This is a genomic window from Levilactobacillus suantsaiihabitans (assembly GCF_004745505.1).
GTDB lineage: Bacteria > Bacillota > Bacilli > Lactobacillales > Lactobacillaceae > Levilactobacillus > Levilactobacillus suantsaiihabitans.
This window is the reverse complement of sequence record NZ_RKLX01000003.1, coordinates 57,672-115,342: the sequence shown is the minus strand read 5'-3', so window position 1 is coordinate 115,342 and position 57,671 is coordinate 57,672. Positions and strand designations below refer to the sequence as shown.

The window sequence follows — 57,671 nt, the reverse complement described above, 5'->3', positions numbered from 1 at the left end:
AGGCCGCCGGGGACTACGCGGCGCTCGCCCTGTTACCCCGCGACGCCTCACCAACTCGGATGCACCACCGTGACCACTTGGATGGCCGGCCCCACGCCTACATGCGCCAATTCGGCTTGTCTCGCCTGAACTTCCGCGAGCTCGCCCACAAAGGCCAGATTCCCGGCGTTCGCAAGGCTAGCTGGTAAAAACTAGGAAGCACCCATGGCGTTAGGATGAGTTGTTAGCCGCTTCATTACCGGAACTGGCCGCCTACCGTTTGCACTAATCTTTAGCGGGGAGAATCCCGTCATTCTGGGAACTAACGCGTTAATCACACTTTCAACCTTCACAGGCAATTCTTACCCACACCAAACGCAGCCCCGTTTGACGTGGGTTTTTCTATGCCGTAAACTAGGGCCAATACGCAAATACGAAGGAGCACATGACACATGGCAGAAGTTTTAACCGTCCTACAGGAATTCGACGTCTTCGGTAACGGTGACGCCTCCCCTTACGGCATCGACACCCCCAAGATCAACGCGCAATTCGTTGGTGTCACACCAGCCGTGGCATTTGACGTTCACAACCAACCCAAGCTGGCACGCGTCAACGCACGCAAACTCCGCGACATTGAGCAGGCCGTTCGCCAGCAATTTGCCCCACAATTGAACACCCTGGGTGGCCCCGATTTGGCGGAAAACCTGGGCGTTATCCAGCAGCTTATCACCGCTTTCAAGGACCGGCTCGAACAAGACTTGCTGGTCCCCGAGCAGCTGGAGCTCGAAAGTCTGACCACCAGCGGCGAATGGTTGACCTACTGGCAAGATGAGGCCCCCTTGGTACGCGCCAAGGAACAGCAACGCACCAACTTGCCTAAAGATTTTTAACAGACAAAAACGCCTATCCCAATTGCGGGTAGGCGTTTTTCGTTGTTAAAACTGAAGGTTGAAAGAAGAAAATCAGTTGGAACGACCGTTAGCATGCGACTCATGGCGTCAAGAATAGTCGTTTACAGCCACATGATGCGAACTGGCCGCCTACCGTTCGTCAAATATGGGTTGGAACGCTGGGGCAGACAGGTCGAGCAAATAGGACCACAGTCAATCGCTGTGGTCCTATTTGCAAAACTATCAAACGTCAAGTTAATCAATCATATTTTTCACTAAGACTTTCCCAATTCTGCCTTCAATGCCCGGGTCAATACGGCACTAAAGTTAATACCGCGTTCACTAGCCTCATGTGCCAATGTTGCTGGAATCGTCGTGTTTTTCTTAACCAATGGCTTGGTAACCCCTTTGGCCGCCTTGACCAAATCGACAGCAACCCACTGGACCGTGTCTTTAGGATGTGTGCGCTGAACTTCTGCCAAGGAAGATGCTTCCGGCAGATTCGGTTCATCATATAGCATTAACCCCAGAACTTCTTCAGCTTTAACCATCGCCTCACCCAGCGAATCGGCCTGACTAATTGCGCCAGAAACGTCAGGGAAAACTACCGTAAATGTTGCCGTCTCAGCATCTTTGATAAAAACGGCTGGATAAACTACAATTTTTTCTTTCGCCATTATTTTCACCTCATTGTGTGCGACTCTTTTAAAGCATTGCCTAATGCCATCCTGCTTGCTGCTTAATATACCGGTATGTGGTCGGACTAACGGTGTCTTTAGGGCGAGTATAGGGGACGGTTACTCTGTGCCCCCATTCATCTTCAAATCGATGATGATCGCCCTTTACTCGTGTTTCGGTATATCCAGCTTTTGCAAGCTCGTCGAGAACCTCTTTAACAGTGATTTTCAAATGCCATACTCCTCCCACAAATGAGACTATACGCCTTAATACGTACTAGGTCAAGCATACTACTCACAAATCCGATTAAAATTTTTGTCTAGGGTATGCTCAATTTTGAAATCGTTCAAAGAAAAACCAACAATCACCACACTGTTGATTCAACAAAATAAATAGTACGCTGGTTTTGCCAGCGATTCACGTCACTTGGGTTTACCCAAGTCATATCGAACTGAAGCTCAACCCTGGGTGTTATAAGTTAGAATGTATAGACGGGTACCTCCCCTAAAGATTGGGTTAATTATAGCATATCACTACACAGCTTTAGGGGAACATACGTTTGAAAAATTCTTAAGATTTTTTCCCGTTAAGTTTTAAAAATGTCAGTCAAAACAAAAATGGCGCCCACCAACAATCTGGTGAACGTCATTTTACATTTCATAAATTATTCGGTAACCGCGCTAGTCAACTCAACCTTTTCGCCAGCCACGTCAATCGTCAATGGTTCCCCACTGATCAACTTGAAGTGTGGCCCGTCGGCGTGGACGCTGACTTCGATCAGACGACCACGGAAGACTTGCCGGAAGCTGTAACTTTGCCATTGCTTAGGCAGGAATGGAGCGTAGTGCAATTGATCATTGCGGACCCGCATGCCAGCGAAGCCTTGAACAACGGCGATCCAACCACCGGTCATGGCCGTGATGTGTAAGCCATCGACCGTATCGTTGTTGTAGTTATCCAAGTCCAACCGGGCCGTCCGGTTGTAAAGCTCGACGGCCTTGTCTTCGTAGTGCAAGTCAGCCGCCAAGACGGAGTGGATAGCTGGTGACAGGCTGGATTCGTGCACCGTCAGTGGTTCGTAGAAGTCAAAGTTAGCCTTCTTTTGTTCTGGCGTGTAGTCGTCGATGAAGTCCCAGATACCTTGTAAGACATCCCCTTGCTTGATGTAAGGTGACCGCAAGATCTTATCCCATGACCAGTTCTGGTTGATTGGGCGTTGACCTTCTGGAATAGCACTGACGGGTTCGATGTCCTTGTCCAAGAAGCCATCGTGTTGGACGAAGATGTTCAAGTCCTTGTCGTAAGGCAGGTACATCCGGTCCACGATATCTTGCCACTTGGCCTTTTCGTCAGCGGAAATCGCTAACTTCTTGGCCGTATCGTGGTCGACCTGGTCCAAGATTTCCAACGTGTACTTCAAGGTCCATTGCGCCAACATGTTGGTGTACCAGTTGTTGTCAACGTTGTTTTCGTATTCGTCAGGACCCGTGACGCCGTGGATCATGTACTGGTTGTTACGCTTGCTGAAGTGGACCCGGTCAGCCCAGAACTTGGAAATTTCGGTGAGGACCTTAGCCCCTTCATGCAAGACGTAGCTGGTATCGCCCGTGTAACGGGTGTAGTTGTAAATGGCAAAGGCAATGTCGCCATTCCGGTGAATTTCTTCGAAGGTGATTTCCCATTCGTTGTGGCATTCGATCCCGTCGAAGGTCACCATTGGGAAGAGGGCACCGTCTAAGCCTTGTTCCTTGGCGTTGACGTAAGCCCCGTCCAGTTGCTTGTAACGGTACATCAACAGGTTGCGGGTGACTTCTGGGTTCGTGATACCCAGGTAAACGGGAACGGCAAAGGCTTCGGTATCCCAGTAAGTGGCACCACCGTACTTTTCACCGGTGAAGCCCTTAGGCCCAATGTTCAAGCGGGAATCTTCACCGTAGTAAGTGGAGAACAGCTGGAACAGATTGAAGCGGATCCCTTGTTGTGATTCGTCGTCGCCGTTGATGACCACGTCGGATTTTTCCCAACGCTTTGCCCAAACAGCGGTGTGCGCTGATAAGAGGTCTTCATAAGTCGACTTGGCCACCTGATCACTCAACTGGTGCATAGCAGCCGTCAACTTGTCTTGGGTGTCGTAATCGCGAGAGGTGACCACGATGACCCGCTTTTCCAGGCTGGTCTCGGCTTGGGGTGCCAGGCTGCCGGTGTAGGCATTGACGACTTCCTTGTCGTTGGGCTGCGTCACGGCGACGTTCTTCAAATCCGTGACCGTGCGCATTTCCATCCCAGAGGTGAATTGCGGTGTGCCAAATGGGTTCGGTGTCGTCTTGGCCACGATGCTACCGCTGTCTTGGCCTTGTTCGGCGGCTAAGACGTCCCAGAAGCGTTCATCATAGTTGGCTTCTTCGTTCTTGACGTCGGCATCGATGCTTGGCTTGATCGTGACGTCCACGCTGTCAGCGCTTAAGTTCTTGACCGTGACCTTTTGAACGGAGAGTTCTTGTTGGGCTACACTCAAGAAGCGTTGGAAGGTCAAAGCAACCTTGACGTCGCCACGTTCAACCGTGAAGGAGCGGTTCAACACGCCCTGCTTCATATCCAAGTCCAACGTAAAATCACTGAACTTGTCCTTGGCTAAATCAATGGCTTGTCCATTGATTTCAATCGGCAACTTGATGAAGTTGACCGCGTTGACCACTTTCCCAAAGTACTTCGGGTAGCCATTCTTCCACCAGCCGACCCGGGTCTTATCAGGATACCAGACACCCCCTAAGTAGATGCCTTGCAATGAGTCGCCACTGTACCCTTCTTCAAAGTCACCACGCATGCCCATGTAGCCGTTACCCAGGCTCGTCATGGATTCTTGCAGACGCTTGTCTTTCGGGTCAAAAGTATGAGTAATGACGTTCCATGGTTGTACCTCAAAAATACGTTTCATGGTTAACAGGTCTCCTTTGTTTTAGTCAATCAGTCAAACTGTTCTATCACAGAAAAGAGCGACGCTGGTGGTCAGCCGCCTACATCATGGACTTCCATGACCCAGTCTCGGTTAAGCCGCTAGGCCGCTCCCTCGGCAGACAGGACAACCGTCGACCGAAGTTCATTTCTTAAATCATTTAAAGGTTGAAAACAGCATCCAGGAACAACGCCGTTCTGTCCATTAAGACTAGTGAAGCCAGAAGCCTACGTCAGCCAGGGATTCCACCTGCTATGGGGGACACCTCCAGCCTGAGAAACGGGCTTCCAGTTCGCTTGAAAGCCTGGCACAGATCGCCAGTCTTCCAAGTCGCCCCACGCTGTAAGCTGAGTAAGAACCTCAGCTAACACCGTCGACACAGCTGGTTCCATCCCTGGCTGTCTCCGGCGGGTTAGTGGTCATCAGCAACATTGTGCTAACTAGAATTCTAGTTGCCACCGCGTTGCCGACTATGACTAAACCAGTCGTCGCTGACAATCACCCTTGTAGCCGAGAGTCCGCCCAGTATGGGTTCAGCCGTGGGAGTTGCTTTAGTGGCGCGGTTCATGCCGCTTAGACAACTGGCGTCTTTGAGACGCGACCTTCGGCTCAAAGCGAGGCCGAGACCGCTTCTCAGGCTCGGTCCGGTCCGCCCACCGCGTTCCAACCCATATTGGGCGGACGGTAGGCGGCCAGTCCCTACTACGAGGCTGTAACCGACTCACCTTAACGTCATCAGTCACTTGACGACAATCATTCTAGCCAGTTTTCAGTTTTCAACCTTTAGTAAATCATCTAAATCAAACGTTCATCCAGCAATTTCAAACGATTAAGCTTTGTACGTTTCCTTGATGGCCCCAACGGATACGGCCCCGATAGCCATGATGATACCGGCTAACAAGAACATGTTGGCTTGGGCGCCACCCAATAATGGGAACAGCGCGAAGCTGGCCAGGGAAGCCACGATTTGTGGCAAGCAGATGGACCCGTTGAACAAGCCCAGGTAAGTCCCCATGTGGGCCCCAGATAAGGCGTTGGTAACCATGGTCAATGGGTAAGTGTTCATCGCAGCCCAGGCAATCCCAACTAAGATGAATGAAACGATCAAAGCGTATTGATTGTGCAGGAAGAAGACGGATAAGAACCCGATGGCCCCTAAGCCTAAACTCCCGGCGTAGCCCAACTTGTGGACCCGGTTTGGCAATTTTGCTAAGACGTAAGACCAAACAACCGCAGCGATGGATTGCACGGCAGCCAAGACCCCGTACCAGTTCCCAGCAGCCTGGTAACCAGCAGAAGCGGCGTTAGTCGTGTGCCAAACGTTGGCAGCGATGGCCCCAGCGGAGTAAGTCCACAGGTATTGGAAAGCTACCCAGCAGAAGAATTGAACTAAAGTAACGGTCCAGAAAACCTTGGGTGCAGACTTCAGTAACGTCCACCAGTTCCCACCTTCAGCGTTATCTTCCTTGGTGATCCCATGATATTTCGCATAGGTATCTGGGTCGTATTCGTGGACCCGTAAGATAGTGAAGAGGCTGGTGATGACCAACAGGATAGCCCCAACATAGAAAGCAACCTTAACCGTTGCGGGCACGACCCCTTTGGACGCCGTGTTGGCAATCCCAACGGCCGCAAACAGGAATGGCAGGATGGCCGCTAATACGGCACCGGTGTTGGACAAGAAACTTTGAATCCCGTAAGCATAACTCTTTTGATCATCGTTAACCATGTCCCCGACCATCATCTTGAAGGGCTGCATGGCCACGTTAGAAGACAGGTCCAAGAAGGCCACGGTGATAGCCCCGAACAACAGCGCCGCCAGTGATGCGTAACCAAAGCCCATACTCCCGGAGTTTGGCAACAGACACATCACGATGACCGCGACGATAGTCCCTAACAACAGGTATGGCAACCGGCGACCACCTAATTTAGGCGCCCAGGTCCGGTCGGAATAATAACCCACGATTGGTTGAACGATCAATCCAGCCAGTGGTGGCAAAATGAAGAACCACCCTAAGCTATTGGGGTCGGCCCCAATGGTTTGGAAGATCCGACTCATTTGGGAACTTTGTAACGTGAAGGCGGTTTGGACCCCCAAGAAACCAAAGTTGATCATCCAAATGGTACTGGCAGACAGTTTAGGCAAGCCACTCTTCGGCTTAGCTTCAGCTGTTGGTGCCTTTGCAGAAGCAACATCTGACATGTGAAAATACCTCCTCAAACTAACAAATAATAATTGCTGAAAACGATTACATTGCATATTATGGCACCGCTTTAAAATTAATGCAACCGTTTGCGCAAACTTTTTTGCGACTAAATTTGTCGTTTGGCAGTTCACCTGACAATTTAAAAAGGCTCGCTCACGGGCTTTATTGCCAGTTGAACGAACCTAAAAAAACTATTTAATTTCGTACGGAATTTTGATTCGACCCGGCGTCGGCGTGGCCAATGGTTCCCGGTCACTGAACAATAACGCGACGGTCGCCGAACCCATTTTTTCCGGGAAAAGGTTAATGGAATGCAGGTTGGCGTCGGTCAACCCTTCCGGCAGCGAGTGGTTAAAGCTGACGATGGGAAAATGTTTGACGGCCGACTGTTCACGAACTAACCGATAAAATTCAATCGCGTTGAAATCATCCGTGGCCATGATGCCATCAATCTCGGGATGCTGCTTGATGAACAACCGAACCCGGTTGAGCTCGCCCAACTTGCAGGTCAACGGTTCGACGTTGAAGGTCGCCGCCACGCGTTCGTAGCCCTGTCGCCGCTGTTGTTCGTAAGCCCAGTTGTGACTGGACTCCACGAAGACCGGATGCTTGACGTGCAGCTGGTCCAGCAGGTAGGTCGCTCCACCGATGCCGGCTTCCAGGTTGTCGTTGTCGACGAAGTAATCGCTGGGATGGTCATCGGGCTGGCCTATCGTCACGAACCGCAGCTTTTGTTGCCGCAAGAAGGCCGCAATGGGGTCGTCGTGGTGGGCGTACATCAGAACAAAGCGTTTGATCTTGCCTTGGGCCACCATGGACTTGACGTTTTCCAACAGCTCATCGGCGGTCTTACTGATGGCCACCGACAGCACGTAATGCCGTTGCGTCAGCTGGCTGTTGATGCCCCGCAACAGGTCGATGTAAAACGGGTTTTCCGGTTGGCTGTGGTCGGCCGTCGGGAAAACGACCCCGACCGCATTGGCCTCGCCAGCCGTGAGGTTTTTGGCATTATAGTTGGGTAAATACCCCTCCGCCTCCGCCAGGGCCTGGATCCGTTCTCGGGTCGCCTGACTGATACGGGGGTTATTGTTTAACGCGCGCGAGGCCGTGGAAACAGACACACCAGCCTTCGCCGCGATGTCGCGGATAGTTAACATTTTTTCTGACTACTCCTTGTGCAATCACGCAGTTATCATAAAACCACCTTACCATAGAACCGGATGCATTGAAACTTTTTCCGGGTTTACCTGGTAGTTGGGGTTGCTGACGGGATTGTGTGGGCTGGCCGCCTTGCCGCGGTGGCAAATATGGGCTGGAACACTGAGGGCGAGATTGTGGAAACTTGACCGCCTTACCGTTCGCTAGATATGAGTTGGAACGCTGAGGGCGCCGGCCCGAGCCAAAGAACGGTCTCGGACCTCAAGTCGGAGCCGACAACCCACGTCTCCAACTTGTCAGTTCCCTAAGCGCCGTGGTCCGTGCCGCTAAGGGAACTCCCACAGCTGAACTCATATTTGCCACCGCTCTCGGCTACGGGACAGGTGGTCAGCAACTGTCGCTAAACCCGACCACGTTGCGGATTGCCGCAATCATCTTCAATGTGCCTGATGCTTGCGGCTGTCTGTTCCGCTCAGCCGACGCACCGGCTTCCAACAGCGAAAGTGTTAGCCCTGCCGACTACCGGGACTCGTCATCACGTACCGTCAAGTCCACTCCCCTCGCCAGAATTCCTGGCGGTCGTGGGCAGTTTCGGTCAACACCACGATATACAAATAGCCTGGATGATTTTCCAGGCTAGCGTGTGTCCTCTTGACATGGGTGAAACGTGTGCCCCAAGGCAACCGGTTTTGCTTAATCAACAAACATTCCAAGACCAGGATCACCCTTAATGGTCGTCGGCTAATCGCCTTTGGTCTCACTCTAGGCTTTTTTATCGCGACGACTAGTCAGTCCGTTGTTGGGCGTGACTGGCAGCGTGGTCACAAACTGTGTGCCGTGGGGGTCGTTTCCCTTGGCCACGATTGTGCCGTGGTGCAGGCTGACGATCCAGCTGGCGATTGACAAGCCCAACCCGTTACCGCCGGTCTTGCGGCTCCGCGATGAATCGACGCGGTAGAAGCGATCAAAGATGCGTTGCCGGTCGGCGCTCTTGATGCCGATGCCTTGATCGGCGACCACCAGTTGCCACTTGCGCCCGATTAGTTTGGCGGAAACGGTGATGGTACTGCCCTTAGGCGAATATTTCATGGCATTATCAATCAGGATATTCATGAGCTGGTGAATCAAGTTTTGATCCAGCGTCACGGCAAAATCGGTGATGGGTGCCAGCACCAATTTTTTGCCCTGACTGGCGGCGATTTCCGTGTAGGGTTCCACCGTGTGGTCCAAGAAACCGGCCACGTGGGTCTTCTCAAAGTTCGTCTGTAGCGTATTGGAATCCGACCGGGCCAGCGCCAATAGATCCTGGGTCAGCTTTTGTAGGCGTTGACTTTCGCTGCTGGCAATCGCGATATTTTCGGCCTGATCAATAATTTTATCGTTCGGTTTGGTCAACAGGAGTTCCAATTTATTTTGAATAATCGTCAAGGGCGTCCGCAACTCATGGGCAGCGTTGCCCACAAACTCGGTCTGCCGGCCCCACGACCGTAGAATTGGCCGCATAGTCAGGCGCGACATCCAGACGCTCATCAGAATGGACAGGAGCCAAAAGACCCCCATCGTAATCAACATGACCTTGGTAAAGGTGCGCATCGCGGCCTTTTGTGGGTCGATATTTTCCAGGATCAAAAGGTAATGGCCCGCCAAGGTCTTGTCAGCGTTGGTAGTCGGCACCTTGACTAGCAACGTTCGGAAATTGTATTTACCGTTGATCGTAATCGTGTGCAGACGCCCCTGCTCACTGGTGTCCAGCGTGATATTTTTCAGCGTGTCGTAACGCGAGCCCAGCTGTTCTTTATTGAGAATCTTGCCGTTACGGTCAAAAATCAGCGTGGTGGTCATGAAGGGATGGATGGCCTTGTGTTGCGTTTGCTGCAGGCCCTGGTTGGCGCCCTTTTGGCCAAAGGGTTGCTGGGTGGTCGTCCGTGGCGGCCCAGCCAAACGCGCACTGCGTTCGACCCGCAACGTTTGGTCCACGCTGGTCAGAATCGTCCGCCGAAACAAGACGAAGACGATGACCCCCAGCAGGACGAAGATGACGGTGAAGCCGATGAAGCTACTCCAAAATAGCCGCCACTGTTGCGCGCGGTTTACTTTATTGCTCATCGGGGGCCTCCATGATGTACCCCGCATTGCGGATGGTCCGTAACGATAGGTTGCTGCCAGCGTTCTTCAGTTCCTTACGCAAATTGCTCATGTAGACTTCCACCACGGACAGGCTGGTCTCGGAATCAAAGCCCCACAGCCGGTTGAAAATTTGTTCCTTGGTGATGATGGTGCCGGGATTGGCCACCAAATAAGCCAGCAGGTCAAACTCACGGCCCTTCAAGGTCAGTGGTTCGCCGTTAAAGGTGGCTAAATGCTTGCTGGTGTTGATTTCCAGCTGGCCGAGGGTAATTACATCGCTGCTGTTCAAATGGCCGGTACGTTTCAATAACGCCTTCATCCGCGCCAGTAATTCCTCCCGGTGAAACGGCTTAGTCACGTAGTCATCGGCCCCATCATTGAAGCCCCGCAACTTGTCGGCAATCGTGTCCTTGGCGGTCAAAATCAAGACGGGGGTCTTCACGCCCTTGTTGCGGATGTGTAACAAGAGGTCCAGCCCACTTTCGCCTGGCAACATCAGGTCTAAAATAATCGCGTCAAACACGTCTTGGCTCGCAAGAAATTCCCCCTGCTCGCCATCATAGGCCGCCGTGGTCTCACAGATAGGGGCAATCAGCTCCACAATATCCGCGGACAATTCTTTTTCATCTTCAACAACTAACACCTTCGCAGTACTAGGCAACGGGCATTCCTCCTTGAAATTTCTTCTTTAATGTTCATTCGTTATTTATGACACTGTCTAAATCGTCCGCCTTACCGCCCGCCAAATATGGGCTGGAACGCGGTGGGCGGACCGGTCGAGCCAAAGAGCGGTCTCGACCTCGCTTTGAGCCGAAGCCCCCGTCTCAAAGACGCCAGTTCCCTAAGCGACCAGAATCATGTCGCTAAGGGAACTCCCACGGCTGAGCCCATATTTGGCGGGCTCACGGCTACGGTGGTGGTTGCCAGCAATGTGTACCAGAAACAGGAGCGACTTCACACAACAGTTCCTTGGGGTACACCCATGAAGCCAGTTCGCAGGGATAGCATTCACTGAAAGCTGAGGTTTTCTAGAACACTAGTTACAGTAACGCTTGCCAATCATGCATCCTGGCAGCATCACATCAAGCGACTAACGGTGACACGCTACGCAGCCAACGCATCGTGGCTTGAACGCACCCATCTTGCCGGAGCCAGGTAGGGGTGGAGCCAGCTGTGTCGACCCAGTTAGCTGGCGTTTTGTGCCAGGTTACTGGGTGGGACGACTTGGGAGACTGGCGAGTTGGGCCAGGCTTTCAAGCGAGGTGGAAGCCCGCTTCTCAGGCTGGAACCGTTCCCCATAGCAGGCGGAACCCCTACCTGGCGCAGGCTACTGGTTTGGCACGTCTGGCCTCTATCTAGTGAACGGTAGGGCGGCCAGCCCCGACAATGCCATCAATGTGCTGGCTAAAGTTTACCACCCCGCAACGATTGACCCAAGTAAAATTATACCCTACACCATTAACAATAACAGAACCTTAAGTTATTGGCCTTACCAATCGCTAAGTTTTTGCGAAGTTTAACGCCTCCCTCACGGAACTATCAGCAATTTGCGGTAGACTTTTGTCAAGGCAACTTGCTATGGTATTCTATAAGGACAGACGTTTGTTGCGCGTTCGTTGTCCCTATTAACGATGAGGGGCGCCAGCTGATCCACCCGGCACTGATTTAGCTGCGGCAGTCGGTTAGGCCACCCCAGCAACACACACTACGATTTATGCACGATTCATTAAACGGAGGGGTATTCATGAAGCAACAACGGCACACCCTAGCGGCGCTACGCGTTAGCCGGTGGGTGTATGGGGGAGCATTCTTGATTCCATTCGTCATTCTGTGTCTAATCTTTTGGCGACTTAAGGTGACACCTTTTGGCCCACGGAACCTATTATTGAGCGATATGGGGACGCAGTACGTGCCCATTTTGGAAAATTTACGGGCGACATTGTTACACGGTCAGTTTCATTTATTTTCATTTTCACTGGGGTCCGGTAGCGGGATCATCCCCCTGCTGACCTACTACATCATCAGCCCGTTTAACCTGTTGGTCTTTGCCTTTTCGGCGACCAAGCTGCCGATTGCGGTCACCTGGATCATCATCCTTAAAATCAGTACGATTGGGCTGACCATGGCCTTCTTCATTCGGCACACCTTCTTGCGCAGCGGCTGGTCCATGCTGCTGTTCACGACGGCCTTTAGCCTGTGTGGCTTTGTCAGCATGTACTTTTATGACATGATGTGGCTGGATTCGCTGATCTGGCTGCCGCTGGTGGCATTGGGGTTGCACCGCATCGTCAGCCTGCACCACTACGGCCTGTACACTATCAGTCTGACCGCCACGATTATTTGTAATTATTATATGGGTTATATGACCTGCCTGTTTTCCGTCATGTACTTCATCTATTTGATCATTGAACATCAACCGACACCCACGCCATTCAAGAACGTCTGGCACATGCACTGGCCGGCGATTCGCCAATTTACGGTCGGCTCGCTGCTAGCCGGGGGCATGTCGATGGTCGTCTTGATTCCGACGGCGCAGGGGATGCTGCTGACGGGCAAGAGCAATTTCTTCTTAAACAACTACCTGCCCACGCCGATGTTTGGCCCCGAAGTTTTGGCCCAATTTGCGCCGGGGACCAGTAGCTACCTGTCTCACCTGTACCACGCGCCGTCGCTGTTCATGGGCATGCTGATGTTTCTGCTACTCATCGTGTTCTTCGTGTCGCCGCAGGTCAAAGCCGTCGAGAAGAACCGCACCATGTGGCTACTGATCGTCATGGGATTGGGCCTGTTCGTCACGATTTTAAATACCGCCTGGCACATGTTCCAGCAACCGGCTGGCTTTCCGTACCGCAACGTCTACTTCTTCACGTTCCTAGCCCTGGTCACGGCCTACCGCGCCTGGCAAACGCACCCCGCCCAATCGATGAACGACCCGCAAAAGGTCCTCGCGTTGGTCTGGGGCGCCGGCCTGCTGGTCATCGGCTTCTTGAGTGCGCAAGTCATCCCGGTCGTCTGGGATCACCTGCTGCCCAACTACAACCACGACCTGTACGTCCTGAGCCAGCCGGCCTTTCACCTGGTGTGGCCGGCACTGGGACTGCTGTTGGTCAACACGATGTTGTTGTTCATCAGCGAATGGCGGCCCGTGCGCATTGGCTTGCTGGGCACACTGCTATGCCTGGAGCTGGGCGGCAACTTTTTGTGGGCGACGCAAGGCATGGAATTTGGCTCGCAACCCAAATTTGAAAAGTACTTCCGCCAGGATTCGCAAACGTTGGCCAAGGTCTCGGCGGCCAAGGCCAAACCAAATCTGCACCGCATCGACTTTACCCACGATGAAATCGGCAAGGCCTACGACGGTGCCTACAACCACTACAATGATCCGCTGATGTACCGGTATCCGGGTATCAGCTCCTACAGTTCCACGCTGGTCGAACAGGCCCGGGTCTTCCAACACGACCTCGGCTACTTCAGCCCCAACGTGCGCCGGATCAGCCCTCAGGGGTACACGCATTTGACGGACACCTTGATGGGCGTCAAATACCGCCTGCACGGCACGACGGTCAACCGGCTGAACGCTTACGCCGGCATTGGCTTTGCCGTTCCCGCCGAATTGGCTCACCTGCAACTTGACGACCAAAGCGCCATGGTCAACCAGGAGCGGGTGTTACGGGCACTCGGGGCCCAACCCAATACTCTGTCCCCCGTGAAAGTCTTGCGAGTGAAAACGCATCGGGCCGCCGTCAGTGACCTCAAACGCGTTTCCCGCACCACGGAACTGCCTGGTCAGCGTTTCATCCAAACCTTTACGGTGCGCGTCACCGCGACGGGGTTGCTGCACGGCTATTCGCCAACCAATTCCATCGTTTACTCCAGCCTAAAGGTCAACGGCAAGTCCATGAAACCGGCGATCAACGCCGACGGCTACCGCTACCTGATCAGCCTCGGTCACCACACGCGCGGCGAAGTCTTGAAAATTAGCTACGTCACCCAGGGACCGCTGCAGGGATACGGCAACCAATTTGCCACGCTCAACCAGCAGCGCTACGAAAAATTGGTCACCAGCCTGAAGCAACAACGCTTCAAGCTACGCGCCAAGAGTGGCGTCACCTGGCTGTCCGGCGACGTCACGGGGACGCCGCAACGGTCGCTGCTGTACCTGGCCATTCCGGACACACCGGGGTGGACGGCCAAGGTCAACGGTCGGCCGGTCAAGATTCAATCGGCCATGCACGCCCAGTCGCTGATTCCCGTACGGCAAAACTACAAGGGCATGATCGGCGTGCCGCTGCACGTCGGCAAGAACCACGTCACGCTGACCTACACGACGCCAGGGCTCAAGTTGGGCGCCATCATCAGTGCCATCAGCCTGGGACTCTTCGTCTTCCTGTGGTTCGCCGCAGAATGGCACCGGCCGCTCAAGCACCATGAGGGTGACCGGCATGCGAAATTTTAAATAGCATAGACCAGTGCCTGCGGCTGCCATGACATGGTTCGTGCTGGCCGCCTACCGCTCGCCCAATATGAGGTTGGAACGCGGTGGGCGGACCGACCGAGCCACAGTACGGTCTCGGTCTCGCTTTGAGCCGCAGCCCACGTCTCAAAGACGCCAGTTCCCTAGGTGGCCAGAACCATGCCGCCAAGGGAACTCCCACGGCTGAACTCATATTGGGCGAGCTCTCGGCTACGTTAGCGGTCATTGGCTGCCGACCACCGGGTTAGCTGGCAACAGTCGTATGGGTCCGATCACGACTATCATCGCCGGAGGAGGCCAGGGGCGGAGCCAGCTGTGTCGACGGTGTTGGCTGAGGTTTTGTCTCAGCCTACAGCGTGGGGCGACTTGGAAGCCTGGCGGTTTTGTGCCAGGCTTCCAAGCGAGCCGGAAGACCGCTCCTCAGGCTGGAGGCGTCCCCCATAGCAGGCGGAACCCCTGGCAGCCGTAGGCATTGGTTTAATCCATGTAAAAATAAGCCACTACCCAGCGCCATGCATTGGCACTAGGTAGTGGCTTTTGTTTTACAAGAATTTCAATAATTGGGGAATCGTGCCGTTGTCCACGATGATGAAGGCCCCTAGCCCCAGGTAGATGGCCGAAATCACCCAGCGGTTGTAGCGCTCGATGAACGCGCCGATGTGGGGCAGACCCGAGATTTTTTGTGCCGTGAAGACCAGCAGGTAAATCATGACCAGAAAGGTGATCAGGGTGGCCGCCAGCTGACTGCGGTCCAGCGTCACGAAGTACGGGACGAACAGGCCGAGGTTGTCCGCCCCACAGCTGCCAATCGTCACGATGGCCACGGTGGCCGTCAATTGGCTCAGGCCCTTATTTTTCAATCGCGACTCCGCTCGCTCCTCGCCGGTGTCCGCCACGAACCAGACCCGGATCCCGAAGTAAATCGGAATCAGTCCGAGGAGTCCCAGCAGCCATTTTTCCGGCACGTAATGCAGGACGAAGGCAAAGAACAGACTCACCACGATCAGCGTGACCGAGCCCAAATACTGCCCCAAATAAATGTCACGCACCTGTCGCTTGTCGGTCACCCGGGCGAAGTAAATCAACAGGATCACCAGTAAATCAACGGCGGTCGCAACGTAGAGCATAATGGCGGTCAAAACGGTCTGCAACATGACGGGCACTCCTATCTGTAGTGAAAGCATTTACAATTGCAGTGTAGCACACTTTTACCCCCTGTTGGTAGGCAATTTTAGCAACCCGCTGAACTCAAACAAACGACATCAGCGCTGGCCGATGTCGTTTGTTTACATTTTAAAATGAAATATCTCTTCACGGCTTGGTAGCGCCGTTAGCCAAAAGTCTTCACGTGACAAGATGTTCGGCTAACGGCACAACCACGGACCCGTGAGTCATACGGCCAACGCGTTGCGCATTGCCCGTTACTCTGCTGGGCGAACTTTCGAGCGGTCGCGGTCGTGCCGGTGCACACGGTCCATGGTCCAGCGCAACAGGAACGGTGCCAACAAGGTGGCCACGATGATGGCAGCCACGATGGCGGAGTAGCGCACCGGTGACATCAACTTGGCCTGATACCCAATCTGGGCGATGATCAAAGCCATTTCACCCCGGGAGACCATCCCCGCACCCACGGCGGTGGAACTGCCCCAGCTAAAGCCCGCCAGTTTGGCCCCACTGCCGGCGCCGACCAACTTGGTCAAGACGGCCACAATCGTCAAGACGACGATGAAGCCCAGCTGCTTGCCCAAGCCGTTGAAGTCCATGTTCAGACCGATGCTGACGAAGAAGACCGGAATAAACAGCGCGTAGCCCACCGGTTCAATGTGCCGGTCGACGGTCGAACGAGCAGTCGTTTGCGAAATCGCGATGCCGGCAAAGAAGGCACCGACCACGTCGCTCAAGCCCACCAATTCGGCCACGTAGGCCATGCCAAAACACAGGATGATGGCCATCAAAGTCGGCCCCATCGGAATCAGTAGACGTTCGCCAATCTTAGCCATGTACGGCGCCAGCCAACGGACCACGAAGTAAATTGCGGCAAAGTAAATGACCTGTTCAATCGTCGTCAACAGTAGGCTGGACGACTGCGCGGCACTGTCGCCCACCGCCGTTCCGGTCGTGCTGACCAGTACGCTCAAGATGACCACGGCCAACACGTCGTCGACCACGGCGGCGCCCAAGATGGTCGTTCCCTCTTGGCTGTTCAGCGCGTTCATTTCCTTCAAGACTTCGACGGAAATGGACACGGACGTGGCGGCGAAAATAACGCTAATGAACAAACTTTCCGTGGTGCCCAGGTGGTAAAACAGCCCCACGGCGTAGGTCCCAATCACGGGGATCAAGACCCCCATCAAGGCGACCAACACGCTGGGTTTCAGGTAGCGTTTCAATAATTGCAGGTCACTTTCCAGCCCAGCGATAAACATCAAAATAATGACGCCAATTTCCGCAAAGCTCTCTAGCGAGTGCGTCAGCGTGACCCACCCCAACAGTGCCGGGCCCACCAGAACCCCCACTAACAGTTGCCCAATCACCGCAGGAATCCCGATGCGGGTACAGTAGTGACCAACGATCGTGGTGGCCAATAAAATCAACGTTAAATCTTTTAGTAATTCCACAAGTTGCCTCCCTTTTGCACGAAAAAAGCGCCCGCCAAAACGGTCCTCCCAACCCAAGGAAGACATCGTTCTTGAAAGCAGCCGCTTCAACCATCTATTTTTTCAGTTATTCACAGTATACTTGAATTCCCGTCCCCCCGCAACTCAGACGCATTTGCCGCAGAAATTTCAACGCCAGCTAAAACTTAATTACCCGCTCAGTCATGAATCGTGGTAAACTAATAACGATTGTGAGGTGACACGTGTGAAGTGGCTTGAATCTAATTTAGTCGTGATCTTTTGGTCCGTTATCTTCGGCGAAGTTATGGGTTACATCGGTGGTACGTTGGAACAAATGACTTGGGAACCCTTGAAAATTGGGGTCTCGATGGCAGTTGTCGCTGTGATCGCGGTCAACGGGATCACGCTACTTAGCCGTGACGACCAAGCTTCCAGTGAAAAATAATTCACGTTGAGCATGATCGATAACCGAGCCTTGGCTAACGCTGAGGCTTTTTTATTTGGCCAAAACTCGTCGTGGCGGGGACTGGCCGCCTTACCGTTAACATTGGCCGGCTCTAAAAAAAGCGCCGTAAAACCCCACTGGCTTTACGACGCTCCTTTTGTCTAACTTATTTAACTGAAGGTTGAAAGTGAAATTAACGCGCTGATTACCGTAACGAAAGTGTTCCGACACCTAAGATTGGTGAAATCAGACGCCTGCGTCAGCCAGGGTTCCGCCTGCTCTGGGGAACGGCTCCAGCCTGAGGGGCGGTCTTCCGCCTCGCTTGAGAGCCTGGCAAAAACCGCCAGTCTCTCAAGTCGTCCCGCGCTGTAGGCTGAGACAAAACCTCAGCCAACACCGCCGACACAGCTGGCTCCACCCTGGCTGCCTCCGGCAAGGTAGCGATTATCAGTAACACTGTGTTAGTCAAAGATCAGTCATTAATGAGCTACTACCTGGGGTTAAGACGACTGCTACTAACACGCACCATCTTAGCCGAGAGTTCGTCAAATATGGGTTCAGCCGTGGGAGTTGCCTTAGCGGCGCGGTTCATGCCGCTTAGGCAACTGGCGTCTTTGAGACGTGTTTTTCGGCTCAAAGCGAGGTGTCGAGACCGTCTTTTGGCTCGACCCGTCCGCCCCAGCGTTCCAACCCATATTTGGCGAACGGTAGGCGGACAGTTCGCATTGTGAGGCCGAAAACGACTATTTTTAACGCTATGAGGCACATGATAACAGTAGTTTCAGCTGATTCTCGTCTTTCAACCTTCAGTTATTTAATGTAATATGCCGTCCCGGTATTGTACGTCCACTTCAACGCGACGTGATGGTTGTAATGCGTGCGCTGCAGGATGTTTTCGGGACTGACCTGCATCCCGTTGGCCGCCTGGTAAATGCCAACAGCGTGGGCCGCGACATCCACGCCCAGCTGGTCGCCTTGATACGTGCCAAAGCGACTCTTGAACGCGGTGGCAGTAATCGTGAGTTGCGTGCCTTTTTTCAGGTCCCAATTACAGTGGGCCAACCGCCAATGGCCGCGATAGGCCTGCGGAATCTGGGTCTTTGTCTCCTTGGCGACCGCGGGTTGCGGTTGGGCCATCAACGTGCCCACGCCTAGGCTGACCGCCGCGACGGCCAACGTGGTAATCATTTTTTGTCTAAACATCATACGCCACTCCCTCCAGTGTTTATCGTATCACTGGTTGCGGGGTGTCAGCGTTATTTGTGAATTTGTTTGCAAGCTTTCATTACGAACGGCCCTACTGATTCTCCTCGGCGCGAATCTGATTCTTGATGCCGTTCATATCCTGATCCAGCTGGTGGACCAGTTCGGCCTTGGCAATCAATTCGCGGCGCAGCTCGTCTTGGTGCCGGACGTTCTTTTTATAACTTAATTCATGCTCCAAAGAGGCCCAGAAGTTCATCGCAATCGTGCGGATCTGGACCTCGACCGTGACCGCCTGCACCCCAGCCGACAGGTAGACCGGTACCGCTAAGATCAAATGCAGGCTGCGGTAGCCGTTGGGTTTCGGCTTGGCCACGTAGTCCTTACGTTTTAACACCTTGATGTCCGGCTGCTTTTCCAGCCGCCGTTCCATGGCCAAGATGTCGTCTTCAAAACGCACGATGATGCGGATACCCGCGATGTCGTGCATCTGTTCGGGCAGTGATTCAAAATTAAAATCCAAGTGCTTGCGTTGCGCCTTTTCCAAGATACTTTCAGGCGACTTGATTCGCGACTGCAGGCTATCGACCAGCGTGTGGCCGTGTTGAATTTGGTATTCCTGGTCCAGGTAATGGATCTTGGTCTCAACGACCTGCACGGCACTGCGGTAATTCAACATCAACGTGCGGAAATTATCCAGCGCCTTGAGGGACGTGGGATCGTTGGGAAATTTCACGGGTAAATTTTGCTCAGTCATTTGCATTACTCCTTGTGGCGGATGATCCCCGCCAATGTCTGATTTCTGGGGCTAGCCACCATAATAATAAAAAGTTTAATAACAAGGTGATGGCTGTGAAGGTGAAGACGCCGCTGTAGTCAAACCAGTTGGCCACGACCCCACCGAGCATCGCCCCCAGCATGCTGCCTAACGCCTGGAAGGACTGGTTCCAACTAAAGACGGTCCCAGTCAGCGACTGCGGCGCATTCTTGGTCAGCATCGTTTGCACGGCCGGAAAGAGCGCGCCATCCGAAATACCGATCATGAACCGCAGAAGCCCCAGCAGCCAAATGCTGGTGACAAACCCTTGCGGAAAGTACATCAACACGGCAAAAATGTAGCCGAAGATCAGCACGCGCTGGGTCCCGTGACGGTCGCCGTACTCACCCAATTTAGGTGCCGCCATCAACGTAGAGATCCCGGGCAACGCCGCAATGATGCCGGCTACCAGGGTGATTGGCCCGGTGTGGTGCATCAGCTCACGCACGTACAGACTGATGATAGGCGTGATGGAATTGTTGCCCATCTGAATGAACATAGTCGAGACCAGCAGAACCACGATCAGCGTAGGATTCTTGACCTGTTTCAGCCAAAACCCGGCTTGGGCCTGGGCCGCCTTGCTGACAGGGGTGAAATGCTCGTGCACCAGCGTGGCGCTCAGGAAGAAGACGATGATCAAGAAGATCCCGGTCAAAATAAACGTCCAGCGAATCGAAAAGACCTGGGCCAAGATTCCGCCCAACACCGGGCCAATCAGGTTGCCACTGACGTAACCCGTGGTCAGAATTCCTAGCGCGTTGCCACTCTTGGCCTTGGGCGTTTCCGCCGCAATCAGGGCGCTGGCGTTGGGGATGTAGCCCGCAAAAAAGCCCTGCAAGAACCGCAAGCCAATCAGCTGCCACACGTTGGTGACAAAGCCCATCATTCCAATGACGACGGCCATCCCCAGCGAGGAGCGCAACAGCATCAATTTGCGGCCTTTGCGATCCGCGAGCTTGCCCCACAACGGGGAGACCACCGCAATCACCAGAAACGTTGCCGCGTAGGTCACCCCACTGTACATCGTCAATTGCCCGCGGGTGAAGTGCCCCAGGTCGTCCACATAAAGTGAGATGAAGGGCATGATTTCACTGAAGCCCATCCCCGCAATAAAAGTCCCCAGCCAGAGGACCGCTAAATTTCGCCGCCACTGTTCCGTTTTCCGTGTCCCCACGTTCGTCGCCTCTCTCATCATATTGTTATCTAATAGTTTAGCATACCTACGCCCTTTTGACGGACCAAAAAAAGCCGCGACCATCGCCGCGACTCCGCTTCTATTCTGTGGTTTAACCCTTGACCCCAATCACTAATGCAATCAGTAAAATAATCAAGACTAACGTGGTGATGGCCACGTACAAATGATCCTTTTCCTTATAAAACGCGTAGATCGACACGACCACCCGTAAGACCGGCGTCAAAATCAAGCAGTACACGCCGAGCATCATGATGGCATAGGGCTTCAGTTGCCAAGTGCCGGCAAGAATCATCCCCATTTGCCGTGGGACGAAATCCCCCGCGTAGCCCGAATAGCCCGTGATCAAGAAGAGCGCCAGGCCAATCAACATCACGATGGCCGAGAAGATGACCCCGACCTGCAAGATACGGCCGATGATCGTTTCGACTTGGGCCATTTCCCTAGCCGTTGTTGGTTTTTCTGCCATTAGAAGTGAACCCCCAATCCTTTAAATAACATTTCAAACCCAATGTACAAGATAATGGGAATGAAGGCGATGCGAATCCACCGTGCCGGCAGGACCTGCATAATGCGTGAACCAATCACGGCCCCCACCAGAATGCCCAAGGCCATTGGCACCGCGATGCCGGGCAAGATGGCGCCATTGAAGAAGTACACCGTGGCACTAGCGGCAGCAGTGACCCCCATCATCAAATTGGACGTCGAGCTGGATGGCTTCAACGGCATCTTCATGAAGGTGTCGAGCGCCATGACCTTGAAGGCTCCGGAACCGATGCCCAACAAGCCACTGGCCACCCCGGCACCAAACATCACGGAAAAACCGGCGGGCACATTTTCTACTTGGTAGTCAACATCTTTCATCTCGGCCTTGTCGAAGTAAGTCCCGTTTAGCTTGAGCTTAGCCGCAATCTTATCGGGTTCGACTCGTTGTAAGACTTCCTGACCACGCCGCAACTTGCGGTACATGTTCCACCCGGAGAAAACCAAGAGACACCCGAACAGTAGGTACAGGTACTTGGGGTCAAGCACCCCGGTCAACAAAGCCCCCACAATTGCGCCGATAGTCGTCGCAATTTCCAAAAACATGGCGACCCGTAAGTTCAACACGTTGTCGCGCAAATAAGCGATCGTTGACCCGGAACTGGTCGCAATCACGGCAATGATGCTGGCCCCAATGGCGTATTTAATATCTAATCCCATCCCCAGGGTTAGAATTGGCGTGATGATCATCCCCCCACCAATGCCCAAAATGGCACCGGCGATTCCGGCGAAGATCCCCACGGCCAACATAATAATAGCTGTATGAATCATAAGTTTGCTGTCCTCCTATGCAATCCAAATTACTTAACTGATTATCAACCTTTGCTGGGCTGGCGGCAAGTTTGTCAGTCGGTAATTGTCAAAATAATTGTTACATCATTCACTTGGTTAATTGCGATAACTTAGGCATTAGTTCAATTATCAGCCTTTGCTTGTGTAATAGAATTCAAACGATTGTTTCACTAGGCCGCCGTAGTGGCCGTAAGTCAACCGCAGATAAATGACTCAGCCCCAAGCGGTGAACCGGTTTCACCACAAAGCCGCCTAGCCATATTAAATAAATATGGCTAGGCGGCTGATTTTGTATTTAGCATATATTTAATAACTATCAATGAAGCGCTGTAACAGTGGGCTGGGCGTGATTTGTTCCGGCCACACCAGTTTCAGGGTCGTGCGCCACGGCTGGTAACGAATCAACCGCACCGCCGTTTGCGCCCCGCTGGTCTGTTCGGCCACTGATTGGGGCACGACCGCCACCCCCATCCGTGACTCCGCCCACTGCACGGCGGTCCGGGCATCGTCACAGGTGCAGGCGATAAAGGGCGCCATCTGCTTGGCCGCAAAGGTCGTTTGAAACAGGTGCTCGAAGCGCCGATAAATAATCAGGGGCACGCTGGCCAAGTCCTCGACCTTCAGCGTGGCCGCCGGAAAGTGGTCGTATTTCTTGGGAACCACCGCGACCATGGATTCCGTCGCCAGTTCCTTACTGGCCAACCCCGGTGCGGTAAAGGGCGTCCGCACGATGGCCACGTCGATCAGGCGCTTGGACAACCGGTCGATCAACCCATAGGTGTTGTCTTCGAACAGCCGAATCTGGACCTTGGGATAGTGACGCGTCAAGGTCCGCAACTTCGCGTTGGGCGTGGCCCCGATGGAAGAAGAAATGACCCCCACCGATAACACACCGGCCAAGCCTTGGCCTAACGAACGGACCTGACTGTCGGCCCGTTCGCGCAGGTCCAATAACTGCTGCGCGTAGTCGCGCAACAACTGACCAGCTGGCGTCAGGGTCGTTCCCGTGGCCGACCGATTCAACAAAGTCACGCCCAATTCCGCCTCTAGTTGCTTGAGCTGATAACTCAAGGGGGGCTGGGCCATGTGCAATTGCTGGGCGGCCGCCGTAATCTGGCCGGCGTTGGCCACTGCTAAAAAGTACTCCAATTGACGAAAATTCACGTAACCCCACTCCCACCGTTTTTTCTTATTATACCAGAACGGTTAAGGCAGGCCAGTCTCGTCGGTGACGGAACGCCGCTTGGTATCGGCCTGATTCTGAGCGCGGTCCTTGGCCGGGAGGTTTTCGTGCAGGAGATATTGCCGGATCAACAGGACAATCTGCTTGTTTTGCGGCAGATCCGAGTGCGTCGTGTTGTCGCCGGTCACCGTAATTTGCGTGTAGTGGGCTACCTGATTTTGAAAGACGTACTTCCCTTGATTGACACTATTGGCGGGGACGGTCCCGTCACTGGAATAGTTCTCGGTACCGGCCACCGAGTACACCGTCAGCTGCTTGGGGAGCTGCTTTCGACCGGCAATCAATTCCTTGAGCATCACCGTTTGTTCCGTGGTACTATTCGATTCCATGTTGTATGGCGTGGCAATCGTCATCAACCGGTCGATGGCCACGTGCTTGGTTTGCGCAAAGTATTTCTCTAAGAACAAGCTTAAGATCAAGCCGCCGTTGGAGTGCCCCATCGCCGAGAAATGATTGAAGTGATAGGTCTTGACCAGATCTTTGAAGGCCACATTCAACCACCGGGCCTGCTTATTGATATTGGCATAGCCGTCGTGATTGTTCTCAAAGGCGATGACGATGAAGGGCTGATTGTCGCCCCGGCGAATGGACCCGGTGTACGACAACTGGCCGTTTTCAGCGACCTTGACCTTCAAGACACTGTGGGCCACCTTAGTCTCCTGGCGCAGTTGCGTAATCAGACTGTCAAAGCGGTTCTGACTAGCACTGGAGCCCGGGACCATGATGGTCGGATTCAATGGTGTTTTATAATTTGTTTTGTATTGAGTGATCCGTTGATGCATCCACGCCGTGCTGGGGAAGAAAATGGCCAGCACGACCAGCACCCCTAATCCCCAACGCCACCAATTACGCCGCATGGTCTTCACCTCCCGCCAGGTTGCCCAGTCGTACGAAGGGCAGATAAATGGCCACAGACAACGCCAGGCAGATCAGGCTTAATAACAGTGCTCGCCAGTCGCCACCGGTCCCCAGGTAGGCGATCAAGGGACCAGGCGTCGTGCGCGGAACCGGGTAGACGATGGGCGGCACCAATTTCCAGGTGATGGCACACCACGCCACGATGATGTTGACGGCCGGTGCCACGATGAAGGGAATCAGTAAAATCGGGTTAAAGAGCAACGGCAATCCCAGGAGCGTGGGTTCGTTTAAATTGACCAGATTCGGCAAAAAGGTCTGGTTGGCCACCCGCCGATAGCTGGCCTGCTTGGACCCCAGCCAAATCGCCAATAATAAGGCCAACGTCATGCCGGCCCCGCCGAAGTTGGCGTAGGCGTCCCCCAACGTATGCAGCGTGACCGGATTCGGTGCGTGCCAGCCTGACCCGTGCTGAACCGCATAGGCCAGGTTCTGAAGCGACGTGACCGAGCTGTTACCGGCCAGTGAGACGGGACCAATTAGCCCCAGCCACCACAGGCCGTTATTGATCGCCGTCACGGCCAGAATCATGACCCCTTGGTGTCCTGGGTTGGTGACCATTGCGTTTAAGCCTTGGTAGACCAAGCCGTTCAGACCACCGTCATTCAACCAACTCAGACCATAGCCCAGACCGGTCGTGATGGCCAAGACAATCAGCAGTGGCCAGGCGACGCGGCTGGTCCAGGACAGCTGACCCCATTGTGGGTGCTTCAAGGCCCACTTGCCCAGCCAGCCCATCAAATGACAGCCAAACCAGCCGACCACCAGGCCCACGACCACGGCCAGAAAGATGCCTTGGGGGCCCAGGTTGTTCTCCATGAACTGGGGGATGGCATCACCATTGCCCCGTGTCGGTGTATTCAACGCCTCGTAATTCACATTCAGCGTTAAAAAGGCCAGAGCGCTCATGACGCCCACGGCCAGAGCGTCTCCCCGGTAGGTCCGCGCCAGGTAGTGTCCCGTGGTAAAGGCCACCATCACCGCCACGATACCGTTGATCACCAGACTGATCACCTGAAACAACTGCCGCCACAGGTCGAGCCCCGGTAGCCAGCTCCCCACGTGATAAATCTGAAAGAAGAACCCGTTATTGGTCAACAGGCTTTGGCCGATGACATCGATCAAGGTCATCACCAAAATAAATGGATATGCGACGCGAAAGGCCTCCTTGATGGCCCGCATGGCACGCCACTGTTCAATTCGTTGGTTAAACCGCCACAATCCCCGCAACGGTTGTCGTTTTCCCGTCATTTACGTTTACCCCCTACCCGATTGGTTACCCCTTATTATACGAGTTTCCCCAGCGGGAGGCCGGTAGACGCCTTATAAATTTAATTATCAAGGCTAACGATCCTGTTGCCGCTTCAGTGCTCGCCAGACCGTACTGGGACTCATCCCCAGTTGCTGGGCAATCTGGCGGTACGTCAGACCGGTGGCACGGAGTTTCTGCAATTTGGTCAGACGGGGGGACGGAGCTGGTCCCGCCGGCGACACTTGCGGCGCCGGCAACAGCAACGGGGCTTGGGGTTGCGGCGCACTGAGAATCAGTGGCGCCGTGTGTTTGAACCGCGCCAAGGCGTTCACCACGTAATGGGTCGTTTGCGCGTCCCACAACGCATTGTGTTGGTGCGGATTAACGATGTTGAGTAAACCAGCCACCCCATTGAGCGGCAGATAGTGCCGACTGGCATGCTGGTGATTGCTACGATTAATCACCTCGTTGGTGTACAGACTGCCATCGAAAACGGCCAGCGGCGCCTGCAGGATGGTCCGTTCTTCCGTGGTCAGCTGATCGTAATAAACGGACACGGTATTTTTCAGTAGCCGTAAGTCATTGCCCTGATCCCAAAAGACCAGTGGTAAGCGGCGGGCCAACACCTGGTGAATAAAGGCGCGAATGACCCGCAACGGTTGGGCTTGGTGCTCGAAGGCTTCCAGGGTCAGACCCGTTTCCTTCAGGCCCCGCAGTTTCATTTCCGCCGAAAAATTGGGATTGTCCAGGTACTGGTTGAAAAAGATGTCCAGTGGCCGAGCGTCTTGATACCCCAACGCTGCCAACTGGAACACACCCGCCTTTTCACCGGCCACCGTCGTGCGGGTCATGGCGATATCGTCGCCGGTTCGCTGCGTCTTAAACAAGACCCCAAATTCACAGTCGATGACCACGTAGCTTTGGGGGATACTGGTCAAGCGACGCACCGTGGGCCACACTTCTTTTAATTGCTCGGGCGCTTGTTCATTCGGCGTCGGGGTAGTCTCCGGTAGCTTCAGTCCGTGATCTTGCAGCCGTTCCGCTAAGGTCAACTCGTCACGGTCGGTCTCATATGTCAGGACCTTCTTGGCACTCAACACGAAGATGCGGCCGGAATTAAACGTGATTCGAAACCGGTCCTTGTGATCGACGATGATGCGTTGGACCTTGCCCCAGCTGTTTAACGCCGGCCGCAGCGTGGTCCCCTGTTCGACCTGAAAAATCGCGTAACCGACCAGAAACAGGTTGTGCGTCTGGGCGGGCGCGTTGCTCGACGCCTTCTGTTCTAAATACACGATTCTGCTAGTCACGTTCATCCCCCATTTCGCAGCGATGACCTGTCTAAAAAAGAGAGTGGGAAAGGCGATTAGCCGGCGAACATTAAGGCTGATAACCGAATAATCCTGGTCTTGGATTGTTTGGTTATCAGTTTTAAACGGAACCGGCTACCTTTTGGCGCACGTTTCAGCTATGTCAAGGTGAAGGCGACGGGACTGGGAAATTTTGTCCCAGTCCCTTCCCAGCTTACGGTTCTTCGACCTCAGCCGTGGCAGATTCCGCCATGGCTTCGGCGACCACTTCGGGCGTAGGCGCCACGTGATCCGGACTCTGTAGCCAGGCACGACTCTCCAGGTGACTTAAAATAAACTGATTCTCTAGGAGCGTGCTGTATTCTTCCACCGAGATCAACACCACGTTACGCTTGTTCTTACGGGTGATCATTAAGGGTTCTTGGTTGTTGCTCACGGTCTTCATGTAGTGCTTCAACTTTTTACGAAAATAAGGATAGCTCGTTGCGTCCATCAGAATTCCTCCCCAGGTTCTTAGCATGACGGGCAATCAATCCACCTCGCCATTTTCGGCAATTGCCGGTTTCACTTGCTAATGATTAACTCCAATACTACCGGATAAAATTACCGTCGTATAGGGGCTTTACACAACATTTACATACAAATTTCGTTATACTAAAATGTTTATTTTGAAAATCAATTCCATAATAAAAAAGCCGGGCCAACGCCGCGACTTTTCCATCAATGATGTTGATTTAAATACCGGACGACATCCCGGCCGAGGTGGTTCATGGCTTGATATTGCTGATACTGCCGGCCTTGTTGGGCCATGACGACGATCGTATAGGTCCCCTGTTTGGTCCTGAACAACGCCGCATCGTTTTGGACGCCCTTGGCTGGAAATTCACCCGTCTTATTGAAGACCGTGGCGTGCGTCACCAGTTTGGGCAGCTTGCTGTGATTGCGACAATGACGCAATAGGGTCAGCATTTTTCGGTCATAGGTCTTGCCCAACAGCTGATGACGGTCGACACGCGTCAAAAAGCGGGTCAGATCATGGACCGACGTGTAGTTGTCGTGGCCCCGGTTCAACGCCGCGGTATCCAACATGTAGCGCCGCAAATGGGTGTGCTTGAACCCAAAGTGTTGCGCCGTTTGATTGACCCGTTTGAATCCACCCAGCTTCCTGATCAGGGCGTTGGTGGCGGTATTATCAGAATAATAAATCATCCGCTTAAGATTGCCCTTGACCGTGCGCGTCAGTTTCAAGTGGTGGGCCTGGGCGCGCTGAAAAATCGTGAGCATCACGTAAACCTTGATCGTGCTAGCGGACCGCTGCGCCCGCACGCGATGATTGCCGGTGGTCACGCTCACGGGGTGCTGGCCCAACCGCGTGACCTTGACCGACCAGCGCCCGTGGACCGCATGCAAGTCACGTTTGATAATTTTTTTAATCGCCGCGGGTCGTGCCGTCCCCTTGGCCTGCGCCGTGGTCACCGGCAGGCCGCTAGCCAGCACGCCCACCAATGCCAGTAAGACACCGAATCGTTTTAATCCTGTCATCCGTCACCCTTCTTTGCCCCCTAGCGCTGCTTTTCCGCCTCGCTAATGACACGCTTGACCCAGCGCTGCGAGTAGCCGTATTGGTCGGCCAACGCCTTTTCCGTCATCTGGGGATACTTTTTCTTAATTGCCGCCACCGTGCCGTCACGTCCGTACAATTTCATGGGTAAATTCAGTTGGGTACCGCGAAATTCCTGGTAAAACTTTAGCATTTCTTCCGTCCCCAACAACTCATTTAACTTCTTGTAAACACCTTGTAATGCCTGTGTATCAACGTCCATATCCCTAACGACCTCCATTTGCTTACAGGATTATTATCCCCAAGATAGCAAAAATTGCTGGCATGTGGAAATCAACGCGACACCTTAGGCCTGCACGCGCAATTGCACGCTAAATTGCTTGCATCGTTACTTGTGAACATACTTACGAACGGTGCGTTCCGCCAACTGATAATGCGCACTGAGCTCATGGACCGAGGCACCGGCCAGGTACTCATCTTTCACCCGGTTCACCAGGGCTTCGCGCCGCATCAAGCGCATGGGAAAGCTCACCGTGCTGCCCCGAAAATCTCGGAAAATCTTCAGCGTATTCTCCTCGCCAATCAATTCCGCCAATTCTTGATAAATGACCTGCCAATCACGTTTGTCCGCTTCCATGGCCCCCACCTTCCGCAAATTTTTCGGTGCCGGTCGCTGACCGATTGGCGCTTTGTGGCCGGCCCTTCTCCCAGTCGCCGCTCATCAGCCATTGCCACCAAACGGGCGGATTATCCGCCAGCTTAATTACCGACACTGCATGTCATTAAGCATACACTAAAATTGGCAAATTGGGTGGGGTAATTTCACGTTTTTTTACGATTGGTCCATGCTGTCGGTATACAAAAAAGCCCGTGACGGCACCGTCCGAGCTTTCCTTAACACCAATTTATCAATACTGGTCTACCAGTTCAACGAGTTACCAACTAAAATTTCCGGATTGTGATTGCTCATCAGGTAGGCCTGGCCATCACTGCCAAACGTGAGCCCTTCAAATTCCCGCGTCGACGCGAAGCCAGTCCAGGTCACATCCGCCGCCGTCAACGACCCGTTGCCCGCCAATTTGGCGACCGGTAAGCTGGCAATGGAATCGTCGGCGACCAAATACAGCCGGTCGTTGTGCGGGTTGTACGCCAGGCTTTGAACGCAGGTCCCCGGTCCGTGTTCTAAGATCTGCTTGGTCAAGCGGAAATGCACGTGGTTGCGGGCAATCGTGCCCTGATACAGGTAAACGTTCACCGGATCCGGCCGCGTCCAGAAATAGGCGTGCCCGGCACGGTCAAAGGCTAGCACGTGACCGCCGGGAACCACCAAGGTCTGTGACTTCAACCGGAAGCGAATCTGGTGGACCGGCTTGAGGGAGCTGGCGCTGATCTGTTGTAAGACGCCGTATTGACTCAAGTTGATACGCGGCGCCGACTCCTGGTCACACCACATATAGAATTTGCCCGTCGCCCAATCGTACGCCAGCGACTGGCCGTGACCCGTGGTGAAGGCCGGCCCCACCTTGATGGCGGCACGGATCTTCATCTCCTGTGGCGACTGCGCGGCGGCATTCGTGTACACACGTTGGACCTGTTGCGGCGTGGCTTGTAAATTGTTAAGCGCGGCCATGTCGAACCGCACGATGCGGCCGCGGTTATACCAAGCCGTCGGGCAGTAGACCACGTACAAATACTGGCCGACTACCGCCGAGCTTTGCGGGTCGCCCCAGGCCTGGTGTTGATAGCCCGGAATCGGCAGCTGGTATTTCGTGGTAAACGTCACCGGGCTCCCCTGGTCACTGGCAATCGTGTTGACGCCGTGCGGATTGGCCGCGTGAGCATAAACGCTCGGTACCGGCACAAAATGGACCAGGCTGTCATCCAATGACGTCAAATGCTTCGGCGTCGCCAAGGCCGCTGACGACTGCTGAATCCGTGGGACCGCCTGCGCATTCACCGGTGCGGCCGCCATCCCCAAACTCAGGATTATCGCCCCAAGTAAACCAATTTTTCGCATAATCCCTCACCCCCCAATGTTTTCAGCCAGTATAAGACTGACTGGGCACCGCGGGGGTCTCAAAAGGCTTCTGCTACTTGCTAAACTTACCAACTAATCTTGTTTCCCCGCAAGACTTCCGGATTGTGGTTGCACAACAGGTAGGCGTGGCCGCTCTTGGTGAAGGTCAAGCCCTCAAATTCCCGTTTAGAGCTAAACTTAGTCCATTTCACGTTGTGCTTGGTCAGGTGGCCTTTGCCCGCTAACTTGCTGACGGGCAGGCTGGCAATCGAATCGTCGGCCACCAGGTAGACCCGTTTGGTATGCGGATTGTAGCCCATGCTCTGGACGTGCGTGCCGGGACCGTGCTTCAGGACCTGATGCGTTAGGTGAAACTTCACGTGATGACGCGAGATGTGCCCGCGATAAATGTAGACCGTGTGCGTCGTCGGTCGACTCCAGAAATAGGCGCGGCCCTGTTTATCAAACGTCAACACGTGGCCGCCGGGTGCCGCAAAGCCCTTGTGCTTCAGTCGAAATCGAATCTGATACCGCGGCGTCAGGCTCTTAGCCTTGATTTGTTTGATGTACCCGTACTGGTTCACGGGTGTCGCGGCTGATTTTTCCCGGTCACACCACATATAAAGATGATGATTTTTCCAATTGTAAGCCAGCGATTGGCCGTGACCGGTCTCAAATGGCTTGCCAATCTTGACCGCCGCGTGACTGGCCAATTGGGCCTTGGCATTGCTGGTGTACGCCGTCTGTAATTGACGAGGCGTCAGGCCCAATTTGTTCAGCTTGTGCATGTCATAGCGCACGATGCGGCCTCGGTTGTGCCAAGCGGTCGGCGTGTACAACACGTAGAGGTACCGGCCGTTCGTCGCCAGACTTTGCGGATTGCCCCAGGCTTGATTGTGGTACCCCGGTAGTGGCAGGAGGTATTTGGTCTTAAAGGTAATTGCGGCCCCCCGACTGCGCGCAATGGTGTTGCGGCCGTGCCGATTCTTGGCATGCCGATACGTGTGCGGCGCCTTGACGTAGTGGACGTGGCTATCATTGACCATGCGCCGCTTGCCCACGCTTAACGCCGCCGACTTTTGATGATAGGTGTGGTACGCCTGGACGGTCGTGCTGTTGGTCAGGCCCAGCCCCAACGCAACCAGAAGCACCAGCCACCAGTTTAATTTTTTCACTGCTAACACATCCCCCGCTTTAATAAATGTCTGACTTTCTGATCCACAGTCTTACTTACCATTCAGTTTACACGCCTCAGCGCCCCCGCGTGACCCGTGCTGACTGGTAACCGCGCCCGGATAACTAACTCAGCTAACCGTCTGGTGGCTAACGTGGTGCGGACTGGCGCGCGCTAAAAAAGCCTGGGACAAAGCCTCCCAGGCTCGTTCGCGTCACTTCTACATAGCCTTAGTGCTCGCCGGCTAATCGCCTTTTAGCCCACTCTCTCAGGGACGATTTAAACCAACGTACATTTAAGCGATTAAACCACTTCACGGGTGAAAGGATCTTTGGAGATACCCTTGTCCAAGATATCCTTGCTCCATTCCTTGGCGGAGAACAGGCTGTGGTCACGGTAATTGCCGCAACTGTACTTGTCCGTGCCTTGAACATCCTTCCATTCCGTATCAAAGGCGATCCGGTGTAAGGATGCCTTCAAGGCTTTGGCCACTTCTTCAGTGGATTGTTCCCCCCAAGTGATCAGGTGGAACCCGGTCCGGCAACCAAATGGTGAGCAGTCAATGACGCCGCTCATTTCGTCACGCAGGTAACCCGCTAACAAGTGTTCAATGGTATGTAAACCAGCCGTTGGAATTGCGTTTTCGTTCGGTTGGACTAACCGTAAATCAAAGTTCGAGATGACGTCACCCTTCGTGCCCGTTTCCCGTGTAATCAGCCGAACGTAAGGTGCTTTGACGGCCGTATGATCCAAAGTAAAGCTTTCAACTTTTGCCATAAATTGCCAACTCCTTTTTCCATTGATAGGTTTCGTTACTCTTCTACTGTACACCAAATGATAGCGCTTCTACCAATATTTACGTCATGATTTTTTTGCGCTAAATCACTTAGTTAAGAATTTGCCAAAATGCTTAAGTTTATGGGTGTCTGTGGCCGCGTCATTCGGCAATGCGGTTATACTGGACCACGTAATTGGGGAGGGATTATCATGCAAAATACACCTTTACCACCACGGCGGCCGGAATTTACCCCCCGCCGGCATCGGGGATGGCGGTTACTCTTCATTTTGCTGGGCGGCCTGCTGCTGATTGGCGGCGTGTGGGGCTGGCGCGCCTGGCATTCCGCACAACAAACCTTTTCGCAAACGTACCACGCGGTGGGGCGGCCCAGTGACACGACCATCACCAGTGGCAAGCCGTTTGCGATTCTCCTACTGGGTACCGACACCGGGGCGCTGGGACGTCACCAAGTTGGTCGCACGGACACCATGATCGTGGCGACCATCGACCCCCAGAAGCAAACGGCCACGCTAACCAGCATTCCGCGCGACACCCTCGTGGACATTTACGGCAGCCAACAAGACGATGAAAAAATCAACGCCGCTTACCCGCTGTACGGCGCCAGCGCCACGTTGAAGACGGTCGAGCATTTGGTCAACGTGCCCATTCACTACTACGTGTTGCTGAACATGGGCGGCCTGGAAAAGATGATCAACGCGGTCGGCGGCGTAACGGTCGATCCGCTACTGACCTTCCATTACGAACAAGCCAACGTCACCAAGGGCACCAAGATTCACTTGAACGGCGCCAGTGCCCTGGCCTACTCGCGGATGCGTGACCAGGACCCCCTGGGCGATTACGGCCGGCAAGCCCGGCAACGCCAAATCATCAAGGCCCTGGTGCTCAAGGAGGCCAGCCTCAGTTCTTTGGTCCGCTACCAAACGGTCTTGAAGTCGCTGACGCACAACCTGCAAACCAACCTGACCTTTGACGACCTAATGTGGCTGCGCACCAAAGACGGCCACACCAGCCGCCACATCAAGTCGGCCACGCTGCAGGGCCAACCGGCGACCATCAACGGCATCGATTACCAAATCGTGCCACAAAGCGAGATCACGGCGGTCTCCAACCAACTGCGCCAGGATCTGGGATTGGCCCCGGCCACGTCATTCGTAACGGACGCCTTGGAACCAACTGGATTTTAGTGACCTAACTAAATTGACGAAAAAAGTCTGGGAAAGTTTACCGTCTCCCAGACTTTTGGCATGCTTATTTTTTCCCCTGACGAATCTGCCAAATGTGCCAGCCAATCATCAAAATACTGGCGTCGGCCAACACGGTGCCGATAGCGATCAACAGGTTGCCCGCCGACGTCACCATCAGCCCTGAGGTCAACGGGAACCGCGCCAGCAAGGCTAGTAACGTCGTGATCCACAGGCTCCCCAGGATGGCGGGAAACCAAGAGTCCGCGTGGCGCTGGTGATGCCACCAGGTCAGCCCGGTCACGATCACGGCAAAGGCAATCAGAGCGACACTTCCGCCACCACGGGTCAGGTAGAGCAAGCCCGCGGCCGGAACTGTCTGGGCGGCCACCCGCATCGCGACCACCAAGGCCACGATGATGACCAGCCAACTCAAGACCTGCCCCTGTGCCCCCAGGTGTTGGCTCACCCAGATGCCCAACGCCATGGCGATGACAAATAGGCCGAACTGGACCGCAATCAAGAGCCCTTGCAGCGGCACAGCTGGTAGAATGGCCGCCGGTAAAATGACCCCGAGCACAAAAATCAGCACGGGTACCAGCAGATCCCAGCTCCACCACGTCGGGCGTTGCCGCGCACTGCCGAGTTTTACGGCCGCCGCCTGTGCGTCCATCCCGTAAAATTGTGCCGTCGTTTGCCCGTTGGATTGGGCTACCAAGACCTGCGGCAACTGTTCACGCAAGAAGCGCTGTAGCTTGCCATCATCGGCAAAACGGGGGTGTTGCTTGAGCGCTGCGACCAGTTCGTCCCAGTACGCTTGATTTTCTGGCGACAATTGACTGCGCAGTTCTTGATTTTGTTCCGCAATTGTTAAGCGGTTTGCCAAATTGGCCACTCCTCTCATGATTAACTTTCTCTCCTTATGATAAGGAAGTTGCCGCCAAATTACCACTGGTTTAACGACTAGACCAACTGCCAGCCTAGCCACAGCCCACCGGCCGCCAACAAGAGGCCCCCGCCGACGCTCAAGAATAAGTATCCTGCAGCGGCCACGAACCGGCGTTGGTCCAGCAGCATCACGACTTCATGGCTAAAGGTCGAATAGGTCGTGAACCCACCCAACGCCCCGGTGCCGAGCAAAACCAGCCACAGCCGAGCAACCTGCCAACCGGTCAAAAGCCCCAGCAATGCGCACCCTAGCCAGTTGATCAGCAGTGTCGCCAGTGGCCAATGATTGCCGTAAATGGTCTGCACCCACCGCGTCGTGCCATACCGGGCCAATGCCCCCAGCGCGGCTCCCAGGCCAGCCACACCGGCCATCACTGTTCCTCCAGGCGGAAGGTTCCCCACCGCCGAGCAATCCAGACGCCGGCCGCGCTACAGCACGCACCCCCGAGAAGCGTTGCCAATACATAACCGCTGGCCAGGCCCCATTTCTGCGCGGTTATCAGCCGAACCGTCTCCACGCCAAACGTCGAAAAAGTCGTAAAGGCTCCGCAACCGCCGACCCCTAGGCCCACAGTCAATGCCGTGGGCCAATTCGCCGTGAGTCGCTTGGCGTGTGACAGCCAAGCCAACACACCACTGCCGGTAAGGTTGATTACCAACGTCATCCAGGGAAACCCCGTTCCCACGGGCACCAATTGCCCCAGCAGGTATCGGCTACTGCCGCCGATAAACGCAAAAAAGATAATAGAAATAATGGTCACACCCATAGCCCCCTAAAAATTATCCTTTCATTATATCAAAAAAAGAGTCTGAGAAAAAACAATCTCAGGCCCTTGTATGTAGCCGAAACGTGCGCCAACAGGCAACTGGTTCCGCTTAACACTGCAACTGAAGGTTGAAAGACGGAAATCAGCTGGAACTACTGTTATTATGCGACTCATGGCGTTAAGATTGCTCGTTGGCAACTTCATAGTGGGAACTGGCCGCCTACTGTTCGCCAGTAACAGTTGCCTTAACACCAGATAGTAGCTGCATTGACGACTAATCTTTCATTAACGCAACGTTGCTGATAGCCGCCACCCTTGCCGGAGGCAGCCAGGGTGGAGCCAGCTGTGTCGGCGGTGTTGGCTGAGGTTTTTTCTCAGCCTACAGCGCGGGACGACTTGAGAGACTGGCCGGTTTTGCCAGGCTCTCAAGCGAACCGGAAGACCGTTTCTCAGGCTGGAGGTGTTCCCCAGAGCAGGCCCCACCCTAGCCTGACGCAGGCGTCTGGATTCATCAATTTTAGTTTCAACCTTTAGCAGTTAACCGCCTGTTGGCCCACTCTCTTTCGGGAAAATCAATGGGTTTTGACCACGAGATCTAACGCGGCCTGAAGCTTGGCCTGTTGGGCCGTGTCCAGTTGACTATCTGCCAAACACTGTTTCACGTTTTCGGCGGCGACCACGCCCATCATCCGGTCAACGCCGGAGCGGACGGCGGCCAACTGCGTCAAGACGTCCTGACAATCGCGGCCTTCCTCGACCATTTTCAGGATGCCTTGCAGCTGACCATCGGCGCGCCGCAAACGATTCTTAAGTTGCGTTGCCGTCGTTTGTACCACTAAGCGCTCACCTCAGTCAGCTTCTCGTCGATGTACTTCTTGAGGGCCGCCTTGGGGTGGAAGCCGACGACTTTTTCCGTTGGCATACCATTCTTGAAGACCACTAAGGATGGGATGCTCATGATGCCCAGTGACTGTGCCAATTCCTGGTTTTGGTCGACGTCAAGGGAAGCAAACTTCACCCGATCACCGTACTCTTCGTCCAGCTGCTCCAACACCGGTGTCTGCATCTTACATGGGCCACACCAGGTCGCCCAAAAATCAACGACCGTCACCGCCGTGTCGTCCCCAACGTGTTCAAAGTCCTTGCTCGTGATTGCTTGCATTTGGAAAATTCCTCCTCAAAATTTGTCAATGGATTCATTATACCCTAGGGGGTATCATTTGCCAAGAAAAATGCTCGTGCCGGTTTTCAAAACCGCGCTGCGTCAGTATTCTTGCTGTATAAGCTCGAAGATGCCGCATACTAGTCCCAGCAATTAAGCCAAATTCTATAACAATCTTTGCTTCGAATCATCCCAGCAAAAAACGAGCCCGGGACAAAACTCCCGGGCTCGTTCGCGTCACATTTACATAGCCGAAACGTGCACCAAAAGGCAGCCGGTTCCGCTTAAAACTACTAACCAAACAATCCAAACCCAGGATTATTTGGTTAGCAGCCTTAATGCTCGCCGGCTAATCGCCTTTTGGCCCACTCTCTTTTTCAGACGATGTATTAGTCTTCCTTATCAGCGAATTCAGGATCAGCGTCCATCCCCGCCGTCAACCGTGGCTTGTTGTTGCCACGCTTGGTTTCCTTTTCCACGGCCTGTTGAGCTACCAGGTTCAGGTAGTTGAACGGGTCATCGAAGTTCGGGTTGAATAGCATGTCCACGAAGGCCAAGTCGTCGATCGTGTTGCGGTTTTGAATCGCAATCGAAATGGCGTTGGCTGATTGGGCCACCTCATGTTTGCTGAGCAGCTGGGCACCTAAGATGCGCCGGTTTTCCCGGTTGTAGACCAGGTTGATGGTCAAGTCATCTGTCGATGGCATGTAACCTGGCCGCCAGGTGCCTTCAAAGGTGACCATGTCGGCATCGAGGCCGGCATTGACGGCGTGGTCAATGGTCAACCCGGTTGATGCCAAGGTCCGCCCGAAGATCTGCATGGCCGACGTCGCTTGGGTCCCCATGTATTTCTGGATGTTACCAAAGACGTTGATCCCGGCCAGCATCCCTTGACGCACCGCATTGGTAGCCAGTGGCGTGTAGGCTGGTTTGCCCGTTGGGTTGAAGTTGACGACGCTGGCGTCCCCACAGGCGAAAATGTCTGGGTTAGACGTTTGCACGTAGTCGTTGATGATGATGGCGCCGTGCCGGTCCATTTCAACTTGGCCCCGTAAGAGTTCCGTATTAGGCACGAACCCGGTGCAGACCACTGCTAGGTCAGCCGTGAAGTCGCCGTTCGTGGTTTCGATGACCAGTTCGCCGTCGTCATTACCCGTGAAGGACGTGACGCGCCGGTTCAGTAAGACCTTGACACCATGGTCTTGCAAAATGTTGACGATGTGATCGGACAAGCCCTTGTCGACGTAATGGTTCAAAATGATGTCACGCGACTGGAACAATTGCACATCGTGGCCCGTCCGCGCATAACTTTCGGCCAATTCCGTTCCAATATAACCGGCACCCACAATGGCAATGCGCTTGTTGCCGGCAGCGGCCTTGTCAATGGCGACCGCTTGTTCATAGTTCTTACATAGCATAACCTTATCTTCATCGATACCAAAGATCGGTGGTACCGTCACGGTTGACCCCGTAGCCATGATCAGCTTGTCATAAGTATCCGTTGAAACGTCCCCAGACTCCATATCCACGACTTCGACCGACTTGTTTTCTGAGTCGATCTTGATCACGTTGTGGCGAGTCAAAACTTTTGCCCCGGCTTCCGCAAGTTGTTCAGGTGAAGAATAGAACATGTCCTCAAGATGTTTAACCTGCCCATCAAGGAACAGTGAAATCCCACAAGACAAGAAAGAAACGTTCGTGTGTCGTTCGTAAATGGTTACATCTGTTTCTGGATGATCACGCAAAATTTGTAGCGCTGCATTAGTGCCAGCGTGTGTACTACCAACAATGATGACTTTCATGTTTACCCTCCTACATGAAAAACGATTCTACAGCTAGTCTACTTGAAACTTAGCGAAAGATAAATGACTTCGTCTCGGAAAAATCGTCGTTTCCGGCAAAAACCTCACACTTTCATTAAAATGGTTGATGAATGTGCATCACGCACCAACTATTTTTGTGAAATCGTTATGCATCCATAAGCAAACTTATAATCGGCAAAACCGTTAAAATCACGGTTATCCGGACAAGTCCCCCAGGTCGACTTTGATCAAAATTTGTTAACTTTCCGGGCAAACGTCCACACCATAACCGGTATACTCCGATTGCCAACCGGTTGCGCGCAATGGGTCAAGTCACTGCTAGCGACCCTAAGCCAGCGTCTAACGCCCAGCCCGTCCGCTTTTGATTAATCACCCGCTAAGTTAAGCAAACCACTCGGGCGTACCGCAATTGGTGATTTTTAGCCATTATTTTTGATAAGTTACAATTGGCTTGATAACTGACCTTAAAATCACTATGATACGGATAGTTGGTTCGTGATACGTTCTGACCTTAAGCACTGTGATAGATGATAGGAATCACTGTCTATAGATGCACTCCCCCCAAAACAAGTGATTTATTAACAGATTCCTAAATAGAGGCCCTAAGTAATCCGCATGTTACTTAGGGTCTTTTCTTTGGCCAAAATGGCGGGTCTAGCCCCGCCGCGTGCTTCGCCAGTACTGCCAGCCTTGGCGCGCCAAAAACGGCACCGCCAGCAGGCCCAAGAACAGCCAGGTGAAGTTCTCGCGGATAAACGGCGTGTTGCCAAAGAAATAGCCAACAGCCGAACAGCTGACGACCCAGATGAAGCTCCCCAGTAGGTTTAAGAAGCGAAACTGTCGCCAGTCCATGTCCGTTGTGCCGGCGATGATGGGCACAAACAGGCCGACAAACGGGATAAACCGCCCTATCAGTAAGGTCTGGTCTTCATTGTTGGTAAAGACCGCCGTTGCCCGCGCCACCTTTTGTTCCGGCAAGCGCTGAATCAATTTCTCCTGATAGTCGCCCCACTTGCGGGTGGTCAGATACTTGACCGCCGACCCAGCCGTCGCCGCCAGCGTGAACATGACGATCAGCCACCAGATGTTCAGCCGTGACTGGGGATAAGCCGCAATCGACCCCATCATAAACAGTAACGATTGCCCGGGGATAAAGGAAAAAATCAACATGCCCGACTCCAAAAAAATCAGAAAAAATAAGACCGGATAAATTCCCGTCCCCAACTGATTGGTCAGGGGAACTAGGACGGTTAGGGGGTGCCAAACGACCTCCCAAATCAATGCGATTAGACTCACGGGTCCACCTCCTCATTCGTTATTTTAACGGCCTCACTTTGCGTTTTGTGACCCCCGCCTGCCGTCACCTTCAGTCGGTAATTGCCGCGTAGCCGGTCGGTCAGGCGACTTCGGCGCTTGCTAGCCGTGACTTTTCTATAATCATTATTATAAATGGTTAACGGTCGCTGGTAAGTCAAAACCACCAGTAAATTTCACCGCTACCCCTTCGGTAGGTCGTCAAACGGTCCGTCAACTTGCTAATTTTATGTAAACGGTTTTAACCTTGACCGATCTCGCTCCCCTGTCGCCGCTTTTTGGCAAGTGTCGCCGGTGACTAACGCTACTCAACTGACTATTTCCATTATAGAAGGTCAAATTAATTTGTCAGCAAGTTATCATCGGAAATTTATCACCACCAAATGAAAAAGCGGCCACAAACCTGATAAGACCGGTCCGTAGCTGCGATTCGCATACACCTGTTTTTTTGAAGAATTGGTCTGGCAATGGCCTTATCAGGTGGAAACCACCATTCAGCTTACCAACGATTGACAGCCAACGCCGTTATTAGTAAATTTATGAAACCAATCAATTGCACCTAATCGCCATTGGCGTTACACTACAATCAAGTTAGTAACAACGAGTGTTACTAACGAAGTCGTACCAAATCTTAATACTCTTTACGAGCAGCAATTAGCACTCCCCCAAAGTATCTAACCCTGCTCGTATCCCCCCTCAAGCCACGACTCTTCTCGTGGCTTTTTTGTCGTCTCCGACCCAACGCTTACTACAGGGGAGATAATGGCCGCCTACCGTTCGCCAAATATGGGACTGGAACGTGGTGAGCGGACCGATTGAGCCAAAGGGCGGTCTCAATCTCGCTTTGAGCCGAAACCCGCGTCTCAAAGACGCCAGTTCCCTAAACGGTAAAGCCCACCGTTAAGGGAACTCCCACGACTGAGCCCATATTTGGCGAACTCTCGGCTACGGTGGTGCCTGTCAGCAGCAATCGGTGAAGCTGGTTAGTGCCAGTTGGCCGCGGTCGCAACACAGTCGGGTCTGCACGACAGGTCTGACAGAGATGATCGGATGGATTGCGTAGAGGGCCATTACCTAGTTTGTCCCGGCATTCCGACTCGCATTTGGCGAACGGTAGGCGGCCAGCCTGGAACCCGCGTCTCAAGATGGCCACATAGCCGAAACGTGTGCCAACTGGCAACTGGTTCCGCTTAACACTGATAGACAAATAATCCAAAACCAGGATTATCCGTCTATCACCGTTAATGCTCGCCAGTTAACCGCCAGTTGTCACACTCTTTTTTCAGTCCAGGACCTGGACGCCGACGCCGATGAGACCAGGGCCCGTGTGGACGCCGAGGGCGGGCGACACGTCGCCAGCATACCAGTGGGCGACCTGCGGATACTTGGTCTGAAGCCGAGCTAGGACGTCTTGGCGCAACTCGGGATTGGCGCCATCGCACACGGCGATGTTGACGTGCTGGGCATCCCCCACGGCCGCATCGATCAACGCCAGTAATTTTGTGATAGTTCGCTTCTCGCCGCGGACCTTGGCGATCGGGTAGTAGACTCCTTCCGCATCACAGGAAATAATGGGCTTCACGTTCAGTAAGGTCCCGGCCATGCCGGCAACCTTGCCAATGCGCCCACCCGCCTGGAGGTATTTCAGACTGGGCACGTAGAAGAAGACCTTGGTCTGCGCCGTGACGCGTTCGACCTCTTGAACAATCTGGTCAAAGCTGTGGCCGGCATCCCGCAATTGCGCCGCGTAGATGGCCGCAAAACCACTACCGATCCCCACGCTACGGGTATTGATGACGTGGACCGTCAGCGGTGAATCGGCCGCTAACAGCTGGGTCTCTTGAAAGGTCCCCGATAGCGCCGCGGAAATGCACACGGCAATCACGTGAGTGTATCCCGACGCCTGAATCCGGTCGAAGGCGTCCACGATCATTTTACCCGTAGGACTGGCGGTCGTCGCCGGTTCAGTGGCCTGGCGCCGGTAAAATTCGGCCGGCGTGATCGTTAGGCGGTCCTCATAGACCCGGTCGCGAAAGATCACGTTCATCGGCATCAACGCCATATCGGCAGCTTTCAACACATCTGCCGGGACGTCGGAACACGAATCCACTAAAATGGCGATTTTTTCTGGTTGCATAGGAGTTACCTCATTTCTGCTAGTTTCACGTTTTGATGATAACTGCTATTATAGCGCAATCATCTAGTTTTGAAAACTAGGTCATCTGCCATTTGTTATGAAACGGTCGAAACCAATCGTCTAATTTGCTTTTACACCTAGTCGCTGACGCAATCTGTCAGGGCCACCACCTTTTGGCCGAAAAAAGTTTTTTCCTATTCATTTAAGCTGCGGCTAATCCTGTCATTAGGTCCTGCCACCAATTCACCGCCGCCGTCAATCCCGTTACTATTTTGTGCAGAATTCACACAGTTTGGTGGGGAACGCATGGAAACGGCACCATAAAAATCCCTATCCGCGCTAGACCGCCCGACAATGGGTTAAAAAAGTTAATTGCTTTGATATAAAATGTTTTTTGGCCTGCCAAAAATTATCCCCAACACGGTTGACATTGCGGCTAAATGGCCTATACTTACTGATGGAATTGAAGCGCGTCATTATCGTCAGTTTCGTAAATTTTGCCATTATTCGCACCATTTTCGCCACGCTGACGCGACAACGCGTTTACCAGGAAAAGCAGAAAGTCAATTCGACTACCTGAATTTCTAAGCCAATAGAAAAGAGGGATTTTATGAAGAATCATGAAACCAACGAGAAGAAGCACCATATGATCCAGTCCACTGGCAACGACCAGAAGAGTCTGGATGAAGTCAACGGCACGGTGGAGGTTCCGCAAAATGCGGGCTTCTGGCGCACACTGATGGCCTATACCGGCCCTGGTGCGCTGATTGCCGTCGGGTACATGGACCCCGGGAACTGGATCACGTCGATCGCCGGTGGTGCCCAGTACAAGTACACGCTGCTGACGGTGGTCTTGCTCTCTAGTTTGGTTGCCATGTTGCTACAAGCCATGTCCGCGCGACTGGGGATTGTGACCGGCAAAGACCTGGCGCAACTGACCCGGGAACGGACCGGCAAGCGCACGGGATTTGTCCTGTGGATCATCACCGAGCTGGCCATCATGGCCACGGATATCGCCGAAATCATTGGGTCGGCCATCGCCTTGAAGCTGTTGTTCGGCTTCCCATTGATTGTCGGTATCATCATCACCGCCATGGACGTCTTGGTCCTGCTGGTCTTGATGAAGTTAGGCTTCAGAAAGATCGAAGCCATCGTCGCCACCTTGGTCGCCGTTATCCTCTTCGTCTTCTTGTACGAAGTGATTTTGGCCCAACCCCACATGGGGGAAGTGCTTCAAGGCTACCTGCCTTCCAGCAAGGTCGTAACTAACCACGGCATGCTCTACCTGTCCTTAGGGATCGTCGGGGCGACGGTGATGCCCCATGACTTGTACCTGGGGTCATCGATTTCGCAGACCCGGAGCTTTGATCGTAAGGACCGCAAGAGTGTGGCCCAAGCCATCAAGTTCACCACGATTGATTCCAACATTCAATTGACGTTGGCCTTCGTCGTCAACAGTCTGTTGCTGATTTTGGGGGCCGCCTTGTTCTTTGGCACCGACAGTGACCTGGGCCGCTTCGTCGACCTGTTCAACGCGTTGAGCGATAGCCAAATCGTCGGCGCCATCGCCAGTCCTATCCTGAGTATGCTGTTCGCCTTAGCCCTCTTATCATCCGGGCAAAGTTCAACCATCACCGGGACGCTGGCTGGGCAAATCATCATGGAAGGGTTCATCAACCTGAAGATGCCACTGTGGGCACAACGGTTGCTCACCCGGCTGTTGTCCGTGACGCCAGTCATCATCTTCGCCATCATCTACCACGGTAATGAAGCGAAGATTGAAAACCTCCTGACGTTCTCCCAAGTCTTCTTAAGTATCGCGTTGCCATTTGCCATGATTCCGCTGGTCATCTTCACCAGTAGCAAGGACCTGATGGGCGAATTCGTCAACCGGACCTGGAGTAAGGTGCTTGGCTGGATCATCGCGGTCATCTTGATTATCTTAAACGTTTATCTGATTTTAAATACGGTGGGCATCGTCAAGTAAGCACACCACGCAACGGCTGGGACCAGGTCCTGGCCGTTTTTTTTGTATAAAACGGGTGCCAATCACAACGAGCCCCCGATGAGCTAGCGTTGACTTTCCCTTTAGTAGCGTGTATAACGGGAGAAAAGGTTCGTGAGGTGAGGTAATGACCCAATTAAAAATCGACCTGCGCACGCCGGATGTGGCGGACGCGCCGGCCCTATTTGCCCTGATTCAACAAGACCGAACTCATCTAGCCCGCTGGCTCCCCTGGGCAGCAACAACCCAATCGGTGGCTGACGAGCGCATCTTCTTGCGCTACTGTCAGGGCCGTATCGCCGACAAGCAGCTCTGGCTAGCCGTCATCTGGGTGGACGACCAGCCCGCCGGCATGATCGACCTGCACAACTTTCAGGACCGCCACGCCGACGTGGGCTACTGGCTCGGGCGCGATTTCCGCGGCCAAGGGGTCATTTCCCGCAGCCTGGCGCAGGTGGAAACGGTTGGCTTCGACCAACTGAACCTGGTCAAGCTAAACATTTTAGCGGCTACCGCCAACCACCCTAGCCGTCAGGTCGCCGAGCGCAACCACTACCATTTGGATGGCATCTTACGCCAGCACATCCCCGTCACCACGGGCTTTGCTGACGCGGCTATCTATTCGAAACTCGCTACTGAACAGTAACATCACCTGCAAAAAGGAGGTCCGTGACGTTGGTCACAGGCCTCCTTTTTTATTTTAATTTTGAATAATTCGTCTAAGCGCGTTGGCCGCCATCGACGGTGAATTCCGCACCGTTGGCAAATTTGGACTCGTCACTGCCTAGGTAGACGCAGACTTCGCCGATATCTTCGGGTTCGCCCATGTGGCCGACCGGAATGCCAGCGATGATTTGCTTGCGGGCCGCTTCGGGAACGATGGCCGTGTCGATCCAGCCCGGGTGGACCGAGTTGACGCGGATGGCGATCTTCCGTTGGGCCAGGTTCAGGGCTGTGGCGTGCGTCAACAGGCGCGTGCCGCCCTTGCTAGCGGAATAGGCCGGGGCAAATGGCAAGCCCACCAGTCCAGCAACGGAGGACACGTTGATGATGGAACCCTTGGCGTCGGCGGTGTCTTTCATGGCATGAATGGCCGCCTTTTCGCCTAGGAAGTTCGCCGTCAAGTTAACGTCAATGACCTTTTGCCAATCATCTAAGGATAAATCTTCAATGGCGCCGTTCACGCCACCAATACCGGCATTGTTGACCAGAATATCAACGCGGCCAAACTTGGCAACCGTGGCGTCAATCACCTTTTGCCAGTCGGCTTCCTTGGCCACATCCTGTTGGACGAACAGGCTCACATCTTCACCAAATTTGGCAACGGCGGCGTGACCCCCATCAACGTTGTGGTTAGCCGTCAGCACGACCTTGGCCCCTTCACGGACGTAGCAAGTCGCGATACCGAGGCCGATACCAGCCACCCCACCCGTAATAATCGCAACTTTATCTTTTAAACGATCTGTCATCATCAATCACCCTTTCAGCTTTTTGTACTTGTTCAGGTTATCACAGTTTATTTGATTTTTACAATAATTTTGCCTAATGATGACTGCTTTACACATTGAGTTGTGATGCCAATGATTAAGGATGATTGATAGTGGTTTTGGGCCCATGCAAAAAAGGGACGACCCATCCAGGCCATCCCTTCAAAAATCCTATTTCAAAACCCTAAAACGTATGTGGCAAAATCAATCCACCAGTCTCATCGTCATTCGGGTGGTCGCGTTTAACGACCAGTTCCTGGTTGACGAAGCTGGAGATCCCGGTTTGACCCAGTTCACGGCCGAAGCCGGACTTCTTGACACCACCGAATTCCAGTTCTGGCAAGGAGCTGAAGAAGGTGTTGACGAAGACCATACCCGTTTCGATGCGAGAGGCTAATTTGGCACCTGCTTCTTGACTGCCGGCGAAGACGATACCGCCCAGCCCGTAGTCGGCGTCGTTGGCCAATGCGACTGCGGCGTCGTCATCGGCGACCTTGTAGACTTGGGCAACGGGACCGAACATTTCCTTCCCGTATGCCGGGTTGTTCTTGTCGATGTCGGTCAAGATGGTTGGCATGAAGAATTGCCCATCATCATCGATCGGTTCGTGCACGTAGTAGGCCGTGGCCCCACCCGCGATGGCTTCGTTGACCTGAGCTTGGAGCTTTTCCTTGGCCTTCTTGGAGTTCATCGGCGCCAGCGTCGTTTCTGGATCCATCGGGTCGCCCATCTTCACGGATGAGAAGGCCGCCTTCAGGGAGGCTAGGAATTCGTCGTAGTGGTTGGCCGTCACGATAAAGCGCTTGGATGACGTGCAGACCTGGCCCGCATTGTAAAGCCGTGCCCGCGGTGCAATCGCGTTCACATCGGCCATATTGGCGTCGTGAGCCACGATAAAGGCATCGACCCCACCGAGTTCCATGGTGTTTTTCTTCAAATACTTCCCGGCAACTTCGGCGACCGCGGTCCCCCCACGTTCGGAACCAGTCAGCGCGACCCCTTGGACCCGCTTATCCGCAACGACGTCTGAGACTTGGTCGTAGGACAAGAACAGGTTGGTCAGTGCACCGTCTGGGGCGCCAGCGCGGCGGACGGCGTCTTCAAAGGCCAACGCTGAAGCCGGCGTGATGGCCGCATGCTTATACACGATAGGATCACCCACCGCAAAGTTAGGCGCGAAGATCCGCATCATTTGGTAGTATGGGAAGTTCCATGGTTCTACCGCCAGTAAGACGCCCAAGGGATGGTTTTCCAATTGGGCTTCCCCAGCAATAGTTTCAATCTTTCGTGGAGTCAGGAGTTCGGCAGCATGGTCGGCGTAGTAGTCGGCAATCATGGCACACAGAATCACTTCACCCTTGGCTTCGGTGTAGAGCTTGCCCATTTCCGTCGTCAGGACCTTGGCAAGGCTATCCGTTTCGTCACGGAAAATCTGTGCTAACTTGTGCAGGACCGGTGTCCGGGTAAAGACCGGGTCGTTGCGCCATTCTTTGTATAACTTTTGCGCCTTGGCGAGGCTTTCTTCGACGTATTCGGGTGTTGCGTTTTCATAGGTTTTAACCACTTCATTGGTATAGGGATTGGTAGTTTGGTAGGCCATCTTAATTTCCTCCTTATGGGGCTTTTGACGTTCACAATGTAACCCCTTACGAGAACTACTATACCCGTGGTATCCTTATAATACCAGCCTTTTGTTTGTGATGTTTTCCGCAAATTGTTTGTGAAACTAGCTGTGTTATCCATTTTCAACCGGTTGCATTTCTCGAATTGGTCTACCATATTTTCGACAATCAGGGGGTGCGACCAACCGGCAAATTTGACCGGCTTTCAAGTGAGGTGGCAAGACTAAACTGTGCCGCGGGGCAGCCGCTGAATGACCATTTAAAAAAGACCCGGAAAAATTTCCAGGTCCCCCAAGTTTGTTGCCTAAAGTTATGAAGCGTCTAACTCAACTTCCAACGATCCAAAATCCCGTTGAACAGCCGGTTAGCCGTTGTAATTTGGTCCAAGACAGTCCGCGGGTTCGCCGTGAAGTTGTCGTCAGCCCATTTGTTGATGATGCCTAACGCCCCGGCAGCAATGAATTCTGCGGACGTGTCGATGACATCTTCTTTTAAGTACCGGTACTCGGGCATTGCGTGAAGCAAAATTGACAGTCGTGATGCCACAAATTCATTCATCGATTGGCGCCAAACCCCATCATCGTACGGGTAGGCGTTCAAGAAAATCTTCGAATGATCGGCGATGCGTTCTAACAGTTGAATCACTGCCGGTCGCCAGTTCTCTAAGGTCAAGGTCATCGGTTGCTCATGCCGTGGCGCTTCAATAATGAAGTGCTCATACACAAACGCCAACAACTCATATTTATCCGCGAAATAGTAATAGAACGTTTTACGGTGAACTTCCGCCTCATCCGCAATCTCACGAACCGTGATCTTATCAAACGTATTGTGGTTCAACAACGAAGCCAAGGCCTCCGCAATTCGCTCCTTAGTTTCTGATGCAGCCATCGTGATACCTCCAATCATTTACACACTATCTATGTTTAAGTATTGCACGTTACTAGGCATCCCCCCCGGAAGCTAGCAACTGTCACTAACGTCCTAAGCTGACTAAAATTATACGCGTTCTCCCGCCAGAAGAAACCCCTTTCGCGAAAAAAAGCCGCAATTTTAGCAACCGATTATGTCTATTAATAATCGTACGCTAGAGTATTTGAACAGGATTGATTATAGCATATCTTGGGACTGATTGCGTGATAGATTTGTGTGTAACACTTAAATCGCACGCAATTTGTCAGAATTTAGGGGGTCTCTGGCAAAATCACGTGGTCTTCGTTCGTTTTTAGCTGGCCTTCTAGCCGCAAGAGCGCTTGTTTACGCGCCAAGCCGCCAGCGTAGCCTGTCAATTCCCCGCCACCGGCAACCACCCGATGACACGGAATCACGAGACTGATCGGATTGTGTCCGACCGCTCCACCAATCGCCTGAGCACTAACGAAGTGGCCCACTTGGTCACCGACCACTGTCGCTAGCGTCCCGTACGTTGTCACCTCACCATAAGGAATTCGCCGCAGCTGGTCCCACACCGCCTGACGAAACGGCGTGCCTGCGGGTTGGACCGCAAAGTCTACGGTCGGCTTTTTGCCAGCGAAGTAGGCGTCCAGCCACGCCTGCACCTTGGTAAAAATAGGCCGTTGCTCCAGCAAGGTTAACCTGGGCAACGTGCTACCGTAATATTTTTGATCCACAAACCACAGGCCGTTGAGGGCCAGTCCATCTGACATCGCTGTCATTGGCCCCAACGGTGTGTTGAGCTGCTGTTTGAGCATGGCAATTCCACCTTTTTGTCTTATTTTACCATTAAAAAAGCGAGTGGGCTAATTTGCCTACTCGCTGATTTAAATGACTGAAGTTTAGTGGTATAAATCAAAGCGACCCTTGGCCAAGGTGGTACTCAAATGGGCACTTTCCATCAAGGAACGGTCGGTGATGATCTTCTTCATTGCGGAAGCCACGTACCCGTGAATCTTCTTCTTACTACTGAAGATTTCGCCGATACCGTCACGGTCACTCAAGGAAGCCACGGTCCCGCTAGACTTGTAAACAAACGGCCGCGTTTCGTGACCACGCAGAGCCAAGCCGATGTTCTTGGCGGCATGGGACCCACAGGCCAAAGCGATTTGCGCCGTCGTCGGGTATGGCCGCCCGCTGTCGGGATCCATGACCGCAGCGACATCCCCCACGATGTAAACCTCGGGGTGGCCCTCCAAACTCAGGTCGTCCTTGACCACGACCCGGTTACGCCGTTGTTCGAAACCGGAGTCCGCAATGACCTGCGAACCACTGACCCCCACGGTCCACACGATGGTGTTGGCCTTGACTTCGTGTTCCGCCTCGTCATCGCTGTTCTTATCTTGGTAAACGACCGCGCCCGGCTTGATTTCGGTAATGGCCGCACCCAGCTTCATTTCGATGTGGTGCTTGGACATGAAGGCCAACGCGTAGTCTGCCAGGGACTTGTCAAACATTGGCAAAATGCTCTTGCCCATTTCCAGGCAAACGACCTTGAAGGCTGGCGTGTTGTAACGCGTCTGCAGCTTAGGTAAGGATTGGCTGAGTTCCCCTAACAGTTCGATTCCGGTAAAGCCGGCCCCACAAACGGCGATGGTCAAATCGTTTTCGTCTTGCGTTTGGGCGTAGTTCTTGGCCTTTTCTTCAATGTGTTGGTAAACCGCTTCGGACGTTTCCAAATCATCCATTGGTAAGGCGTTTTCGGCGGCGCCCTTCAGCCCGAACGTTTCGGACTGGAAGCCCAGCGCCAAGACCAGATAGTCATAGGTCAGTGGTGCATGGTTCTCCAAGGTGACTTGCTTTTGGTCCACGTCAACGTTGGTGACCGTGTCCCGGATAAAGTTGACCCGGCTACCAATCACATCATTGATCTCATAAGTAATCCGTTCCGGCGCAATGGTCCCCGCCGCAACCTCATGCAAATTCGTCTTTTCTGTGTGTGTCCCCGTCTTATCAACCAGCACAATCTGGTCTTCGCTAGGAACCTCGCGTTGCAAGAACTTAATGGCCCGCATACCGGCGTATCCGCCACCTAGAACTAAAATCGTTGCCATAATGAAACGACCCCTTTTCTGTTTTAGAAGTTCTCCCCGAACGCAGTCAGTCGTTAACATTTCCGATGATTAAAACGGTTACATTTTAACCAGTGACCACGACTCCCCCCATTTGGAAATCTGTGGATAATCTAACTGTCAGGGATGATTTATCTCTATTATACGGCTTATCAGGTGAAAAACCAGCTGGAAACAATCGTAATCTTTTTCACAATTAATCACACACAATTCAATCGCTGATATGTCAATGCTTAAACGGTTTTCCGCCTGACAAACTGGCATCGCTAATCATGTAGAATCATACCAAGAACTAGCCATTTCCGCCACCATTCCGCCTTCAAACTAAAATAGCGAAAACCAGTTACCTGCGGCTGTCAGGGATTCCGCCTGCTAGGGGGGGCTTCCGGTTCGCTTGAGAGCCTGACAAAACCCCTGTCAGCCGCAGGCGGCCCCGCACCATCCTCCCCTTAAGCGTTTACGCCAGACCAAGAAGTCGTTTTAGCTGAAATTCACGGCCGAAACCGTTAAAGTAGACCTTAGTTAAGTCAATCGCAAAACTAGGAGGAATTTCATGACAACTTTAATTATTGGTGCCCACGGCCACGTTGGCCAGCACATCGTCAAGCAACTCGCCGCTACCGGTGAAACCGTTTATGGTGGGATTCGCAATGCCCAACAAGCGGACATCATCAAAGATCTTGGCGGGCAACCCCGGATGTTTGACCTGATGGGAACCGCCGACGCCATGGTCCCCGCAATGAATGATGTCGACACGGTGATTTTCTCCGCGGGGTCCGGCGGCAGTACCGGCGATGACATGACGCTAAACATCGACCTCGACGGCGCCATCAAGTCAATGATTGCCACGGAAAAGGCGGGCATCAAGCGCTTCATCATCGTGAGTGCCCTGGGCACCGACGACCGGTCCTTCTGGGAAAAGTCGGGCATCCGGCCATATTACGTGGCCAAGTACTACGCCGATGAATGGCTGCGGCACCGCACCAACCTCGACTACACCATCGTTCGTCCCGGCCTCTTGACCAATGACGACCCGACCGGCAAGATCACGTTAGCCCCTGAAGCCAGCGATACCCAAAGCATCTCCCGGGCCGACGTAGCCGCAACGGTGGTCGCCATCGTTCAACACCCACTACCAGGCAAGACGATTGAACTGGTCAACGGTGACGTGCCAGTGACCGATGCGGTCCAATCCGTTTAAACTTAAAAAGGAGCGTCTGGCGACAATCCCTGTCCCGACGCTCCTTTTATGTGACTATTGCGTGACAAACCTGCAGCCGGCGCAACGCGACTCATCAGTTATGCTAAAATAATTGTGACCTGTCACCGTGATTTTGACGGGTCACTGTACATACCCGTCCGCCCCAGCGTTCCAACCCATATTTGGCGAACGGTAGGCGGCCAGTTTCCGCTATGAACTGGCAATTAGCTAGCCTCATTACGATCAGTCGCATGATAACGAGCTACGCTTTACATTTCAGCCCTTAGATTTCCAATAGCAATGTCGCGTTAAGCTTCATTTGGTAGGCTTACTTAAGTTGGCTGTCCGTGTGGCGCTGGTCCAGGCTCAAGGCGCTGGCGTCCACGTTGGTTTGGACCTGCTGGGACAATTGCTTAGTCGTGGTGGGCTTTTTCAGCCGAATCTTGATGACCTGCACTTCAGTGTTAGGCCGTGGATTCAACGTGATCGTGGTCCGCTCAATGGTTGGAGCTGCGGCGGCAGTGGCCGGTTTCACAGCAGCTGAGGCGCCGGCGGACGTGGCCAGTAACGTGGTCACCGTCATGGCCCCCAACAAGGCTTTTGTCATCATCGTTTTTACTTTGGTCATTCAAACCACTCCTCTTTTTGCACTTGGCGTTTTCGATAGTCTAGTTATACCACGACTGCCGGCGCGCAATCTTTAAGGGGACTTAAGCTTCGTCTTAGAATTTCTTAGATTTCATTTCAAATTTTCTGGTAAACTGTTGGCACCCCACGTTGATTAAGGAGTTTTGTACATGATGAAAAATACAATTTTACTGGTGGAAGACGAGGAAGGCCTCGCCAGTTACGTTGCGAAAGAATTAACGTTTGAAGATTTTGATGTCCTGACCGCCGCTGACGGCGAAGCGGCCTGGGAAACGTACCAGCGCGAAAAGGATAAGTTGTTGCTGGTCTTGCTCGACTGGATGCTGCCCAAGATGGACGGCATGGAGGTCCTGCGGCGGATTCGCAAGCATGATGAACTGCCCGTCATCATGATGACCGCGCGCGATTACCTGGGCGACAAGGTCACCGGCCTGGACAACGGCGCCGACGACTACATCACCAAGCCGTTTGAAATCGAAGAACTGCTGGCCCGCATTCGCGTGATTCAGCGACGAACCGCCCACCAAAGCGGCTTGGATCAAACGTATCAGTTGGGTGACTTGACTTTGGTCACCAAGACCCGCCAAGTCGACCGGGCCGGCGAGACGATTCAGCTGACTCAACGTGAATACGATCTCCTCCTATTTTTGATGCAACATCCCGGCCAGGTCTTCACCCGCGACGAGCTCCTCGACAACGTCTGGGGTGTGGACTTCTTGGGCCAGCAAAACGTGGTCGACGTGTACATCGGCTACCTGCGCAATAAAATCGACGTGGCCGACGCCCCGCACCTCTTTCACACGATTCGCGGTGTCGGCTACAGTCTAAAGGAAGATGATCCCGATGAGCACTAACCACACGCCGCGGACCTACGCGGACATCATTCGTCATTCATTTACCAGCCTGTTGATCACGATTGGGCTGATCATCGTGTTGACTGTCAGCATCACTCTGACAGTCGACCAACTGTTGCGCGCGCAGGACCAAGCGGAGCGGCTCAGTGCCAGTTTACAAACGACGCAGGTCAGTAATTTTAAGGACTGGTTGACGGTCAATCGCAGTAGCGGTCTGAACTCACACAACACCTTTGTCTTGATCAAAAATAATGACGGCACCACCACCTCCCTGTTGCCCCACGGCTCCGAGCTGGTCAAGGCCAGCAACTGGTCGATTCCGTTCACCCACCTGGTCTACATCAAGGGCTGGGGCCTGTACTTCTCGGAAACACTGCGAACCGGCACACACACCTACTACCTCTTCATTGGGATGCACGTGCTGGTCGGCAACCTGCACGTCTTGATTTCCGTGCTGATCATCGCCATTGGCTTGAGTCTCTTGGTCGGTCTGTTGTACGTCCGCCGTCTCGCCAAGAGTCTGAGTGCGCCGACCATTTCGCTGGCGACCGCCGCCCAGCAAGCTGCCGCCAACCCGGACGTCAGTCAGCCCGAGTTGCCCCAACCCACGGAGCCCGTCGAAGTCGCCCAGCTGGCGCGGGATTTCAACCAATTACTGGCCGCGCAAAATGGCCGGTTGGAGCGTGAACGCCAATTCATCTCCGACGCCTCGCACGAACTGCGGACGCCCATCGCCACGATTCGGGGGAATTTAAAACTGATCGAACGCCGCGGCAAGCAGCACCCCGAGGTCATCCCCGAGTCGCTGGGCTTCATCGACCAGGAATCGTTGCGCATGCAACACCTGATTGAAAACCTCCTACATTTGTCACGAGCCGACCGCGCTGAGGTGGACCTGAAACCGCTGGACCTGGCCAAATTGGCCCAGGCCGTGGTCACCCACTACCAGCCGTTGGTCAGCCAACGCGTGACCTTCGCCAGCCCCAAACAACCGGTCATGGTCAACGCGGACGCCGACATGCTGCATCAGATCTTAATTGCCCTACTGGACAACGCGCACAAATATTCCCCGTCCGACCAGCAGATTCACGTCATCATCGCCCAAACGGCCACGACCAGCACCGTGACAGTCGCCGACCACGGCCCCGGCATTCCGGTAGCCGACCGCGAACACATCTTCGAGCGGTTCTACCGGATGGACGCCTCCCGGTCGACCAAAATCGCCGGTAGCGGCCTGGGGCTGGCCATCGTGTCACAACTGGTCCAGCTCAACCAAGGCGACATCACCGTGACGGACAACGATCCGCACGGCGCCTGCTTCACCGTCACTTTGCAAAACGCAGCGGCTACGAAATAGGTTGGCCTTTGGCAACGGGAGATGAGTCTTTCCGCCTGCCGTTGCGCGAAAATGGGCTGGAACGCGGTGGGCGGACCGGTCGAGCCAAAAGGCGGTCTCGCCCTCGCTTTGAGCCGCAAGCCACGTCTCAAAGACGCCAGTTTGCTAAGCGGCATGAATCGTGCCACTAAGCAAACTCCCACGGCTGAGCCCATTTTCGCTCCGCTCTCGGCTACGATTGGGGATTGTCAGCGACGACTGGTTCGGCCGCTACGTTGGTTGCGTGGTGACTGCGTTCTTCTCTGCTGGGGGTTGACCAGCGCCGATCTAGCAGTGATTCTGTTTCATGTACTCTCAGGTATGCTAGCAGCCGCCCCTGTGCACTCGCCAGCACCTGACTAAACCGGTTCATAGCAAGCATTGGCCGCCGTCAATAGTTGCTCCATCCTATTGGGCCAACTAATCCTGACGGCGGAACCCTGACAACCGTGGGCACTAGTCTGCCCCATTTCTAATCAAATCCGCAGTTAAGCCGCTCACCGATAAAACTAAGAAATTCTCAGGGAATCCTTAAAGAAACTTGGTGGTTATCGCTACCTTTTCTCGGTATACTGAATCCATCAAATGAAAGGAAGCGTGCTTATGCTGATTGATGACAATCCAAAAATTAAGAGCATCACTCCCGCTCAAATTACCAAGGTGTTCTATCCCTACGTAATCGCGAAAACGGAAGCCGGGAGCTACGTCAACATTAACCTGAGCGACAAGGAGCGCAAGGACCCGCTGTTCTGGGAATCCATTAGCAACATTGCGAAAGCCAAGCTGTGGGTCCCCATCGGCGAACGGTTCCACCAGCTCCTGTCCTACGACTGGACTTATGCCGCCGAGTAACATCCTTTAATCTAAAAATCTCCGGCCGCTTGCCTTCCTGGTGAGCGGCCTTTTTTGGCGGGTTACTTTAAACTGGCCGCCTGCCACCGTCCAGAGACAGTTGACGCGCTCACCACTCTCACCGGTACCGCTGGCGAAGGCGTTTGGCCTCACCCACAAAAAAAGCCCGGACCGTAGCCCAGACTTTCGCGCACACCATCATTCAACTGCAACCTGAAAGTTGAAACTAGAATTAACACGTCTGCTGCCAAGGGTTAAGGCAATCATTGTTGGCAAGCACTTCTGTAGCCGAGAGTTCGCCAAATATGGGTTCAGCCGTGGGAGTTGTCTTAGCGGCGCGGTTCATGCCGCTTAGACAACTGGCGTCTTTGAGACGTGTTTTCCGGCTCAAAGCGAGGTGTCGAGACCGTCCTTTGGCTCGACCCGTCCGCCCCAGCGTTCCAACCCATATTTGGCGAACGGTAGGCGACCAGTTCCCGCTATGACGCTGTCAACAACTAATCGCCGATTTTTGTCTTTCAACCTTCAACCACCATTACAAACGTGAGGAATTTTGCAAGATCTCGGCTTTTTTCCGCAGGTCGCCGCGGGTCTGGCTGGCCAAAATCTTGGTGGGCCGAGCTAAGTAGCCGTCAATTGTACCGCCGATGCTAGCGAGCCAGAAGCTCATGAATCCCCAGACACTGGCTGACCATTCTTGCTTGAAGGCCAGCGTAAATGCGGCAATGATCACAAACAAGACCAGGTTGATCATCGCCGATGCCCCCTGCCGCCCTAGCCGATTAAAGTAAGGGTATTGCCACGTCCACAGACCGTCGACCAGCAAGAAACCAAAGATCACGCCCAACGCGATCCGCACCCCGTGCACGTGATCGACCGCCGTGGTTAAGCTCAACAGGACCATCAGCGCCATCAGAAACCAAAAGGAATGAAAAGCGTATCGCCAATCAAACTTCATTTAAATCGCCTCACTTTCCGTAGCCGGTTGGCTTTATTTGGTTCTGAATTGTAGCATGGCTGAGCTTAAATAAAAATAACGCCACTCCTAATGGTTAGGATAGTAGCGTTACCAACGTGATGATCTAAGGCCATTAAATTTGTCTAAAGCTTAGTGCTGGTTGCGTTTCAGCGCGATGAGCATGCTTAATAAAGCCCCCAGGCCGGCAATCGTTAAGACCCATAAGGCCCACTGCGACCCGGTTGCCGTTTTGACCGCCGTGCTGCCTGCATTGCCGGCTTGGCTGGCCGCAATCATGGCGGACACGATGGCGGTCCCCATGGCGCCGGCAAACTGTTGCATCGCATTCATCAAGGCGTTGCCATCGGCCTTGAGCGTGGCTGAGAGCTGTTTTAAGCCGTCCGTCATGATGTTACCGAATGATGAGCCGACACCGATCATATAGCCCACATACAGCCCGAGAATGGCCCAGGCGGACAGGTCCTTGGCGCCGACGGTCATGATGAGCAACATCACGACGACCAGGCCGAGCCCCAGCAGAATTGGGCGTTTGGCGCCGAACCGGTCTAAAATGTGGCCACCGATCGGCGAAAACGCAGCCCCAATCACCGCCCCGGGCAGGACCACCAGCCCCGCGATAAAGGCGGATTGGTGATCGACCAGCTGCAGGTAATTCGGCAGAACAAATGACAGCCCCAGTGCGGTGATCTGCAGGAGGAAAAACGCCAGCAGGTGCCAGGCAAACGCCGGATTGGCGAGGGCTTGCAGGTGAATCAACGGCTGGGCTTGGTGTTGCGACCGTCGCACGAAGAAGATGAGGCCCACCAGTCCGAGGGCCATGGCACCGCCCACCGACCAACTCAAAAATGGCTGATCACTCAGCGAGCTAAACCCAAAGATCAGCCCGGCAAACGTGACGATGACCCCCAGCATGCTCCAAAAATCAAAGTGTTCCGCTTGCGTAGGGGATACCTGGCGAATCGTCTTGATCCCCACGAAAAATGACACGATCAAAAACGGCAACAAAATCCAAAAAATATAGCGCCAATTCAAATGAGTGACCAGCACCCCGCCGTACGTCGGCCCAATGGCGGGGCCAATCGCCGTGATCAGCGTACCGACCCCGGTCATCATCCCAATGCGGCTGAGCGGCACCTGTTCCAAGATGATGTTAAACATCAACGGCAAGGCGATCCCAGTCCCAAAACCTTGAATGGCCCGGCCTGCCAACAGCCAGGAAAAGCTGGTCGCACAGGCGTCGATGACCAACCCGGTGATGAATAAGAGGTTGGCCACCACGAAGAGTTGTTTCAATTTAAAGCGGCGTTTCAAATAAGATGAAACGGGCACGATACAGGCCACAATCAACAGGTACAGCGTGGTCATCCACTGGACCGTCCCCGTGGTCACCTGAAACTGGTCCATGAGCGTGGGAAAGGTGATGTTCATCGCGGTCTCCACGATGACGCCACTCAGCGACATCAAGCCGGTCGCCAGGACCGCCCCCACCACGCGCGGGTCAATTTTTTCTTTCGTCATTTCGCTATCACTCCTTTGTCGTGTGCCACTGACTGATGTTGCGTAAGGCGTGGCGAAAGGCCCGTGCCTCCCCGGCTGTTAGGTCGGCCACCATCTTGGCATCCTGTTGTTCCAAATGTTGTTGCACGATGGGCACCAACTGCTGGCCCTTAGGCGTCAGCCGCAGTTGCCGTTTGCGACTATCACTAGCAGCCACCACCCGGGTGACCAGGTCGCGTTCCACCATGCGTTTCACGAGCAGTGAGGCCGTCGACCGTTGCACGTGAAATTCGTGTTCCAGGTCGACCTGAAACACGGTCGCCGTGGGATGACGGCCCAAAAAGTCGACCAAGGATAGCTGCATCCCCGTCAACCCGTATTGGCGGGCAAAATCGTTCATTTCTTGGTTCATTTGGTGCTCGGCATCACGCAGCCAAGCCCCTAACCGG

General features: G+C 53.7%; 53 protein-coding genes (2 of these 53 cut by a window edge). 11 read left to right on the top strand and 42 right to left on the bottom strand.

Translation table 11 applies throughout. The features are described from left to right. A protein-coding gene (gene rpsN / locus EGT51_RS02955) for a 30S ribosomal protein S14 (RefSeq protein WP_135367317.1) crosses the window boundary here: on the top strand, positions 1–188 show its 3' portion. The gene continues 82 nt to the left of window position 1, outside the view; the window shows 188 of its 270 coding nt (coding positions 83–270); its start codon lies off the left edge, out of view; its stop codon occupies positions 186–188. Positions 189–431: 243 nt separating this feature from the next. Then, on the top strand, positions 432–869 hold the full coding sequence (locus EGT51_RS02950) for a hypothetical protein (protein WP_135367316.1): 438 nt from the start codon (positions 432–434) through the stop codon (positions 867–869). Positions 870–1,144: 275 nt separating this feature from the next. Here the strand turns inward: EGT51_RS02950 and EGT51_RS02945 are convergent, their stop codons facing one another. The 7 genes from EGT51_RS02945 to EGT51_RS02915 form a co-directional block, all read right to left on the bottom strand. Then, on the bottom strand, positions 1,145–1,546 hold the full coding sequence (locus EGT51_RS02945; RefSeq protein WP_135367315.1) for a type II toxin-antitoxin system HicB family antitoxin: 402 nt from the start codon (positions 1,544–1,546) through the stop codon (positions 1,145–1,147). A 40-nt stretch (positions 1,547–1,586) separates the two neighbouring features. After that, positions 1,587–1,778: a type II toxin-antitoxin system HicA family toxin gene (locus tag EGT51_RS02940; protein WP_135367314.1), complete on the bottom strand. Its 192-nt coding sequence runs from the start codon at positions 1,776–1,778 to the stop codon at positions 1,587–1,589. 433 nt (positions 1,779–2,211) lie between these two features. Beyond that, the gene (locus EGT51_RS02935; RefSeq protein ID WP_135367313.1) at positions 2,212–4,482 is read right to left on the bottom strand and encodes a glycoside hydrolase family 65 protein; all 2,271 of its coding nucleotides are present in this window, start codon (positions 4,480–4,482) and stop codon (positions 2,212–2,214) included. A gap of 847 nt (positions 4,483–5,329) precedes the next feature. After that, the gene (locus tag EGT51_RS02930; protein ID WP_135367312.1) at positions 5,330–6,703 is read right to left on the bottom strand and encodes an SLC45 family MFS transporter; all 1,374 of its coding nucleotides are present in this window, start codon (positions 6,701–6,703) and stop codon (positions 5,330–5,332) included. Between the two features lie 195 nt (positions 6,704–6,898). Then, complete coding sequence (locus EGT51_RS02925; protein WP_135367311.1) at positions 6,899–7,864, bottom strand: LacI family DNA-binding transcriptional regulator; 966 nt, start codon at positions 7,862–7,864, stop codon at positions 6,899–6,901. A gap of 763 nt (positions 7,865–8,627) precedes the next feature. After that, positions 8,628–9,971, bottom strand: coding sequence for a sensor histidine kinase (locus tag EGT51_RS02920; protein ID WP_135367310.1), 1,344 nt, complete (start codon positions 9,969–9,971; stop codon positions 8,628–8,630). Further along, the gene (locus tag EGT51_RS02915; RefSeq protein WP_135367309.1) at positions 9,961–10,653 is read right to left on the bottom strand and encodes a response regulator transcription factor; all 693 of its coding nucleotides are present in this window, start codon (positions 10,651–10,653) and stop codon (positions 9,961–9,963) included. Before EGT51_RS02915 ends, EGT51_RS02920 begins: the two co-directional genes overlap by 11 nt. A gap of 1,083 nt (positions 10,654–11,736) precedes the next feature. Between EGT51_RS02915 and EGT51_RS02910 the strand changes: the two genes are divergently transcribed. After that, positions 11,737–14,448, top strand: coding sequence for a YfhO family protein (locus EGT51_RS02910; RefSeq protein WP_135367308.1), 2,712 nt, complete (start codon positions 11,737–11,739; stop codon positions 14,446–14,448). A 560-nt stretch (positions 14,449–15,008) separates the two neighbouring features. Here EGT51_RS02910 and EGT51_RS02905 read toward each other — a convergent pair. Beyond that, positions 15,009–15,620, bottom strand: coding sequence for a CadD family cadmium resistance transporter (locus EGT51_RS02905; protein WP_135367307.1), 612 nt, complete (start codon positions 15,618–15,620; stop codon positions 15,009–15,011). Between the two features lie 267 nt (positions 15,621–15,887). Beyond that, positions 15,888–17,084, bottom strand: coding sequence for a cation:proton antiporter (locus EGT51_RS02900; protein WP_135367306.1), 1,197 nt, complete (start codon positions 17,082–17,084; stop codon positions 15,888–15,890). A 244-nt stretch (positions 17,085–17,328) separates the two neighbouring features. Here EGT51_RS02900 and EGT51_RS02895 point away from each other — a divergent pair, with 244 nt between their 5' ends. After that, a complete protein-coding gene (locus tag EGT51_RS02895) occupies positions 17,329–17,529 on the top strand; it encodes a YjzD family protein (RefSeq protein ID WP_135367305.1) in 201 nt (66 codons plus the stop codon). An 810-nt stretch (positions 17,530–18,339) separates the two neighbouring features. Here EGT51_RS02895 and EGT51_RS02890 read toward each other — a convergent pair. From EGT51_RS02890 to EGT51_RS02815, 16 genes are all read right to left on the bottom strand, one after another. Continuing rightward, a complete protein-coding gene (locus EGT51_RS02890; RefSeq protein WP_135367304.1) occupies positions 18,340–18,735 on the bottom strand; it encodes a hypothetical protein in 396 nt (131 codons plus the stop codon). 91 nt (positions 18,736–18,826) lie between these two features. After that, positions 18,827–19,489 (bottom strand): GTP pyrophosphokinase, encoded by a 663-nt coding sequence (locus tag EGT51_RS02885; protein ID WP_135367303.1) that lies wholly within the window; start codon positions 19,487–19,489, stop codon positions 18,827–18,829. Further along, positions 19,482–20,741: a multidrug efflux MFS transporter gene (locus EGT51_RS02880; protein ID WP_135367302.1), complete on the bottom strand. Its 1,260-nt coding sequence runs from the start codon at positions 20,739–20,741 to the stop codon at positions 19,482–19,484. Before EGT51_RS02880 ends, EGT51_RS02885 begins: the two co-directional genes overlap by 8 nt. 94 nt (positions 20,742–20,835) lie before the next feature. Next, a complete protein-coding gene (locus EGT51_RS02875) occupies positions 20,836–21,210 on the bottom strand; it encodes a DUF1634 domain-containing protein (RefSeq protein WP_135367301.1) in 375 nt (124 codons plus the stop codon). Continuing rightward, complete coding sequence (locus EGT51_RS02870) at positions 21,210–22,055, bottom strand: sulfite exporter TauE/SafE family protein (protein WP_125576142.1); 846 nt, start codon at positions 22,053–22,055, stop codon at positions 21,210–21,212. Before EGT51_RS02870 ends, EGT51_RS02875 begins: the two co-directional genes overlap by 1 nt. A gap of 327 nt (positions 22,056–22,382) precedes the next feature. Beyond that, entirely contained in the window at positions 22,383–23,240 is an 858-nt protein-coding gene (locus EGT51_RS02865) for a LysR family transcriptional regulator (protein WP_135367300.1), read from the bottom strand. A 42-nt stretch (positions 23,241–23,282) separates the two neighbouring features. Beyond that, positions 23,283–24,176: an alpha/beta hydrolase gene (locus tag EGT51_RS02860; RefSeq protein ID WP_135367299.1), complete on the bottom strand. Its 894-nt coding sequence runs from the start codon at positions 24,174–24,176 to the stop codon at positions 23,283–23,285. Next, on the bottom strand, positions 24,166–25,485 hold the full coding sequence (locus EGT51_RS02855; RefSeq protein ID WP_135367298.1) for a PTS transporter subunit EIIC: 1,320 nt from the start codon (positions 25,483–25,485) through the stop codon (positions 24,166–24,168). The genes EGT51_RS02860 and EGT51_RS02855 overlap by 11 nt, the downstream gene beginning before the upstream one ends. Before the next feature lie 93 nt (positions 25,486–25,578). After that, positions 25,579–26,796 carry a helix-turn-helix domain-containing protein gene (locus tag EGT51_RS02850; RefSeq protein ID WP_167850127.1) on the bottom strand — a complete coding sequence of 406 codons (1,218 nt, stop codon included), beginning with the start codon at positions 26,794–26,796 and terminating at the stop codon, positions 25,579–25,581. A gap of 214 nt (positions 26,797–27,010) precedes the next feature. Next, the gene (locus tag EGT51_RS02845; RefSeq protein WP_167850126.1) at positions 27,011–27,289 is read right to left on the bottom strand and encodes a type II toxin-antitoxin system Phd/YefM family antitoxin; all 279 of its coding nucleotides are present in this window, start codon (positions 27,287–27,289) and stop codon (positions 27,011–27,013) included. A 227-nt stretch (positions 27,290–27,516) separates the two neighbouring features. Continuing rightward, a complete protein-coding gene (locus EGT51_RS02840) occupies positions 27,517–28,338 on the bottom strand; it encodes a serine hydrolase (RefSeq protein ID WP_135367295.1) in 822 nt (273 codons plus the stop codon). Positions 28,339–28,358: 20 nt separating this feature from the next. Then, on the bottom strand, positions 28,359–28,619 hold the full coding sequence (locus tag EGT51_RS02835; protein ID WP_135367294.1) for a hypothetical protein: 261 nt from the start codon (positions 28,617–28,619) through the stop codon (positions 28,359–28,361). A gap of 126 nt (positions 28,620–28,745) precedes the next feature. Next, entirely contained in the window at positions 28,746–28,994 is a 249-nt protein-coding gene (locus tag EGT51_RS02830; protein ID WP_135367293.1) for a Mor transcription activator family protein, read from the bottom strand. A 282-nt stretch (positions 28,995–29,276) separates the two neighbouring features. Then, positions 29,277–30,374 carry an SdiA-regulated/phytase-like domain-containing protein gene (locus EGT51_RS02825; protein WP_135367292.1) on the bottom strand — a complete coding sequence of 366 codons (1,098 nt, stop codon included), beginning with the start codon at positions 30,372–30,374 and terminating at the stop codon, positions 29,277–29,279. 86 nt (positions 30,375–30,460) lie between these two features. Continuing rightward, positions 30,461–31,549 carry a hypothetical protein gene (locus tag EGT51_RS02820; RefSeq protein WP_225428671.1) on the bottom strand — a complete coding sequence of 363 codons (1,089 nt, stop codon included), beginning with the start codon at positions 31,547–31,549 and terminating at the stop codon, positions 30,461–30,463. A 302-nt stretch (positions 31,550–31,851) separates the two neighbouring features. After that, complete coding sequence (locus tag EGT51_RS02815; protein WP_135367290.1) at positions 31,852–32,325, bottom strand: S-ribosylhomocysteine lyase; 474 nt, start codon at positions 32,323–32,325, stop codon at positions 31,852–31,854. Between the two features lie 210 nt (positions 32,326–32,535). Here EGT51_RS02815 and EGT51_RS02810 point away from each other — a divergent pair, with 210 nt between their 5' ends. Beyond that, a complete protein-coding gene (locus EGT51_RS02810; RefSeq protein ID WP_135367289.1) occupies positions 32,536–33,531 on the top strand; it encodes an LCP family glycopolymer transferase in 996 nt (331 codons plus the stop codon). A 64-nt stretch (positions 33,532–33,595) separates the two neighbouring features. Here the strand turns inward: EGT51_RS02810 and EGT51_RS02805 are convergent, their stop codons facing one another. From EGT51_RS02805 to EGT51_RS02770, 8 genes are all read right to left on the bottom strand, one after another. After that, complete coding sequence (locus tag EGT51_RS02805; protein WP_404819913.1) at positions 33,596–34,423, bottom strand: DUF1129 domain-containing protein; 828 nt, start codon at positions 34,421–34,423, stop codon at positions 33,596–33,598. A gap of 68 nt (positions 34,424–34,491) precedes the next feature. Further along, positions 34,492–34,848, bottom strand: coding sequence for a fluoride efflux transporter FluC (locus EGT51_RS02800; RefSeq protein WP_135367287.1), 357 nt, complete (start codon positions 34,846–34,848; stop codon positions 34,492–34,494). Then, positions 34,848–35,243, bottom strand: coding sequence for a fluoride efflux transporter FluC (locus EGT51_RS02795; RefSeq protein WP_135367286.1), 396 nt, complete (start codon positions 35,241–35,243; stop codon positions 34,848–34,850). Before EGT51_RS02795 ends, EGT51_RS02800 begins: the two co-directional genes overlap by 1 nt. Before the next feature lie 572 nt (positions 35,244–35,815). Continuing rightward, positions 35,816–36,079 (bottom strand): metal-sensitive transcriptional regulator, encoded by a 264-nt coding sequence (locus EGT51_RS02790; protein WP_135367285.1) that lies wholly within the window; start codon positions 36,077–36,079, stop codon positions 35,816–35,818. Continuing rightward, positions 36,079–36,405, bottom strand: coding sequence for a thioredoxin (trxA, locus tag EGT51_RS02785; protein ID WP_135367284.1), 327 nt, complete (start codon positions 36,403–36,405; stop codon positions 36,079–36,081). Before trxA ends, EGT51_RS02790 begins: the two co-directional genes overlap by 1 nt. Positions 36,406–36,794: 389 nt before the next feature. Further along, complete coding sequence (locus EGT51_RS02780; RefSeq protein ID WP_135367283.1) at positions 36,795–38,207, bottom strand: FAD-dependent oxidoreductase; 1,413 nt, start codon at positions 38,205–38,207, stop codon at positions 36,795–36,797. Positions 38,208–38,882: 675 nt separating this feature from the next. Then, positions 38,883–39,524, bottom strand: a complete 642-nt coding sequence (locus EGT51_RS02775) for a VTT domain-containing protein (protein ID WP_135367282.1) — start codon at positions 39,522–39,524, stop codon at positions 38,883–38,885. A 1,300-nt stretch (positions 39,525–40,824) separates the two neighbouring features. After that, complete coding sequence (locus EGT51_RS02770; protein ID WP_135367281.1) at positions 40,825–41,679, bottom strand: DegV family protein; 855 nt, start codon at positions 41,677–41,679, stop codon at positions 40,825–40,827. A gap of 610 nt (positions 41,680–42,289) precedes the next feature. Between EGT51_RS02770 and EGT51_RS02765 the strand changes: the two genes are divergently transcribed. Both EGT51_RS02765 and EGT51_RS02760 read left to right on the top strand, forming a co-directional pair. Next, a complete protein-coding gene (locus tag EGT51_RS02765) occupies positions 42,290–43,666 on the top strand; it encodes an Nramp family divalent metal transporter (protein ID WP_135367280.1) in 1,377 nt (458 codons plus the stop codon). A gap of 145 nt (positions 43,667–43,811) precedes the next feature. Further along, positions 43,812–44,330: a GNAT family N-acetyltransferase gene (locus EGT51_RS02760; protein WP_135367279.1), complete on the top strand. Its 519-nt coding sequence runs from the start codon at positions 43,812–43,814 to the stop codon at positions 44,328–44,330. 73 nt (positions 44,331–44,403) lie between these two features. Here the strand turns inward: EGT51_RS02760 and EGT51_RS02755 are convergent, their stop codons facing one another. The 5 genes from EGT51_RS02755 to EGT51_RS02735 form a co-directional block, all read right to left on the bottom strand. After that, positions 44,404–45,153 carry a glucose 1-dehydrogenase gene (locus tag EGT51_RS02755; protein WP_135367278.1) on the bottom strand — a complete coding sequence of 250 codons (750 nt, stop codon included), beginning with the start codon at positions 45,151–45,153 and terminating at the stop codon, positions 44,404–44,406. Positions 45,154–45,355: 202 nt separating this feature from the next. Then, complete coding sequence (locus tag EGT51_RS02750; RefSeq protein WP_135367277.1) at positions 45,356–46,771, bottom strand: NAD-dependent succinate-semialdehyde dehydrogenase; 1,416 nt, start codon at positions 46,769–46,771, stop codon at positions 45,356–45,358. Positions 46,772–47,114: 343 nt separating this feature from the next. After that, positions 47,115–47,681, bottom strand: a complete 567-nt coding sequence (locus EGT51_RS02745) for a TetR/AcrR family transcriptional regulator (RefSeq protein WP_135367276.1) — start codon at positions 47,679–47,681, stop codon at positions 47,115–47,117. Positions 47,682–47,974: 293 nt separating this feature from the next. Then, complete coding sequence (locus tag EGT51_RS02740; protein ID WP_135367275.1) at positions 47,975–48,502, bottom strand: methylated-DNA--[protein]-cysteine S-methyltransferase; 528 nt, start codon at positions 48,500–48,502, stop codon at positions 47,975–47,977. Positions 48,503–48,586: 84 nt separating this feature from the next. Next, positions 48,587–49,798, bottom strand: a complete 1,212-nt coding sequence (locus EGT51_RS02735; RefSeq protein WP_135367274.1) for an NAD(P)/FAD-dependent oxidoreductase — start codon at positions 49,796–49,798, stop codon at positions 48,587–48,589. 571 nt (positions 49,799–50,369) lie between these two features. Here EGT51_RS02735 and EGT51_RS02730 point away from each other — a divergent pair. After that, entirely contained in the window at positions 50,370–51,017 is a 648-nt protein-coding gene (locus EGT51_RS02730) for an SDR family oxidoreductase (RefSeq protein WP_135367273.1), read from the top strand. Between the two features lie 328 nt (positions 51,018–51,345). Here EGT51_RS02730 and EGT51_RS02725 read toward each other — a convergent pair whose 3' ends face one another. Further along, complete coding sequence (locus EGT51_RS02725) at positions 51,346–51,645, bottom strand: hypothetical protein (RefSeq protein ID WP_135367272.1); 300 nt, start codon at positions 51,643–51,645, stop codon at positions 51,346–51,348. Positions 51,646–51,817: 172 nt separating this feature from the next. On the opposite strand from EGT51_RS02725, the gene EGT51_RS02720 reads away from it, so the two are divergent. The 3 genes from EGT51_RS02720 (at position 51,818) to EGT51_RS02710 (ending at position 54,746) form a co-directional block, all read left to right on the top strand. Next, on the top strand, positions 51,818–52,519 hold the full coding sequence (locus tag EGT51_RS02720) for a response regulator transcription factor (RefSeq protein WP_135367368.1): 702 nt from the start codon (positions 51,818–51,820) through the stop codon (positions 52,517–52,519). Continuing rightward, a complete protein-coding gene (locus tag EGT51_RS02715; RefSeq protein ID WP_225428668.1) occupies positions 52,509–53,876 on the top strand; it encodes a sensor histidine kinase in 1,368 nt (455 codons plus the stop codon). The genes EGT51_RS02720 and EGT51_RS02715 overlap by 11 nt, the downstream gene beginning before the upstream one ends. 621 nt (positions 53,877–54,497) lie before the next feature. Beyond that, positions 54,498–54,746 (top strand): hypothetical protein, encoded by a 249-nt coding sequence (locus tag EGT51_RS02710; protein WP_135367270.1) that lies wholly within the window; start codon positions 54,498–54,500, stop codon positions 54,744–54,746. A gap of 535 nt (positions 54,747–55,281) precedes the next feature. On the opposite strand, the gene EGT51_RS02705 is transcribed toward EGT51_RS02710, so the two are convergent. The 3 genes from EGT51_RS02705 to EGT51_RS02695 form a co-directional block, all read right to left on the bottom strand. Beyond that, positions 55,282–55,704 carry a hypothetical protein gene (locus EGT51_RS02705; RefSeq protein ID WP_135367269.1) on the bottom strand — a complete coding sequence of 141 codons (423 nt, stop codon included), beginning with the start codon at positions 55,702–55,704 and terminating at the stop codon, positions 55,282–55,284. 150 nt (positions 55,705–55,854) lie between these two features. Then, complete coding sequence (locus tag EGT51_RS02700; RefSeq protein ID WP_135367268.1) at positions 55,855–57,243, bottom strand: MFS transporter; 1,389 nt, start codon at positions 57,241–57,243, stop codon at positions 55,855–55,857. A 7-nt stretch (positions 57,244–57,250) separates the two neighbouring features. Continuing rightward, positions 57,251–57,671, bottom strand: partial view of a MarR family winged helix-turn-helix transcriptional regulator gene (locus EGT51_RS02695; RefSeq protein WP_135367267.1) — the 3' portion only. Its footprint extends 11 nt past the window's final position; the window shows 421 of its 432 coding nt (coding positions 12–432); the start codon falls outside the window, past its right edge — the gene reads right to left on this strand; it ends in the stop codon at positions 57,251–57,253.

Excerpts from the sequence above, each read along its gene's own strand:
- EGT51_RS02945 (WP_135367315.1), bottom strand. The coding sequence starts at position 1,546 with ATGGCGAAAGAAAAAATTGTAGTTTATCCAGCCGTTTTTATCAAAGAT.
- EGT51_RS02870 (WP_125576142.1), bottom strand. The coding sequence starts at position 22,055 with ATGATTCATACAGCTATTATTATGTTGGCCGTGGGGATCTTCGCCGGA.
- EGT51_RS02825 (WP_135367292.1), bottom strand. The coding sequence starts at position 30,374 with ATGCGAAAAATTGGTTTACTTGGGGCGATAATCCTGAGTTTGGGGATG.
- EGT51_RS02810 (WP_135367289.1), top strand. The coding sequence starts at position 32,536 with ATGCAAAATACACCTTTACCACCACGGCGGCCGGAATTTACCCCCCGC.
- EGT51_RS02765 (WP_135367280.1), top strand. The coding sequence starts at position 42,290 with ATGAAGAATCATGAAACCAACGAGAAGAAGCACCATATGATCCAGTCC.
- EGT51_RS02835 (WP_135367294.1), bottom strand. The coding sequence starts at position 28,619 with ATGGACGTTGATACACAGGCATTACAAGGTGTTTACAAGAAGTTAAAT.
- EGT51_RS02815 (WP_135367290.1), bottom strand. The coding sequence starts at position 32,325 with ATGGCAAAAGTTGAAAGCTTTACTTTGGATCATACGGCCGTCAAAGCA.
- EGT51_RS02905 (WP_135367307.1), bottom strand. The coding sequence starts at position 15,620 with ATGTTGCAGACCGTTTTGACCGCCATTATGCTCTACGTTGCGACCGCC.
- EGT51_RS02910 (WP_135367308.1), top strand. The coding sequence starts at position 11,737 with ATGAAGCAACAACGGCACACCCTAGCGGCGCTACGCGTTAGCCGGTGG.
- EGT51_RS02920 (WP_135367310.1), bottom strand. The coding sequence starts at position 9,971 with ATGAGCAATAAAGTAAACCGCGCGCAACAGTGGCGGCTATTTTGGAGT.
- EGT51_RS02720 (WP_135367368.1), top strand. The coding sequence starts at position 51,818 with ATGAAAAATACAATTTTACTGGTGGAAGACGAGGAAGGCCTCGCCAGT.
- EGT51_RS02855 (WP_135367298.1), bottom strand. The coding sequence starts at position 25,485 with ATGACGGGAAAACGACAACCGTTGCGGGGATTGTGGCGGTTTAACCAA.
- EGT51_RS02950 (WP_135367316.1), top strand. The coding sequence starts at position 432 with ATGGCAGAAGTTTTAACCGTCCTACAGGAATTCGACGTCTTCGGTAAC.
- EGT51_RS02725 (WP_135367272.1), bottom strand. The coding sequence starts at position 51,645 with ATGACCAAAGTAAAAACGATGATGACAAAAGCCTTGTTGGGGGCCATG.
- EGT51_RS02730 (WP_135367273.1), top strand. The coding sequence starts at position 50,370 with ATGACAACTTTAATTATTGGTGCCCACGGCCACGTTGGCCAGCACATC.
- EGT51_RS02845 (WP_167850126.1), bottom strand. The coding sequence starts at position 27,289 with ATGGACGCAACGAGCTATCCTTATTTTCGTAAAAAGTTGAAGCACTAC.
- EGT51_RS02755 (WP_135367278.1), bottom strand. The coding sequence starts at position 45,153 with ATGACAGATCGTTTAAAAGATAAAGTTGCGATTATTACGGGTGGGGTG.
- EGT51_RS02735 (WP_135367274.1), bottom strand. The coding sequence starts at position 49,798 with ATGGCAACGATTTTAGTTCTAGGTGGCGGATACGCCGGTATGCGGGCC.
- EGT51_RS02875 (WP_135367301.1), bottom strand. The coding sequence starts at position 21,210 with ATGGCAGAAAAACCAACAACGGCTAGGGAAATGGCCCAAGTCGAAACG.
- EGT51_RS02830 (WP_135367293.1), bottom strand. The coding sequence starts at position 28,994 with ATGGAAGCGGACAAACGTGATTGGCAGGTCATTTATCAAGAATTGGCG.
- EGT51_RS02700 (WP_135367268.1), bottom strand. The coding sequence starts at position 57,243 with ATGACGAAAGAAAAAATTGACCCGCGCGTGGTGGGGGCGGTCCTGGCG.
- EGT51_RS02880 (WP_135367302.1), bottom strand. The coding sequence starts at position 20,741 with ATGAGAGAGGCGACGAACGTGGGGACACGGAAAACGGAACAGTGGCGG.
- EGT51_RS02795 (WP_135367286.1), bottom strand. The coding sequence starts at position 35,243 with ATGGGTGTGACCATTATTTCTATTATCTTTTTTGCGTTTATCGGCGGC.
- EGT51_RS02760 (WP_135367279.1), top strand. The coding sequence starts at position 43,812 with ATGACCCAATTAAAAATCGACCTGCGCACGCCGGATGTGGCGGACGCG.
- EGT51_RS02740 (WP_135367275.1), bottom strand. The coding sequence starts at position 48,502 with ATGCTCAAACAGCAGCTCAACACACCGTTGGGGCCAATGACAGCGATG.
- EGT51_RS02705 (WP_135367269.1), bottom strand. The coding sequence starts at position 55,704 with ATGAAGTTTGATTGGCGATACGCTTTTCATTCCTTTTGGTTTCTGATG.
- EGT51_RS02890 (WP_135367304.1), bottom strand. The coding sequence starts at position 18,735 with ATGATGTTTAGACAAAAAATGATTACCACGTTGGCCGTCGCGGCGGTC.
- EGT51_RS02885 (WP_135367303.1), bottom strand. The coding sequence starts at position 19,489 with ATGACTGAGCAAAATTTACCCGTGAAATTTCCCAACGATCCCACGTCC.
- EGT51_RS02710 (WP_135367270.1), top strand. The coding sequence starts at position 54,498 with ATGCTGATTGATGACAATCCAAAAATTAAGAGCATCACTCCCGCTCAA.
- EGT51_RS02935 (WP_135367313.1), bottom strand. The coding sequence starts at position 4,482 with ATGAAACGTATTTTTGAGGTACAACCATGGAACGTCATTACTCATACT.
- EGT51_RS02780 (WP_135367283.1), bottom strand. The coding sequence starts at position 38,207 with ATGAAAGTCATCATTGTTGGTAGTACACACGCTGGCACTAATGCAGCG.
- EGT51_RS02925 (WP_135367311.1), bottom strand. The coding sequence starts at position 7,864 with ATGTTAACTATCCGCGACATCGCGGCGAAGGCTGGTGTGTCTGTTTCC.
- EGT51_RS02745 (WP_135367276.1), bottom strand. The coding sequence starts at position 47,681 with ATGGCTGCATCAGAAACTAAGGAGCGAATTGCGGAGGCCTTGGCTTCG.
- EGT51_RS02750 (WP_135367277.1), bottom strand. The coding sequence starts at position 46,771 with ATGGCCTACCAAACTACCAATCCCTATACCAATGAAGTGGTTAAAACC.
- EGT51_RS02860 (WP_135367299.1), bottom strand. The coding sequence starts at position 24,176 with ATGCGGCGTAATTGGTGGCGTTGGGGATTAGGGGTGCTGGTCGTGCTG.
- EGT51_RS02930 (WP_135367312.1), bottom strand. The coding sequence starts at position 6,703 with ATGTCAGATGTTGCTTCTGCAAAGGCACCAACAGCTGAAGCTAAGCCG.
- EGT51_RS02840 (WP_135367295.1), bottom strand. The coding sequence starts at position 28,338 with ATGACAGGATTAAAACGATTCGGTGTCTTACTGGCATTGGTGGGCGTG.
- EGT51_RS02800 (WP_135367287.1), bottom strand. The coding sequence starts at position 34,848 with ATGGCCGGTGTGGCTGGCCTGGGAGCCGCGCTGGGGGCATTGGCCCGG.
- trxA (WP_135367284.1), bottom strand. The coding sequence starts at position 36,405 with ATGCAAGCAATCACGAGCAAGGACTTTGAACACGTTGGGGACGACACG.
- EGT51_RS02715 (WP_225428668.1), top strand. The coding sequence starts at position 52,509 with ATGAGCACTAACCACACGCCGCGGACCTACGCGGACATCATTCGTCAT.
- EGT51_RS02770 (WP_135367281.1), bottom strand. The coding sequence starts at position 41,679 with ATGCAACCAGAAAAAATCGCCATTTTAGTGGATTCGTGTTCCGACGTC.